Annotated in this window: 40 protein-coding genes (1 of these 40 only partly in view); 15 read left to right on the forward strand and 25 right to left on the reverse strand. The window is 70.4% G+C overall.

What is annotated here, in order from left to right; all coding sequences use genetic code 11:
* On the reverse strand, positions 1-1,533 hold the 5' portion of the coding sequence (locus QLQ12_RS39130) for an excinuclease ABC subunit UvrA (protein ID WP_282766021.1). The gene continues 1,029 nt to the left of window position 1, outside the view; the window shows 1,533 of its 2,562 coding nt (coding positions 1-1,533); it begins with the start codon at positions 1,531-1,533; its stop codon lies off the left edge, out of view.
* Positions 1,534-1,809: 276 nt separating this feature from the next.
* Here QLQ12_RS39130 and QLQ12_RS39135 point away from each other — a divergent pair, with 276 nt between their 5' ends.
* Entirely contained in the window at positions 1,810-2,178 is a 369-nt protein-coding gene (locus tag QLQ12_RS39135) for a winged helix-turn-helix transcriptional regulator (protein WP_282766022.1), read from the forward strand.
* 48 nt (positions 2,179-2,226) lie between these two features.
* Here QLQ12_RS39135 and QLQ12_RS39140 read toward each other — a convergent pair whose 3' ends face one another.
* The 4 genes from QLQ12_RS39140 to QLQ12_RS39155 all read right to left on the reverse strand — a co-directional run bounded on the left by QLQ12_RS39140 (position 2,227) and on the right by QLQ12_RS39155 (position 5,833).
* Positions 2,227-2,997: a class I SAM-dependent methyltransferase gene (locus QLQ12_RS39140; protein WP_282766023.1), complete on the reverse strand. Its 771-nt coding sequence runs from the start codon at positions 2,995-2,997 to the stop codon at positions 2,227-2,229.
* 59 nt (positions 2,998-3,056) lie between these two features.
* Positions 3,057-4,016: a hypothetical protein gene (locus QLQ12_RS39145; protein ID WP_282766024.1), complete on the reverse strand. Its 960-nt coding sequence runs from the start codon at positions 4,014-4,016 to the stop codon at positions 3,057-3,059.
* Between the two features lie 76 nt (positions 4,017-4,092).
* Positions 4,093-5,091 carry an RNA polymerase subunit sigma-70 gene (locus QLQ12_RS39150; protein ID WP_282766025.1) on the reverse strand — a complete coding sequence of 333 codons (999 nt, stop codon included), beginning with the start codon at positions 5,089-5,091 and terminating at the stop codon, positions 4,093-4,095.
* 103 nt (positions 5,092-5,194) lie between these two features.
* Complete coding sequence (locus tag QLQ12_RS39155) at positions 5,195-5,833, reverse strand: hypothetical protein (protein ID WP_282766027.1); 639 nt, start codon at positions 5,831-5,833, stop codon at positions 5,195-5,197.
* Between the two features lie 411 nt (positions 5,834-6,244).
* Between QLQ12_RS39155 and QLQ12_RS39160 the strand changes: the two genes are divergently transcribed.
* From QLQ12_RS39160 to QLQ12_RS39185, 6 genes are read left to right on the forward strand one after another with little or no spacing between them, the layout of a single operon-like run.
* Positions 6,245-6,865: a toll/interleukin-1 receptor domain-containing protein gene (locus QLQ12_RS39160; RefSeq protein ID WP_282766028.1), complete on the forward strand. Its 621-nt coding sequence runs from the start codon at positions 6,245-6,247 to the stop codon at positions 6,863-6,865.
* On the forward strand, positions 6,862-9,033 hold the full coding sequence (locus QLQ12_RS39165) for a hypothetical protein (protein ID WP_282766030.1): 2,172 nt from the start codon (positions 6,862-6,864) through the stop codon (positions 9,031-9,033). The genes QLQ12_RS39160 and QLQ12_RS39165 overlap by 4 nt, the downstream gene beginning before the upstream one ends.
* On the forward strand, positions 9,030-10,172 hold the full coding sequence (locus QLQ12_RS39170; RefSeq protein ID WP_282766031.1) for a hypothetical protein: 1,143 nt from the start codon (positions 9,030-9,032) through the stop codon (positions 10,170-10,172). Before QLQ12_RS39165 ends, QLQ12_RS39170 begins: the two co-directional genes overlap by 4 nt.
* Entirely contained in the window at positions 10,172-11,515 is a 1,344-nt protein-coding gene (locus QLQ12_RS39175) for a protein phosphatase 2C domain-containing protein (RefSeq protein WP_282766032.1), read from the forward strand. Before QLQ12_RS39170 ends, QLQ12_RS39175 begins: the two co-directional genes overlap by 1 nt.
* A complete protein-coding gene (locus QLQ12_RS39180; protein WP_282766033.1) occupies positions 11,512-12,810 on the forward strand; it encodes a hypothetical protein in 1,299 nt (432 codons plus the stop codon). The genes QLQ12_RS39175 and QLQ12_RS39180 overlap by 4 nt, the downstream gene beginning before the upstream one ends.
* 24 nt (positions 12,811-12,834) lie before the next feature.
* Positions 12,835-13,500 (forward strand): vWA domain-containing protein, encoded by a 666-nt coding sequence (locus QLQ12_RS39185; protein ID WP_282766034.1) that lies wholly within the window; start codon positions 12,835-12,837, stop codon positions 13,498-13,500.
* Here the strand turns inward: QLQ12_RS39185 and QLQ12_RS39190 are convergent.
* The 3 genes from QLQ12_RS39190 to QLQ12_RS39200 form a co-directional block, all read right to left on the reverse strand.
* Positions 13,467-14,729, reverse strand: coding sequence for a helix-turn-helix domain-containing protein (locus QLQ12_RS39190; RefSeq protein WP_282766036.1), 1,263 nt, complete (start codon positions 14,727-14,729; stop codon positions 13,467-13,469). The genes QLQ12_RS39185 and QLQ12_RS39190 overlap by 34 nt on opposite strands.
* Positions 14,730-14,843: 114 nt before the next feature.
* The gene (locus QLQ12_RS39195) at positions 14,844-16,625 is read right to left on the reverse strand and encodes an ABC transporter ATP-binding protein (protein WP_282766037.1); all 1,782 of its coding nucleotides are present in this window, start codon (positions 16,623-16,625) and stop codon (positions 14,844-14,846) included.
* A 55-nt stretch (positions 16,626-16,680) separates the two neighbouring features.
* Positions 16,681-17,916, reverse strand: a complete 1,236-nt coding sequence (locus QLQ12_RS39200; protein WP_282766038.1) for a DUF418 domain-containing protein — start codon at positions 17,914-17,916, stop codon at positions 16,681-16,683.
* A gap of 224 nt (positions 17,917-18,140) precedes the next feature.
* On the opposite strand from QLQ12_RS39200, the gene QLQ12_RS39205 reads away from it, so the two are divergent.
* A complete protein-coding gene (locus tag QLQ12_RS39205; RefSeq protein ID WP_282766040.1) occupies positions 18,141-18,794 on the forward strand; it encodes a response regulator in 654 nt (217 codons plus the stop codon).
* A gap of 11 nt (positions 18,795-18,805) precedes the next feature.
* Positions 18,806-19,894, forward strand: a complete 1,089-nt coding sequence (locus QLQ12_RS39210; protein WP_282766041.1) for a sensor histidine kinase — start codon at positions 18,806-18,808, stop codon at positions 19,892-19,894.
* On the opposite strand, the gene QLQ12_RS39215 is transcribed toward QLQ12_RS39210, so the two are convergent.
* The 5 genes from QLQ12_RS39215 to QLQ12_RS39235 are packed head-to-tail and all read right to left on the reverse strand — an operon-like array spanning position 19,855 to position 25,054.
* Positions 19,855-20,745 carry an RNA polymerase sigma factor gene (locus QLQ12_RS39215; protein WP_282766042.1) on the reverse strand — a complete coding sequence of 297 codons (891 nt, stop codon included), beginning with the start codon at positions 20,743-20,745 and terminating at the stop codon, positions 19,855-19,857. The two genes, QLQ12_RS39210 and QLQ12_RS39215, sit on opposite strands and share 40 nt — an antisense overlap.
* Before the next feature lie 38 nt (positions 20,746-20,783).
* Positions 20,784-21,971 (reverse strand): mandelate racemase/muconate lactonizing enzyme family protein, encoded by a 1,188-nt coding sequence (locus tag QLQ12_RS39220; protein ID WP_282766043.1) that lies wholly within the window; start codon positions 21,969-21,971, stop codon positions 20,784-20,786.
* Between the two features lies 1 nt (position 21,972).
* Positions 21,973-22,800 carry a carbohydrate ABC transporter permease gene (locus QLQ12_RS39225; RefSeq protein WP_282766044.1) on the reverse strand — a complete coding sequence of 276 codons (828 nt, stop codon included), beginning with the start codon at positions 22,798-22,800 and terminating at the stop codon, positions 21,973-21,975.
* On the reverse strand, positions 22,800-23,759 hold the full coding sequence (locus QLQ12_RS39230) for a carbohydrate ABC transporter permease (RefSeq protein WP_282766045.1): 960 nt from the start codon (positions 23,757-23,759) through the stop codon (positions 22,800-22,802). Before QLQ12_RS39230 ends, QLQ12_RS39225 begins: the two co-directional genes overlap by 1 nt.
* A 26-nt stretch (positions 23,760-23,785) precedes the next feature.
* On the reverse strand, positions 23,786-25,054 hold the full coding sequence (locus tag QLQ12_RS39235) for an ABC transporter substrate-binding protein (protein ID WP_282766046.1): 1,269 nt from the start codon (positions 25,052-25,054) through the stop codon (positions 23,786-23,788).
* 138 nt (positions 25,055-25,192) lie between these two features.
* Here QLQ12_RS39235 and QLQ12_RS39240 point away from each other — a divergent pair, with 138 nt between their 5' ends.
* On the forward strand, positions 25,193-25,963 hold the full coding sequence (locus QLQ12_RS39240; RefSeq protein WP_282766048.1) for a FadR/GntR family transcriptional regulator: 771 nt from the start codon (positions 25,193-25,195) through the stop codon (positions 25,961-25,963).
* 98 nt (positions 25,964-26,061) lie between these two features.
* Here the strand turns inward: QLQ12_RS39240 and QLQ12_RS39245 are convergent, their stop codons facing one another.
* The 6 genes from QLQ12_RS39245 to QLQ12_RS39270 all read right to left on the reverse strand — a co-directional run bounded on the left by QLQ12_RS39245 (position 26,062) and on the right by QLQ12_RS39270 (position 34,297).
* Positions 26,062-28,434 carry an RICIN domain-containing protein gene (locus QLQ12_RS39245; protein WP_282766049.1) on the reverse strand — a complete coding sequence of 791 codons (2,373 nt, stop codon included), beginning with the start codon at positions 28,432-28,434 and terminating at the stop codon, positions 26,062-26,064.
* A gap of 247 nt (positions 28,435-28,681) precedes the next feature.
* Positions 28,682-29,533, reverse strand: coding sequence for a sugar phosphate isomerase/epimerase family protein (locus QLQ12_RS39250; RefSeq protein ID WP_282766050.1), 852 nt, complete (start codon positions 29,531-29,533; stop codon positions 28,682-28,684).
* A 4-nt stretch (positions 29,534-29,537) separates the two neighbouring features.
* Positions 29,538-30,722, reverse strand: a complete 1,185-nt coding sequence (locus tag QLQ12_RS39255; RefSeq protein ID WP_282766051.1) for a substrate-binding domain-containing protein — start codon at positions 30,720-30,722, stop codon at positions 29,538-29,540.
* 10 nt (positions 30,723-30,732) lie between these two features.
* Positions 30,733-31,716, reverse strand: a complete 984-nt coding sequence (locus tag QLQ12_RS39260; RefSeq protein ID WP_282766053.1) for an ABC transporter permease — start codon at positions 31,714-31,716, stop codon at positions 30,733-30,735.
* 2 nt (positions 31,717-31,718) lie between these two features.
* Entirely contained in the window at positions 31,719-32,693 is a 975-nt protein-coding gene (locus tag QLQ12_RS39265) for an ABC transporter permease (RefSeq protein ID WP_282766054.1), read from the reverse strand.
* Positions 32,693-34,297 carry a sugar ABC transporter ATP-binding protein gene (locus QLQ12_RS39270; RefSeq protein ID WP_282766055.1) on the reverse strand — a complete coding sequence of 535 codons (1,605 nt, stop codon included), beginning with the start codon at positions 34,295-34,297 and terminating at the stop codon, positions 32,693-32,695. The genes QLQ12_RS39265 and QLQ12_RS39270 overlap by 1 nt, the downstream gene beginning before the upstream one ends.
* Positions 34,298-34,664: 367 nt before the next feature.
* Here QLQ12_RS39270 and QLQ12_RS39275 point away from each other — a divergent pair, with 367 nt between their 5' ends.
* Positions 34,665-38,219: a ThuA domain-containing protein gene (locus QLQ12_RS39275; RefSeq protein ID WP_282766056.1), complete on the forward strand. Its 3,555-nt coding sequence runs from the start codon at positions 34,665-34,667 to the stop codon at positions 38,217-38,219.
* A gap of 109 nt (positions 38,220-38,328) precedes the next feature.
* A complete protein-coding gene (locus QLQ12_RS39280; protein ID WP_282766057.1) occupies positions 38,329-39,651 on the forward strand; it encodes an RICIN domain-containing protein in 1,323 nt (440 codons plus the stop codon).
* A gap of 57 nt (positions 39,652-39,708) precedes the next feature.
* Here QLQ12_RS39280 and QLQ12_RS39285 read toward each other — a convergent pair whose 3' ends face one another.
* The 5 genes from QLQ12_RS39285 to QLQ12_RS39305 form a co-directional block, all read right to left on the reverse strand.
* Positions 39,709-40,314, reverse strand: coding sequence for a vitamin K epoxide reductase family protein (locus QLQ12_RS39285; RefSeq protein ID WP_407651685.1), 606 nt, complete (start codon positions 40,312-40,314; stop codon positions 39,709-39,711).
* Positions 40,315-40,325: 11 nt separating this feature from the next.
* A complete protein-coding gene (locus QLQ12_RS39290) occupies positions 40,326-40,964 on the reverse strand; it encodes a DsbA family protein (protein ID WP_282766058.1) in 639 nt (212 codons plus the stop codon).
* Between the two features lie 394 nt (positions 40,965-41,358).
* Entirely contained in the window at positions 41,359-41,751 is a 393-nt protein-coding gene (locus QLQ12_RS39295; protein WP_282766059.1) for a hypothetical protein, read from the reverse strand.
* Positions 41,752-41,954: 203 nt separating this feature from the next.
* Positions 41,955-44,810 carry a glycosyl hydrolase family 95 catalytic domain-containing protein gene (locus QLQ12_RS39300; RefSeq protein WP_282766060.1) on the reverse strand — a complete coding sequence of 952 codons (2,856 nt, stop codon included), beginning with the start codon at positions 44,808-44,810 and terminating at the stop codon, positions 41,955-41,957.
* A gap of 56 nt (positions 44,811-44,866) precedes the next feature.
* Positions 44,867-46,567 (reverse strand): ThuA domain-containing protein, encoded by a 1,701-nt coding sequence (locus QLQ12_RS39305; protein ID WP_282766061.1) that lies wholly within the window; start codon positions 46,565-46,567, stop codon positions 44,867-44,869.
* Positions 46,568-46,981: 414 nt separating this feature from the next.
* Between QLQ12_RS39305 and QLQ12_RS39310 the strand changes: the two genes are divergently transcribed.
* On the forward strand, positions 46,982-48,544 hold the full coding sequence (locus QLQ12_RS39310) for a methyl-accepting chemotaxis protein (RefSeq protein ID WP_282766062.1): 1,563 nt from the start codon (positions 46,982-46,984) through the stop codon (positions 48,542-48,544).
* 13 nt (positions 48,545-48,557) lie between these two features.
* Here the strand turns inward: QLQ12_RS39310 and QLQ12_RS39315 are convergent, their stop codons facing one another.
* Positions 48,558-49,571 carry a LacI family DNA-binding transcriptional regulator gene (locus QLQ12_RS39315; protein WP_282766063.1) on the reverse strand — a complete coding sequence of 338 codons (1,014 nt, stop codon included), beginning with the start codon at positions 49,569-49,571 and terminating at the stop codon, positions 48,558-48,560.
* A 418-nt stretch (positions 49,572-49,989) separates the two neighbouring features.
* Between QLQ12_RS39315 and QLQ12_RS39320 the strand changes: the two genes are divergently transcribed.
* Both QLQ12_RS39320 and QLQ12_RS39325 read left to right on the forward strand, forming a co-directional pair.
* The gene (locus QLQ12_RS39320; RefSeq protein ID WP_282766064.1) at positions 49,990-50,955 is read left to right on the forward strand and encodes a glycoside hydrolase family 6 protein; all 966 of its coding nucleotides are present in this window, start codon (positions 49,990-49,992) and stop codon (positions 50,953-50,955) included.
* A gap of 384 nt (positions 50,956-51,339) precedes the next feature.
* Entirely contained in the window at positions 51,340-52,353 is a 1,014-nt protein-coding gene (locus QLQ12_RS39325; protein ID WP_282766065.1) for a glycoside hydrolase family 11 protein, read from the forward strand.
* The last annotated feature ends 61 nt before the right edge of the window (positions 52,354-52,414 follow it).

Genomic DNA, 52,414 nt, shown 5'->3' on the forward strand with positions numbered 1-52,414 from the left:
CGTGGCCAGGTGGATGCCGCCGAGGCCGAAGACCTTCGCCGGGTCCGTCCGGTCACGCACGACGACCTGTTCCCGCCCGGCCAGGAATCCTCCCACGAGCGAGACGGGGTTCGCGCCCAGATCGGCGACCGTGCCGGTGGCGAGCACGGTGCCGCCTTCGCTGCCGGAGCCGGGGCCGATCTCGATGAGCCAGTCCGCTTCGCGGAGCACCTGGACGTCATGGTCGACCACGACGACGGAGTTGCCCTCGCGCATCAGATCGCGTATCAGGCCGATCAGCCCGGCGACGTTGGACGGGTGCAGGCCGATGGACGGCTCGTCGAGAACGTAGAGGACGCCGGTGGTCTGGTTGCGCACCGCACGAGCGAGCTGGACCCGCTGCCGCTCGCCGGTGGACAGGGTGGAGCCGGCCCGGTCGAGACTCAGATATCCCAGGCCCAGCTCGACCAGCCGTTGCGCCATCTCCGTCAGCTGGGCGGCGATCGTGTGGGCCATCGGGCGCATCTCGGCCGGCAGCGTCTGTTCGACCGTCCCCGCCCACATCACGACCTCATCGAGAGTCTTCGCGGTCACCTCGGCGAGGCCGATCCCCGCCACGTGGGTGGCGCGGGCCTGCTCGCTGAGCCGGGTCCCGTGGCAGGACGGGCACGTCTGGGCGCTGATGAACCTGTTCACCCGGTTCAGGCCGCGTTCACTCGTGGCGTTGTTCAGCGCTTCCCGTACGGCCAGGCGGGCATTGCGGTAGGTGAAGTTCAGCTCGAAGAGCTTTCCGTTCTTCGAGGGCACCGCGATGTGCCGCTTCTCCTCCGGGCCGTGCATCACCACCTCCTGCTCCGCACCGGTGAGTTCGGCGTACGGGACGTCGATGCGTACGCCCATCTCGGCGACGACCTGCGGCATGACGGTCAACCCGAACATCGACCACGGCGCCACCGCTCCGTCCTCGATGGTCCGGGACGGGTCGGGAACCAGCGCGGCGTCGTCGACTTCCCGGACGACACCGGTCCCCGTGCATGCCGGGCACGCGCCGTCGGAGTTGAACGCCAGCGACTCCGCGCCCGGCGGCGAGAACACCGCCGCGCACACTGGGCAGGTCAGGTCCCGGTTGGCGGCGACGTCGATCGTCGGCGCCAGCCGGTGCCCGTTCGGGCACACATGCGCTCCGAGCCTGGAGAACATCACACGCAGGACGTTGAGCAATTCGGTGGAGGTGCCGAACGTGCTCCGCACCCCCGGCACTGCCGGTCGCTGCCGCAGGGCCAACGCCGCCGGGATGTGCCGAACACTGTCCACCGCGGCGCGCGTGGCATGCGACATGCGACGGCGCGTGTAGGTCGACAACGCCTCGATGTACCGGCGCGACCCCTCCGCGTACAGCACGCCCATCGCCAGCGACGACTTCCCCGACCCGGACACGCCCGCCACCGCCACGAGCCGCCGCAGCGGCACGTCCACGTCGATGCCGGCCAGGTTGTGCACCCTCGCACCGCGCACCCGGATCGCCGACGGCGACTCCCCCGTGAGGTCGGTCATCCTCAACTCCCTCGACTGCGATCCCGACGGCATCATCGCGAGCGACCGCCGTGGCGCCGGCTCAGCGTCAGCGACATCGTTCGTCGTCCGTGCTGCTCAGCGCCTATGGTTTCGATGGGAGACCATTTACCTCAACGTAACCAATGCCAGGTGTGACCTGGATCCCATCAGCGAAATCCATCGGCTGTCCCTCCCTCGGCACCGCCGTGCCGCCGGGACGCCTACCGTTACGATCAGAGACCGCCGGTTTCGGTGGAACTAGCAGGGGTGCGCCTGATGTCACAGCAGCCGGACTGGAACGTCCTGATGAGAACGTGTCCGTCGCGCCTGTCGCTCACCCACATCGCCAACAAGTGGACCGCGTTGATCGTGATCGTGCTCGGCGACGGCAAGCACCGTTTCGGTGACCTCCGGGCGGCAGTCGACGGGATCAGCGGCAAGGTCCTCACCGAGACGCTGCGGGTGCTGGAACGCGACGGCCTGGTGAAACGGCACGCGTACGCGGAGATACCGCCCCGGGTCGAGTACGAGCTGACGCCGCTGGGTCAGACGCTGCACGGGCCGTTGCGCGCGCTGGGGACGTGGGCGGAGAACCACATCGAGGAAGTCCTCGTCGCCCGCGACGAGTTCGACACCCGCCGCTGACCGCCGGCGCGGCGGGCCGGTGTCGTCCGGGCTCTCCGGCACCGCGGGTCAGGCCCGGCGGGCGCAGCCGAGGTAGGTCACCAGCGGGCGGGTGCCCGGTTTCTCCAGCACGAAGTTCACCATCGGGGCCACGTCGTCGTCGCAGATCCGTCCGCTACGGCGGGCGAACACCGCCTTCACCAGATCGACCGGGTTGCCAGGCTTGAAGCCCCGGACGTCCTCGCTGGTCAGGCCGTGCCTGTGCAGGGCGTCGATCACCTCTTCGGGTGGGCGCAGGCGTGGTGCCGCGTACCGTCCGGGCGGCATGATCCGGGTGGCCGGCAGGCCTTGGAAGAGGCCGAGGTACACGATTCTGCTCAGCGGGGTGCGGGCGACGGTGTCGTAGAAGAGGACGCCGCCGGGGGCCACGACGGCGGAGGCCGCGCTGATCACTCGGTCGAGGTCGTCGCTGATCTCCAGGGTGTCGGCACAGTAGACCAGGTCGAACGGGCCGCCCAGACGTCCCAGATCGTCCACGTCAGAGGTCTCGTAGCGCACGCCCCCGCCGATGTCGCGGTCGCGAGCGCGGCCGGTGGCGACCGGGGACGGGTCCGCCGCGGTCACCCGCGGGCCCAGCGTGGCCAATCCGCGAGCCAGGTCGCCGCGGACGCTGCCGATCACCAGGGCCTGCTTGCCGGCCGGCGCGACGCCGAGACGGGCGAGGAGTTCCTGGACGTACCGCATCCGGACGCTGGTGAAAGCGACCGCGCGAAGGTGCCGGCCGTCGATCGCCTCGTCGGTGCGGGCGTTCAACTCGATGTGCGGAGCCGGGCGAGCCATGGTGTCCTCCTCGAACCTGTGGTGATCAGCGGGCCGTCGCTCTTCGTCCTCCGGACCGGTCAGCGGGCCGTCTCCGAAGCCCGCGCTGTGGTCGTCAGCACCACGAGCAGGATCGCCAGCCCGGCAAGCGCGCCGAAGTGGTTGACGGCCGCCAGTGACCAGAGCGGCTCCGGAGGCGGGAACTCGGGGACGACGGCGAAGGCGAAGATCGCCTTCCACGTGCCCCACGCGAACAGGAAGCCGGACGCCACCCAGCTCAGTACCAGCGGGATCCGCTGACCCGCCGTGGCGCTCCGGTGCGTCACCGCCCACACTCCCCAGGCGGCGATCAGGGCCCACAGGCCACTGTTGCCGGTGAGCAGGTGCCACTGTCCGTCACGGTTGCCGAGGGTTGCCTGGTTGAGGCCGGCAGTGCCGCCAAGCGCCCAGTACACCTGCGGCAGCCCGATGCCAGCGGTGACGGTGACGGCGAACGTCGCCACGGTCCGCTGCACAGCGCGGGTCGCACCGGCGGCCGGTACAAGGCCGGTGAAGGCGTCCGGCCAGCGGTGGCGCACGTAGAGCGGGAAGGCGATCGCCACGCCCAGGCCGAACCCGGCGAACGACAGGGACAGCAGCGCCGGTTCCCAGGCCGGCAGCACGGGTGTCACCGGCGTGGCCTCCACCGCGGGTGTGACCGCCAGCAGCGCGGGCAGGACCGGGACCATCGGCACCAGGAAACCGGCTCCGATCCAGGCCGGTCCCAGCAGCGCCCAGCCGGGGATCCGCATCCCCCACTCCTGACAGAGGGCCAGGCCCAGCAGGATGGCGGCTCCCGCCATGCCGACGGTCAAACCGTTGATCAGCGACCAGTCGAGCCTGCTCCAGGCGCCGTCGCGCAGGCCGCCGCCGCGCAGGCCGTCGATCGTCCAGACGATCTTGACGACAAGGTACGGCACCATGGCGACCGCGGCACCGTACCCGGCGATGCGCCGGGCCCCCGCCCACCGCGGTTCCGTGAGTCCGATAGTGACTGTCATGTCGATCCTCCCGTGTCGCCAAGGCATCGAAACACGCGATGTCTGTGCGCACGCTGAGGAGCGGGGGCCACCGGGACTATTCCGCGCCGTCGGCCGGCAGGCGCTCCGGCAGCCCGAGCCGCGGGAACCGGTCGTTGTGGAAGGTGATGATCTCGGCGATCTTTCCGCCGGTGACGCGCAGGACGTCGATCGTCAGCGGCAGGTAGGCGCCGTCCTCCTCCCGCCAGTGGTAGAAGGCGATGGCAGGCTGGCGGTTCACCGAGGTGGGGACGCCGCGCAGGCCCGTCATGCCTTCGAAGCCGCTCTCGGCCCAGTACTTCACGACCGTGTCGTGGCCGACGTACAGGCCCGGCGTAGGCGGCATCGAGGACCGGACATCGTCGCGCACCATCGAGGCGAGCGCCGGGATGTCCGTGGCCACGACGGCCTCGGTGTAGCGGCGTACCAGCTCGCGCGTCCCGGCGTCCTCCTCGCCGCCGGTCCAGTCCTGCCGCTCGGCGGGCAGGTGCTCCCGCATGCCGGCGCGGGCCCTCTGCAGCGCACTGTTCACCGAGTTGACGGAGTCACCGAGGAGCTCCGCGACGTCCTTAGCCGGCCAGCCGAGCACGTCGCGCAGGATCAGCACGGCCCGCGGGCGCGGCGCGAGGTGCTGGACCGCGACCAGGTACGCCAGCTCGATCGTCTCCCGCGCGACGGCGACGGCCTCCGGCTCGTCCGCGTCGCCCGCGGGCAGCTCGTCGAGCAGCCGGTCCGGGTACGGCTGCAGCCACAGCACCTCGCCACCGGTCGCCGGCTCCGGGCGGCACTTGGCGAGCAGGTCCAGGCAGGCGTTGGTGGCGATCCGGTACAGCCAGGCCCGGAACGTCGACCGCCCCTCGAAGGTCTCCCGCCGCCGCCAGGCCCGCAGGAACGTCTCCTGCACGGTGTCCTCGGCGTCCTCGAACGACCCGAGCATCCGGTAGCAGTGCACGTGCAGCTCCCGCCGGTGCCGCTGTGCCAGCCCGGAGAACGCCGGCTCGTCCACCTCGCCCAGACCGTTCACGCCCATCTCCCCCAGCCGCGTATCCGCACTCATCACGTCATCCTTCCGTCTCGTCGTGTCCCGTCGTAGGTATGACGGGTGCGGGCGCGACAACTCATCACTCGGGTCGGATGATGGGCGCGGATGCGCGCGGCGGTCAGTCGCCGGCCGGTGTTTCCCGGCCTTCACCGGAATCGCCGGCCTCGAACTGCCAATACGATATTTCATAGGTTTTCAGCGTCGCCCACTGTCCCAGCGTCCGGCTGTGAACCGCTGCGCCGACCGCGGCGAGCAGAAGCAGAACGGACAGCGAGGCGGCGAACACGCGGTCTTCGCCGGATACCGCGACCGCCGCCGCGCAAGTCGCTCCTGCCACCAGGGGAATGGTGCAGTTTCGCAGCATCAAACCGATCGCCCGCATGCGACTGATCTCCGAGGCGACCTCACGGTTGGCCAGTTCGGCCCGAGCCTGCAACAGGAAGCGGCTGTGATGGAGGTATCCCGTCTTCTCGGTGTCGGGATCCCGGGCCAGAAAGATCTCCTTGGGATCCTGCCAAGGGCGCAGCCGGTAGGACAGCCTGTCGACGAATCGGCCGAGAGGCCAGGTCACATGCCCGACGAGGTAGGCGCCGATCGCGACGGCGACGAAGATCAGGAGCGACGGAACATCCTTGAGGTCTTTCAGATCTATGGCGACCCAGCCGGCCCGGTCCGCCGCGAATCCCAGAACGGAGACGTAGAGAAAGCCGGGAATGGCGTAGGCGAACAGATCGTAGATGCCAAGCACGAAGGTCATTGTCTTCCTCCTGTGGATCTTCGGCGCTCGCCTTCCGACATCATTGTCACGGCCGCGCGCAACCGGTTCCCCGATCCGCGAATCGGTTGAGGGAAAGATCTGAAACAGTCTCGGTAAATGATCGAGCGGGCACGCCGGGTCGCTTCGGCGGCGGTGTGCCGTACGGCTGCCGGGCTCTTTCGTGGTCGCCGTTTCGGCTGTGCCGGGGTGGCCGACCGGATCTTCGAAGCTGTTGACCAGACGAGGTGCCCGTCGTCATCAGTGTCGGATGTGGGCGGTGTCCTGTCGCCTCGGCAACTGGCACCAGGAAACGGATTGCCGCTAGCCAAAGGGGGTGTAACCGTTGCGCCAGCCCCTCGGTGACCACCATCCGGTGTGGAGCCGCAGTCGGGGTAACGGAGGTGTACGACCTTGTCCGGGATCTTCGTCAACTACCGAACCGGCGACGACGACTTCGCCGCCGCACTCGTCGACGATCATCTGCGTGGCGTCTTCGGCGAGGAGAACGTCTTCCGCGACAGCCGGTCGCTGACGGCCGGCACCGACTTTCCGCCCGAGCTGTGGCGGCGGCTCATGGGCAGCAAGGTCCTGCTCGTCCTGATCGGGCCGCGCTGGCTGACGCTGACTCACACCTCCGGCGGGCGGCGGGTCGACCGGCCGGACGACTTCGTGCGGCGCGAGATCGAGGCGGCGTTCGCCGCGCGGATCCGGGTCATCCCGGTGCTGCTCAACGGAGCGCCGCTGCCTGCCGCCGAGGATCTGCCGGCCTCGCTGCGCGGCCTCACCACGCGGCAGGCCGTCTCGTTGCGGCAGCGGGAGTCGGGCAAGGACCTCGGTCACCTCGTCGAGGTCCTGTCGGCGCTGGTGAAGCCACGCGAGAAGCCCGCGGAGAAGGCATCCGGGGAGCCGGCCGGCGACGACCGGCACTCGGTGTCGTTCCAGCAGGGTGGTGTCTACCTCGGTCCCCACGCCACGGTCCACGGCGGCAACTTCGCGGGGCGGGACCAGATCGTACGGGGGGATTCCTCTTGACTCCCGATCCGGCGGACCCGAAGACCGTCCCACCACCGCAGCCGGCGGACACGACCAGCGCCACCCCGCGCCGGGTCAAGGAGGCCGGCGATGAGATGGCGGCGAACGCCACGCAACCCCGCAAGGCCGCGGACACCAACAACCTGCGCCGTGAGGCCGAAGCGGTGTTCGCCTCCGGTGGGGCGTACTTCGGCAGCTCGGCGACCGTCGACAGCGTGGTGGGGCGCGACCAGATCGTCACCAACATCCACGTCGGCGGCACCGGCACGGCCACCCGGACCACGGTGGTCTACCGCCTCGACGCCGAACAGGTCCGGCTGGTCCGCGACGCGTTCGTGCTGGATCAACAGTACGCGGAACTCCTCGGCCGCACCCGGGGCCGCAACGTGATCCTGCTCCAGGCGGCGCGCGGTTCCGGCCGCTGCGCCACCGGCCTGCGCGTGCTGCTCGACCATCATCGGACGGAGGTGTTCGGCCTGCCACCGGACGCCACACCGGCCGGCCTCGGCAGCGCCGTCGAGCAGGACCGCGGCTATCTGATCGACAACCTCGCCGACCACCGGATCCGTGAGCTGACCGCCCTGGCCCTGCACGATCTCGACGCCCGGCTCGGGTCGCTGCGGGCCACCCTGTTCATCACGGTTCCGTCCGGTGTGGCGTTCACCGACCCGGGCGTCCAGCGGTTCGTGGTGACCCTCGGGAAACCGGCCACGCACCGCGCCATCGTGGAGAGTCACCTGCGGCACCGGCTCGGCACGGCCCGCGCCGACCGCCTGCTGCGCGAGCACGACCTGGGCAGCGTCCTCGACGACGTGGTGACCACCGACTCGGCCCGGGAACGGGCCGCCGAGTTCGCTCTGCACGTCGAGGACCTGGTGGTCCGCGGCCGTCTCGACCTGGACCTGCTCCGCGCCCGGATGAAGACGTCGGTCGCCGCCGAGGTGGAGACCTGGTTCGACGGCCTGGCCACGCCCTCGCTGAAGTACCTGGCGATCGCGGCCGCGCTGCTCGACGGGCTGCCCTACCAGACCGTCATCGAACCGGCCGGGTCGCTGGAGCGCCGGCTCTCCCCGGCGCCGTCGTCGGTGGCGCCGGCCGCGGTGCCCGCGGATCCGTTCGCGACCGGCCGGGCCCACCGCGTACGCGAGATCCGTGCCCAGATCGTCCGGGCGACCGTGCCGTCCCGGCTCGGCCCGGTCCCGGCCGAGGTGGTCCGCTACCTCGACCCCGCCTATCCCCGGGCGGTTCTCGATCTGGTCTGGCGCGAGTACGACGCGGTCCGCGGCGAACTGCTGGGCTGGCTCGGCGATCTGGCGAACCATCCGGTGGACGCGGTGCGGGTGCGTGCCGCCGCGGCCATCGGGCTGATCTCGACGACCGCGTTCGACTACATCAGCAAGACGGTGCTGCGGCCGTGGGCCGGAGACGACAAGGAGAACAAGCGGGAGATGGCCGCGTTCGCGCTGCGCGCCGCCGGCCGCTCACCACAGCTACGGCAGCAGGCGCTCGCGCTGGTCGACGAATGGGTCACCGGGCGGTCCTGGCAGCGGCACGCGACCGCGGCCCGGGTCTACGGTTCGGCGCTCGGCGCGACCCTGCCGAAGCGCGCGTTCCATGAGCTGGACCGGCTCTCGGTCACCGAGGACGCCGACGTGGCCTTCGCCATCGGGTACAGCCTGGCCGAGCTGATCGACGCCGACCACCGCCATGCCCTGCCGGCGACCTCGATGGCGGTCCGCTGGATGGGCAGCGGCCACCAGGGGCAGAGCGCCACCGGGCAGATCGCCTTCCTCACGCTCGCGGCCGACCTGGTCGGGATCTCCGACGGCGGCCAGGGAGCGTGGCCACTGCTGTTACGGCTGGCGTCGCGCGACTTCGCCCTCAAGCACAGCCTCTCCGAGGCGTGGCACGTCACCCTCAACGGCGCCATGTTCCACCAGTACGCGCAGAGCATCGCCGGGGCCTGGGCGGAACTCGTCGAACCCGGCGACGAGGCCCGGCAGGCCTGGGCACTGGTGCTCGCCACGGCCGCGGCCGGGCACGAGCGCACCTACAAGATCGTTCGCTGGATGGCCGGCAACTGGATGACCGGCACGGGTCCGGTACGCGCGCCGCGTACCGGGCAGGCCGTTCTGGCGGCTCTGGGACCAACTCGGGAGTTCCGATGAATCTGATCGTCAGTGAGCAGCCGGTCGGCCGGGTGCAGTTCGCCAAGCCGGCGCTGGGGCCCGGCTTCGCGGTCGTCTACGCCAAGTCGGACGGGACCGTGGTGAACCTCGGCCGCCGGCTGGACTTCGGCGAGGCCCTCAGCGGCATGTTCCGGACCGCGTTCGAGGTCGACGTGCGGCGGCAGAAGACCGACCTGACCACCCGTGACAGCGATCTGCCGACCCGTGACGACCGGTTCTCGTTCGTCGCCACGGTGACCGTCGGCTGGCAGGTCACCGCCCCGGAGACCGTGGTGCGGGAGAACGTCCGCGACGGTGGAGCGGCGATCGGGCGCCGGGTGCTGAGCCTGATGCGCGGGATCAGCCGGCGGTACGAGATCACCGAATGCGAGCAGGTGGAACGAGAGATCAACGATCTGCACCGGTCCGGGCCCATCGCGGTCCCGGAACTCGGGCTGTCGATCGACCACGTCTCGGCGTTCGTGACCCTCGACGACGCGGCCCGTGACTACCTCCAGCGGCAGGTGGGCATCGAGAGGCGCAAGGATCTGGACGGCCGTGAGCAGGATCTGGAGAACCAGCGCCTGAACGGGGTGATGGCCGCGGTCCAGGGTGAGATGGGCCTGATCGCCCTGCACCTGCGGCACCACCCCCAGGACGGGCTTCAGGTGCTCCAGCTGATGCACGCCCGTCAGCAGGAGCTGGCGCAGCGGCAGCAGGAGCGGTTCGCCAGCTCCGAGGCGATCTTCACGAAGATGCTGGACGAGGGCCTGGTGCAGGCGGCCGACGTCGAGGAGATCCGCAAACAGGTGCTGGCGAACACGCTCAGCGTGATCAGTGGCACCACGGGCACGCAGCCGCCGATGCTGACCGCCCAGGCCACGGTGCAGACCGCCGCGCCCGCCTCGTTGCCGCCCCCGGGCCCGGCGGCACAGGGTTCGGCGGCACAGGGCCCGGCGGGTCCGGCGGCTCCGGTGAGCCCCGCGGCGCCCGCGACCCGGCCCGCACCCCGCCGGCGGCCTCCCGGCAACACTCAGACGGCCGATCCAGGCCAGACCGCGACGCCGCCGGTGGATCCGAACGGGGTCGGTGGCTGGCGACCACGCCGGTCACCGCAGAGCGGGACGAGCACCAGCTGATGTCGAGTCTCATCCGGCTGGCGCTGGGGCTGACCATGGTGGTCGCCGCGCTGCTCCTGCTCGGCCTCGTCATCTACGTCGCGGCCCGCAGGAGCGGAGCGGCCGAGGGCCGAGGGCAGCGGTTCGTGCCCCTGTTCAAGCAGCGCAAACCCCGTCACCTGGGGAAGTCGAGGGTGCCGGCTCCGGTTCCCGGCCCCACCCGCGGGGTGTACGGCTCCCAGTCACGCGGTTCCGCGGACTACCGACGTTCGGAGGCGCCGCCCATGCAGCCCGGCTACTCACCGCCGCACACTCGTCTCCTGGACGACCCGCCACCCGGCCCGGAGGGCCCACCCCCCGGGCACCAGCGCCGAACGTCCCCGCCTGCGCCCGTCCCTCCGGAAGCGGCGCCGTCGTCCCCGGCGCCGGCGACCACGGCGCCGCCGGCCGCGGTGTCCCCGGTGGAGTTCGCCGCCGACGCCCATGAGGTCCGGGCGCCCCGGTTCGTCGCCGGTTCGAAGGCGTCGAGGATGCCCTGGCTGCTGCCGACGGAGAGCGCCTCGCCGCCCGGTGTCGCGGCCGACCAGGGGGTCCTGGGCGATCTGGAGGTCCGGGCCGCGTCGGTGGTGGGGTCCGGGCACCGTTGTGGGGATCCGGTCAAACCACGGCAGGACGCATATCGGGTGGCCCGCGATCGCGCCGGCGACCACCTGGTGCTGGCGGTGGCCGACGGGATGTCCGACAGTCTGCGCTCCGAACTCGGCGCGTCGGTCGCGGTGGGCACCGCGGTGGCGCTGCTGCGCAGGTACCTCGACGACAACCGGCCGCTGTCCGGGCTGCGGGCCGACGACCTGTTCCGGGACGTGGCGGGCGCCCTGGTGCAGGCGGCCAAGGACCGGGGGCTCGATCCGCACGACGTCCGTACGACATTGGCCGTCGCCGTGCTGCCCACCCGGTGCCGCCCGGACCGCCCGGTGGAGGGATGGGTCGCGCAGATCGCGGACACCCATCTGTGGCGGCGCGAACCCGGGAGCTGGAAGTGCCTCACCGGTGCGGAGAAGGACTCGTTCGACGGCAGTGTCCTGAACTCGTTCCTGCCGCACGTGCCGCAGGCGGCGCGAGGCACGCTGTTCACCCTCGCCTGGGGCGACACGGTCGCGGTTCTCTCCGACGGGGTCTCCGACGCGTTCTCCTACGTGCCCGGCGCCACGTCGTGGTTCGCCGACCGCTGGCGCGACCCGCCACCGCTCGCGTCGTTCCTGCTCGACGTCGACTACGAGGCCAAGCAGATGCACGACGACCGGACCGCCGTCGTGGTGTGGGCCGGGGGCTCCGAGACGTCCCGGGGAGCACCGCGGCGATGACTGCGCAATCCATCGCGCCGGTGCTGGAGGTGGCCCGGCTGGGCGTCCTTCCCGTGACGCCCGACTTTCCGGCCGGCGGCGAGAGCGACGGCGTCTGGCGGGTGCCGGCGTTTCCCGGCCAGCTCTTCAAGAAGTTGAACATGGAGGCGGCCCGCAAACTCGACACCGGCACGCTGGACCGGCTGATCAAGCAGCCCACGACGCTCACCGGACCGGGCGACGCGCAGCTGATCGCCGAGTCGACGGCCTGGCCGGCCAGCCGGATCGTCGACGGCGGACGCACGGTCGGAGTGCTGATGCCGGAGGCGCCGCCCGACTTCAAGGTGAGCTGGCGGGCGAAGTGGGGTTCGAACCCCGACAAGTACGGCCCGCTGCCGGTGGACTACCTGGCCAAGCCCAACGACTGGCTGGCCAGCCGCCGCATCGCGAGCCAGTCACCGGCGGACCGGTCGGCCGTCTGCCTGAACCTGGTACGGGTGGCGCACCTCTTCGAACGTTGCGGCATCGTGTACGCCGACTGGTCGTACGCGAACGCCTTCTGGCATCCCGACCGCAAGACCGTGTTCGTCTTCGACATCGACGGCTGCACCTACGGGTCCCGGCCGCACGTCTTCACGCCCCAGTTCGAGGATCCGCTCACCCCCGACGGGCATCCGGTCGACAGGTTCACCGACCGGTACCGCCTGCCGCTGCTCGTCGCGCGCATGCTCACCGGGCTGCGCGAGGAGAAGGACGTGTTCGCGCAGCTCCGGACGATGCCCGGCGCGGTGCCGGGCATCCTGCTGGCGATGGTGACGGCCACCGAACGGACCGCGCGGCCCGGCATGGCCGAGCTGCTGAGCGGTTTCGGTGTCCCAGTCGCCGACGAGACCGGCGTGCTCGGCTGGCGGGCACCACGGAAGGGGAACCGGAACGCGCCGCCCAGCACGGTCGGCGGGACGCGCCCCCGACCCACGTCCACCCGGCCGGCGACTCGTGCCGCGAGCACGCGACCGGGCACCACACCGGGCGCCAAGCCGGCCACCAGACCGGTCTCCTGGCCGGGGTCCCCTCCGGGCGTACGGCCGGGCGCCACGACGGGCCGGGCGTCCGTGCCGCCCGCGGCGGCCAAGCCGGTGGCCCGCCCGGCCACGGCGCCGGTCAACCTCCCGCCGCCGGCGAATCCGGTGCGTCCCTCCCCACCGGCCGCTCCGGTGCACCGGGGCGGGGGTGACGGCGACTGGATCGCCGGCGCCGTCGGCGTCACCGTCGCGATCGTGGTCCTGCTCTTCCTCCTCAACCTGATCTTCGGCTGAACCGTTTCCGGAAAGGACACGCCCGTGACCGAGCCCGTGGTGAAATCGAGATGCCTGCCCGCCTACATGGTGATCGACACCTCGTACTCGATGAAGTCGCAGGAGCAACTGCTCAACGACACCGTCGACCACGTCTTCGAGCAACTCAGCAGCAGGCCCATGGTCTCCGAGTTCGCACACATATCGATCATCACGTTCAACAGCGACGCGCACGTCGTGCTGGAGATGACCGACATCGATCAGGTGCAGCACCTGCCGACGATCAGCTGTCAGGGCGGCACCAGTTACGGCAAGGCGTTCCAGCTGGTCCGGCAGCGGATCGACGTCGACGTCACCCAGTTGCACGCGGCCGGGCGAGCGGTGCTGCGCCCGGCGGTCTTCATCCTCACCGACGGCGCTCCGACGGACAGCAACTGGGCCGCCGACTTCGCCACGCTCACCGATCAAGGCTTCCGGCGACGGCCACACATCATCGCGTACGGGTTCGGCGCCGCGAATCCCGCGGTGCTGGGCAAGATCGCCACCAAGGCGGCCTTCGTCGCCAAGGACACCGAGAACGAGAAGGAGGCGATCGTCAGCATGCTGACCAGCCTGCTGAACACGCTGGTGACCTCGGCCAGCGCGCAGGAGTTCCGGATCCCCGAGCAGGCCGACGGCTACGAGCGGGTGCCGATCGAGTTCGTCGACTGAGCCTGCCGCAGCAGCGGCGAGAGCCGGGACAGGATCCGTTCCACGTCGGGCCGGGTCCGCCACCGTCCGAGCCGGCGGTACACGTCGCGCAGGTCGCGCCGGATCGTGGCGGAGTCGATCAGCGCGGCCAGTTCGACGATGTCGTCGAGGACCTCGCAGGCCTCGTCGACGGCGCCGGACGCGGCGAGGGCCAGCGCCAGGCGGGCCCCGCACCGGGCTCGGGCACGGCCCGCCCACTCGGGGATCCGGGCCAGCTCAGCGCCGAGGACTTCGGCGGCCTCGTCATGACGGCCCAGGTCGTGCAGGCACCATCCCTCCACGAAGGCGAGCGGATCGCGGAGGTTGGTGGTGCCGAGCACCGGCTCGGCCGAGTCCTCGGTGACGGCCGCCGCCGTCAGTTCGGCGGCGGCCCTCAGGAGCCGCCGGTACTCCTTTTCGTGTCCGGCGGCGGCGTGGCCCTGGGCCTCCCGCTGCGTCGCCATGGCCTGTACCAGAGGCCGCGCCGACTGTTCGCGCGCCTGCCGGGACAGGTCGATCGTGGCCAGGAAGTCGCCCCGGTAGAGCGCCAGTTCGGCCCGGCGCACCAGCGCGTACGCGGCGAGTTCCGGGTCGCCGGCCTCGGCGCTGAGGCGGACCGCCTCGGTGGTCCACCACACGGCGGCCGCCTCGTCGCCGGCCTCCTGCGCCATCCAGCCGGTGTACTCGGCGTACCGGGCGGCCAGCCGCAGAGCGGGCTCGCGGGCCTCGTCGCTCACGTTCTGAAGGGTCTTGCACACCGTGATCAGGATCGGGACCACGGTGTGCGGCGGATTCACCTGTCCGAGGGTGCGTATGTCGTCGAACCACCGCCGATAGACGGCGAGCGAGTGCGCCGTGGCGCGCGGCGCCGTCGTCCATCGCATCAGGGTGTGCTGGACCCGTTCGGCGTCGCCGGAGGTGATGGCGAACTCGCCGCTGCCGTCGCCGGTCAGCCGCATCGTCCACAGGTCGCCGTTCTGCCCGACGGCCGGTTCCGCGGTGGCCGTCCGCGGTGGCACCAGACCGGTCAGATGGCCGTCGGCCTCCAGCGCGGCGTCGCAGGCCCGAGCCAGTTCCGGTGTCGGCGCCTTCGTGCCGGTCTCGATCTTGGACAGATAGCCGGCGCTGAACTGCACCCGTCCCGACAGGTTCCGTAGCGACAGCCCGGCCGCCACCCGCCTCAGCCGGAGCTCGTTACCGAAGTCCCCCACCTGGTCGAGAGTGGCCGCTCGGTGGCCGCGCGGCAACACGAGAGCCGGCGAACCCTCCCGTCCGGCGCCCGTCTCTCCACTTCCGGCCGGATGCGATCCCACAGACCCGGGTCGTCACGCCGAGGTCAGAAGCTGGGTCGCCGCCAGCTGCGCGTACAGCCGGTCCTGTGCCACCAGTTCCGCGTGGGTTCCCACCGCGCGCACCCGTCCCGCGTCCATGACGATGATGCGGTCGGCGCTGATCACCGTGGACAGGCGGTGGGCCACCACCATCACGGTGGTCCGGGTGGCAGTCTCGGTGATGACGTCACGGAGCGCCAGCTCGTTGACGGCGTCGAGTTGTGAGGTGGCCTCGTCCAACAGCAGCAGGCGGGGCCCGCGCAGCAGGGCGCGGGCGATCGCGATGCGTTGCCGTTCGCCGCCCGACAGCATGGAGCCGCGATGCCCGACCGGCGTGTCCAGGCCGTGGGGCAGACGGTCCACGAGGGCCGCGAGTTTCGTCCGGCTCAGGACGTCGCGGATGTCGTCGTCGGTCGCCTCGGGCGCTGCGAAGATCAGATTCTCCCGCAGGGTGCCGGCCAGGACCGGGGCGTCCTGCTCCACATAGCCGATCAGTGATCGCAGGTGGGGCAGCGACCAGTCTCGGACGTCCTTTCCGTCGAACAGGACCCGGCCGCCGGTCACCTCGTAGAACCGCTCGATGAGCGCGAAGACGGTCGACTTGCCGGCGCCCGAGGGGCCGACGATGGCGGTCATCCCGGCAGCCGGCGCCTCGAAACTCACCTGATGGTGGATGTCGGGCAGCCCGGTCCGGTAGCGGAAGGACACGTCGGCGAAACGGACCGACGCCGGCGCCGCTGCCGAGTGCCGGGGCGGCGCGGGCCGGTGCTCCGGCAACGGCTCTGTCGACAGGCGTTGCACCCGCGTGATCCGGGAGATGGCGGCGGCGCCCTCCTGGTACTGCGACACGGCGTCGATCAGCTTGGACACCGGTTCGATCAGGTAGAACAGGTAGAGCAGGAAGGCGATGAGCGTGGAGACGGGAATCGCCCCGGACGACACCCGGGCCCCGCCGACGGCGAGCACCGCGAGGAACGCCAGTTGCACGGCGAGTCCGTCGGCCGATCCGGCCAGGGCCTCCCATTTCGCGCTCCGCACACCGTGCCGCCAGGCCTGCCGCGCCGCCACCTCCACCCGGGCGGCCTCTCGCTGCTCGGCGCCGGACGCCTTCACCGTACGAAACGCGCCGAAGACCCGCTCCAGCGCGGTAGAGATCTCCCCGACCGCCTCCTGTGACCGCTCGGTGGCCCGCGCGATCCTGGGCATCACCAGGGCCACGAGCCCGCCGATCAGCACGATCACCCCGAGGGTCACCCCCAGGAGCACGACGTCCAGGATCGCCATCACCGCGATCGCCGCCACGAAGGCCACGACGCCCGTCGCCGCGCCGACGACGGCCTGGGTGCTGACCGCCCGCAGCAGCGTCGTGTCCGACGTGACCCGGGACATCAGGTCACCCGGCAAGACCAGCTCCGCCTCGGCGAGCCGGAGTCGCAACAGCCGTCCGACGAGGGTGCGCCGTGCGGCCAGCACGACCGACTCCGCCGTCCGTTCGAGCACGTAGGCGCCGAGCCCGTCGACGATCGCGCTCAGCACCACCAGCGCGGTGAGCGCCAGCAGAATGCCGGTGATGGCGTCGCTGGAGGCGAGCCGGTCCACCAGGACCTTGGTGGCCAGCGGCTGCAGCAGCCCTCCGGCGGCGCCGGCCAGCGCACACAGCAGACCGAGCGCGACGACCCACCGGTGCGGCCGGACATGCTCGTACAACGCCGTGAAGGTCTCCCGCGCGGAGGCGGGGGCGGCATCCGTCGTCGATGGCCGGGATGCGGTGTTCAAGAGACTCCTCTGTTCGACAGGTGCGAGGTTGTTCAGCGGGGTTCGGGGTGGCGGCTCACCGGGCGAGCCCGGCGAGCCTGGTGGCGCTGGTGAGCAGGTGCTCCAGCGGCCCGCGGCGGAAGAACCGCGACCAGACCGCCGCGAACACGACGGCGACGGCGACGAACGCGGCCAGCAGCACGGTCGAGTTGGCGTCCGGCGGAGTGGCGTTGTCGCCAGGCAGCGCGAGGATGGCCAGGATGTGGCCCACGTAGACCGTCAGGGACATGGTGCCCACGGCGATGACCGGGCCGGCGAGCCGGCGTAGCCGCGGCAGCCTGTCCATCGCCACGATCGCGCATAGCAGCACGGTGATCGCCATCCCCAGGCTGCCGATGATGTCGAAGGTCGAACCGCTGTGCGGCTCGGCTGCCAGCAGCGACCAGGGGTCGGGCGCGAAGCCCTCCTTGGGGGGCGGCGGCCCGGAGCCGGCCATGGCGTCGCCCGGCGGCATGTCGTCCGGCATGTGGTCCGGGATGCGGCCGCCGAACAACGGCAGCGCCAGCCGGGGCGTGCCGTAGCCGAGCACGATCAGCGCGGGACCGAGCACCGCCAGGCGCCGACGCACCGCGCCGGCGGCCAGATCCAGCCGGCCCAGCGCCATGCCCGCGATCACGAACGACATCCAGGTGATCGCCGGGTAGAAGCCGGTGAGCACCAGATCCAGCACTCCGACGCCGCACAGCCGCTCGAGCGGGTCGTACGCGTTGACGCTGTTCAGGGTCGGCTCGCTCAGCAGCGCCCGCAGGCCGAACGCGACCTGCGGCGCGACCAGCGCGAGGACGGCCGCGATGATCGCGAGCATCCGGGCACGCAGCCGGAGCAGCGGCAGGGCGAGCAGGAAGTACACGGCGTACGAGTTGAGGATCACCGCGTCCCCGAAACTGGTCATCGCCAGCGCGGTGCCCACCGCCAGCAGAATCACCGCCCGGATCACGATCCGGGCTTTGGCCCGCCGGCCGGCGAGGCCGGTCCGCGGTTCGAGACGACCGGCGATCAACATCAGCGAGAACCCCGCGAGCACGGCGAACAACGCCGACGCCCGGCCCTCGGCCAGGCTCCGGAACCAGCCGCCGACGTCACCCGGCGCCGCCTCGAACGGGCCGACATGCACGGCGAACATGCCGAACACGGCCAGCGCGCGGGCCAGGTCCACGCCGACCAGCCGGCCGATGGGCGGACCGGGCTCGGCGACCGCCGCGGGCTCGGGCTTCGGCAGTGACGTGTGTGCGAGGGGGTCGAGCGATGTCATGCCGACAAACGTCGTCGAACCGCGCCGGCCGGGCCATCCGCCAGGCTTCGGCGCCGGCCCGCCCTCTCACTGGAATGACCCCCCACCCGGCGGGGCGGGCACGCCGGGTGGGGGGATCTCGCCCGCCCGGTGGCTGCGGCTGCCGATTCGGCGGGGACGGGCCGTGTACCAGCGGTTATGGTCAAGCGTCGGTGACGACCGTCCGGAGACCGAGCGGAGCGAATGTGGTACGGGTTGTGGTGGTGGACGACGACGCCCTCGTCCGCTCCGGCTTACAGCTCATCCTGCGCGTGGCCGCCGACATCGAGGTCGTGGCCACCGCCAGTGGCGGCGAGGCGATCGACGCGATCACCCGGCACCGGCCCGACGTCGTTCTGCTCGACATCCGCATGCCCGACGTCGACGGCCTCACCATCCTGCGCCAGGTGCGCGCCATGCCGCACCCGCCCACGGTGGCGATGCTAACCACCTTCGACGCCGACGAGTACATCACGACCGCGCTGCGCGCCGGAGCCGCCGGGTTCATCCTCAAGGACACCCACCCCGAGCAACTGGCCCAGCTGGTACGCACCCTCGCCGCCGGCGCCGTGGTCCTGTCCCCCAAAGTGTCACGCTCGGTCGTCGACTGGCGTCTGGAGAACGGCGAGGACGCCGCCGGCGCGATCGCCCGGCTGACCGGCCGCGAACGCGACATCCTCGTTCACATCGCCGGCGGCCTGAGCAACACCGAGATCGGCACGCGGATGTACCTGAGCGCCGGCACCGTCAAGGACCACGTCAGCGCCATTCTCACCAAGCTACGGGTGAGCAGCCGGGTGCAGGCCGCACTCATCGCCCAGCGCGCGGGCTTGCTGACCCACCCGGACGGCATGTCTTGAGGCCGGGCCGGGTGCCCGCCGCGGTCGTCGACGCGGCCCTGATCGTCGCCGCCGTGCTCGACGCCATGCTGATGGCCGAGGCCGATCGCCCGTACGCCGTCGTCTCCACCACCGTGGCCGCCCTCGCCCTCGCCGTCCGCCGCCGCCTGCCCTATCTGGTCTTCGCGCTCACCCTGCCGGCGACCGCGGTCTCCTCCGCGGTGGTGGCCGGCGCGGTCGCCCTCTACACGGTCGCCGCGAACACCCGCAACCGGCGGACACTCGCCGTCTGCGCCGTCATCTACAGCGTCAGCTGCGCCGCCACGGTCGGGAACCATGACCTCCCCGCGCCCACCCGCGTCGACCTGCTGGTCTCGGTCGGCTACAACATCGCGACGGCCGCCGCCGCGATGTTCCTGGGCCAGCTCGTGCAGGCCCGGCGCGATCTGCAACAACGCCTGGCCGAGATCCACCAGGTCCGGGAACACGAACAGCAACTCGTCGCACAGACGGTGCTCGCCCAGGAACGCGCCCAACTCGCCCGGGAGATGCACGACGTCGTCTCCCACCAGGTCAGCCTCATCACGATCCAGGCCGGCGCCCTCCAGGTCAACACGAACGACCCGGACGCCAGGACGACGGCACAGACCATCCGTGATCTCAGCGTCCGCACCCTGGACGAGCTGCGGCACATGGTCACCGTCCTGCGCGCCTCCGGCACCGCGCCCACCGAGCTCACCCCTCAGCCGACCCTCGCCGGACTGAGCCAGATGATCGCGAACAGCGGCATCGAGACCCGGCTCGACGGCGACCTGCCGACCGACGTCAGCGCCGCCGCCCAGCGGGCCATCTACCGCACCGTGCAGGAAGCCCTGACCAACATCCGCAAACACGCCCCCGGCGCCACGGCGACCATCCGGGTCCGGCACGACGGCGACACCATCGAGGTCGTCATCACCAACACTCCGGCGACGCGTCCCACCGTCCCGCTTCCCGGCGCCCAGCACGGCCTCATCGGGTTACGTGAACGCGCCGAACTCCTCGGTGGCACCCTCACGGCCGGTCCCACCAGCGGCGACGGCTACCGGGTCCAGCTCCGTTTCCCCGCCACGACCCAGTAGGGACGCCGGTCCGCGCCCACGCCGGGATGCCGAGGCTCCGCCACGCCCGGTGACCGGCGTGGTGACGGCGGCGGAAGCCGGCACGCCACCGGGACGGAGAACAGCGCGAGGACCAGGATCAGCCGCTCCAACGGAACGAGTTCGCCGGCGGCGCCGGCGCAGACGGGACAGGACCGGGTGTGCCGTGTGATCCGCTTGCGCCACAGCGGGCTCGGTACGCCGTCCCACTGTTCCCGGGCGGCGGTCAGCCGCGCGCACCGCGGACGGGCCTCCAGCGCGGCGACGAGTGCCCGGCTCAACTCCAGTTGGTGGCGCATCCGCTGGACGCGGACACCGGCATGGGCCACGCTCGTTCCCAGCGCGGCCGCGAGCTCGGTCCTGGTCAGCTGGCCGGCCGTCTCCCGCCACCACAACGACAGCAGCGCCCGGTCGCCGGGGTCGAGCCATCGACTGGCGCGTACCGCCTGCCGGCGGTGGCCGGACAGTTGCACATTGGTCAAGGCCAGGTCCTCCGCCTCGACGTCCGGCAGACCGGTCGCCTCGTCGAGCGGCGCCGTCCGCTGGAGGTCAGCCTGCCGCCGGTGGAGGTTGGTGCTGATCTGGCGGGTCACGATCGTCGCGAGCCAGGGCCGGAAGCTCTCCGGGACGCGCAGCGTGCGGATCTCCCGCAGGACACGAAGCATCGCCTCCTGCACGACGTCATCGACGTCCGGGAGCCCGCCCAGTGCCCGGCGCACGATGGTGTACACCGCCGGCAGGCAGGCCGTGACGAGTTCGTCGAGCGCCCGCCGGTCCCCCGCCTGCGCGGAGACGACGAGGCTCGTCTCGCTGACCTCGCTGGCTGGCGTCACGATCTCTGCACCGCCGGCACCGTCTCGGCCGAGCCGGTCTAGCGGACGTCCACCGGGTGCGCCCGATGGGTGGCGCCACGGTTGGTGACGGCGAGCAGCCGCCGGCCGGCCCGCTCGGGCCGCACGTGAGGTCCGTCGGGTGCGGGAGGCGCCGTCCGCTGGTACGCCGAGGTGATCGCGTCCTCGTCGACCCGGACGCCGAGGCCCGGCGAGTCGCCGAGGACGAAGGCGCCGTCCTCGACGTGCAGGTCGACGGTCACGCCGGCCGGTGGCCGCAGGTCCTGAAGTTCGCTCGCGATGTGGTTGGGCACCGACGTCGCGGCGTGCAGCAGGGCGACCGGCGTGTTGCCGATCGGGCTGACCGGCAGGTCGTGGGCGTGCGCCAGCGCGGACACACGCAGGAAGTGGGTGACGCCCCAGACCGCGGCCGTCTGGACGACGTCGAGGCCGCCCGCGGCGATCAGCGGGCGGAACTGCTCCAGCCCGGTGAGGTTCTCGCCGCTGGCGACCGAGGTGTGCACGCCGCGGCTGACGGCGGCCAGGCCGTCGGCGTCCCAGCGCCGCACCGGCTCCTCGATCCAGGTCAGGTCCAGGGTGCGTTCGAGTTCGCTGACATGGCGGACCGCCTGCTTGCGCGTCCAGGACTCGTTCGCGTCCAGCATCAGTCCCGGCCGTGTTCCGCGTGCGGCCCGCGTCAGCACCTCCCGCACGAGCGTCAGGCGCTGCCGGTCGCGCTCGACGTCGAGGCCGCCCTTGAGCTTCGCCGCGGTGAGTCCCCATTGCGCGTACACCTCGTAGGTGGCGACGAGTTCGTCGTCGCTCAGCCCGATGTCGAGGCCGGAGGCGTAGGCGTGGACCCGGCGGTCCCGGCCGCCGAGCAGCCGCCACAGCGGCTCGCCGGCGGCCTGCGCCTTGATGTCCCACAACGCCGTGTCGAACGCGCCGACGGTGCCGAAGACCACGCCGGCGTGGCCGGCTTTGAAGGTCTGCCGCAGCATCCGGTCGTACAGTGCCGTCACGCCGCGGGGATCCTGCCCGTCGATGGCGGCGAAGATGGCCTCGGCTTCCACATGCGGGCCCAGGCCGACTCCGGTGATCCCCTCGTCGGTGTCGACCATGATGATCGGCACGGGCATGACGCCGTCGGCGTAGACGCCGTTGGCGTCGCCGACGGGCCGGCCCCACTCGTGTGCCGTCGTCAGGGTCCGGTATCCGGTGATCCGCATGTCAGCCCTTCGTCGCACCGGCGGTCACACCGTCGGCAATCTGGCGCTGCAGGAACAGGTAGGTCACCAACACCGGCACCGCGGCGATCAGGACGCCGGCCGCGAAGGTGGGGATGTCGTCGGAGTACTGGCCACGCAGTGAGGTGACGCCCACCATGAGCGTGCGATGGTCGGCCGACGGCATCATCAGCAGCGAGATGAGCACGTCGTTCCAGCAGAACAGCGCGTTGAGGATGCCGACCGACAGCAGGGCGGGCGCGCCCATCGGCAGCATGATCCGCCGGTAGACGCCGTACACGGTGTTCCCGTCGATCCGGGCCGCGTCCACGATCTCGGCCGGCACCGCCCGGTAGTAGCTCGTCATCAGGAAGACGGTGAACGGCAGGTACTGTGCGACGTAGGCGAGGATCAGTCCCGGATAGGTGTCGATGAGACCGGTGTCGGCCATGGTCCTGGCCAGCGGCACCATGATCACCTGGAACGGGATGAAGAGCGCCGCCAGACAGATCATGAACAGCGCCGAGGAGCCCCGGAACCGCAGCCGGCTGAGCGCGAACCCGGCCATGGATCCGAAGAGCAGCAGCAGCGTCACGGCGCCGGTCACGACGATGAGCGAGTTGAGGAAGTACCGCGCCATGCCGACGCTGTTCCAGGCCGTGCCGATGTTCTCCCAGTGCATCGTGGGGGCCAGGGAGAACCGGTCGAGGATGTACTCGCGCCGGGTCTTCATCGCGACGTTGGCGGTGAACAGCAACGGATAGATCGTCGCGAGGGCGAGGACCGCCATCGGCGCCGCGATCAGCCATCTGCCCAGTCGAGTGCGCGACATCAGTCGTCCCGTCCCACGCGGCGCAACACGCTGATCTGCAGCAGACCGACGACCAGCATGATCACGAACAGCGCCGTGGACGCGGCCGAGGCGAGCGCGGGCCGGTTCATCTGTCCCTGCTGGACCCAGATGTAGTACTCGGGCAGGTAGGTCGATCCCTCCGGACCGCCGCCGGTCATCACGTAGAGCAGCCCGAACATCGAGGTCAGCATCCCGATCATGGTGGTGATGAAGACGAACTGGATGGTGCGCGTCAGACCGGGGACGACGACGTGCCGGATGGTCTGCGGCAGCGAGGCGCCGTCGACCCGGGCGGCGTCCAGCAGGGCGGCGTCCAAGGTCGCGAATCCCGCCAGGAAGACCACGAGAGCCATCCCGAACGTCGCCCAGACGTGTACGCCGACGACCGCGAAGACGGCGACGTGCGGATCGCCGAGCCAGTCGACCGGGCCGATTCCGGCGTGGGCGAGGACGGCGTTCAGCGGGCCGTCGTACGCCATCAGCAGGTTGAAGATGGCGCCGACGATCACCGGGGAGAGCACGGCGGGGAAGAAGTAGACGCTGCGGAACAGCCGGTGCCCGGGCACGCGCAGGTAGATGAAGGTGGCGAGCAGTCCCGGGATGGCGACCGCGATCGGAAGCATCAGGACCAGCAGGCCCACGTTGCGCAGCGCGGTGCGGAACAGCGGGTCGTCGAGCAGGGCCGTGTAGTTGTCGAGTCCCACCGGTGCGCCGTTGCGTTCGCCGTCCCCGGTGAAGGAGAAATTGACGCCCAGCACCAGCGGCCACAGCCGCAGCACGACGATGATCAGAACAGCCGGGGCGACGAGGACGTAGGGGGCGAGGCGTTCGGAGCGCCGGCCGTCCCGGTCGCGCCGCGAGCCTCCCACCGGCGCCGGGCCCGCGAGCGGCGTGCCGGCCCCCGCGCCGCCGGCACGCCCCGGTGCGGCGGGGCGCACCGGCGACGGGCTACCCCGTGGCACGGTCAGCCGGCCTGGTCGGACGCGGCCAACTGCTTCATCGCCTCGTCGACGGTGACCGATCCGCTGAGCAACTGCTGGGACAGCCGCCCCATCAGCTCCACGGTCTTGGACGACAGGGCGACGTGCAGGGCCGGCTTGCCGCCGTCGATCCCGGACACGATGGTGGCGACGGCCGGGCCCGCGCCGGTCACGTCGATGGTGCTGTCGGCGGCGATCGCCCCCGCGTCGGCGTAGAACGACTTCAGCGCGTCGGTGGAGGTCAGCGACCGCACCAGGTCGGCGGCAGCCTTCGGGTCCTTGGTCCACTTCGCGACCGCGTAGCCGATGCCGCCGTCGTACGGGAGGCTCGGCGTGGCGCCCGCTGTCACGACCGGTGACCTCATGACGCCGACGTTGGCGGCGTCCAGGAACTCGGCGAAGTCCTTCCAGTGCCCGACGTCCGACATCAACCCGATGACGTGCGAGGCCTTGCCGGACTGGAACACCGCGAACGCGTCGTTGAACATCGCCGTGGAGTTGGCCCCGTCGTTGTTCAGCCCCTGGTCGTTGACCTCTTTCCAGAGCGAGAAGACCCGCTTGACGCCGGGCGAGGTCCAGTCGCGTTTGCCGGCGATCCAGTCGTCGTACTCCTGCGCCGAGAGGATGCCCGAGCCGAGAGCGGACAGGAAGAACTGGATGCCGATGCCTTCCTTGTTGCCCTGTGCGAAGCACTTGGCCCCGGTCGCCTTGGTGATGGCCGCGCAGTGGGCGACGAACTCGTCCCATCGGGTGGCCGGCCGCTCCGGGTCGAGCCCCGCCTTCTGATAGAGCGACTTGTTGTAGTAGATCGGGTGGCCCTGCAGGGTCACCGGGGCGGCGTAGATCTTGCCGTCCTTGGTGAAGGCCTCCCATCCGGCCAGGCGCCGTTTGTCCTCGCCGACGTACTCGTCCAGCGGCAGGAGCGCGTCCACCCGGTCGCGCATCTGTCCGCCGCCGTTGAAGAGCATGACGTCGGGCCCCTTGCCGGCCTGGATGGCCGCGCCGAGGAGGGTGTAGTACTGCTCGAACGGCTGCGCGACGAACTCGACCGTCACGCCGCGGTGCTTCCCGGCGAAGTCCGCCTTCGCCTTCTCGATGTACGAGGCCGCGGACGCCTCTCCCGACTTCCAGTCCCAGACGACGAGCTTGCCGCCCGCACCGCCCGACTCCGAGTCGGGTGCCGAGGCGCTTCCGCAACCGGCCACGGCCAGCGCGGCGATGAGGATCACCGACCATAGTGCTCGCTGCTTCATTGCCGCTCACTCTCCAGCTGGCCGGCGGACCGGGCATCGACGGCGGACTATCGGAACGTAACTCGTATGACGTATGACGTCAACACAATGCCTTATAGTGATGGGTGCCCGCAGTCGCCGCGGGCTACGGAGGGTGATATGACGGCAGCAGCGGAATCGACCGCCGGCGTCGCCGGGCCTCCCGCCTGGACCCGGCGACCGGCCAATCTCGCCACGGCGGTCACGGCGGAGCTGGTCGAGCGGATCATCCGGGGCGTCCACCCGTCCGGCTCGCCGCTGCCGCCCGAGCCGGTGCTGTGCGCGACCTTCTCGGTCAGCCGCACCGTGGTGCGCGAGGCGGTGAAGATCCTTCAGGAGAAGGGGCTGGTGCAGGTCCGCCAGGGCACCGGCACCATGGTCACCCCGCCGGCGATGTGGAACATGCTCGACGAGCTGGTCCTCGGCGCCACCATCGCCGAGGACGACAGCCTGGCCATCCTCGACGACCTCGTCGTCACCCGCCGCGTGCTGGAGTCCGACATGGCCAACGTCGCCGCCCGGCTGGCGGACGACGCGGCCATCGAGCGGCTACGCACGCTGGTCGATCAGATGGACGAGGTCGTCGACGACCACGTCACCTATCACGACCATGACCGCGCCTTCCACGACACGATCATGCAGGCATCCGGGAACCGCATCGCCCGCGCCGTCATCCGCGCCCTGGAGAGCCAGGTCAGCAACACCGCCCGCTACATGGGGCGCACCGAGCGCGCCCTGTGCGTGGCCTCCAACCGCGGTCACCGGCGCATCTACGAGCGGATCGCGGCCCGTGACCCCGAAGGAGCGGCCGAGGCGATGTTCACCCACATCACCGAAGCCTGGGTGGTGCGCCGCAGCGGCCCGGACGAGCCGACCCGGCTGCACCGCTGACCCCTCGGCCGGTGCGGCCCCGGGCGGCGGCGCCCGGTTCGCACCGGTCCAGGCGCCGTCGGCGAGCCCTGGGGACGAGGCCGACCGGGGGACTCCGGTCATCGGAGGTTCCATTGCTGGTTGGCGCCGCCGTGGCAGGACCAGAGTGCGATCCTGGTCCCGTTGGCGGTGGCCGCACCGGTGGCGTCCAGGCACAGCCCGGACTGGGCGCTCGTGACGGTTCCGCTCGCGTTGACGTTCCACTGCTGATTGGCCTGGCCGTTGCAGTCCCAGATGATGACCGCGGTGCCGTTGCCGGCGCCCTGCCCGCTGGCGTCCAGGCACTTGGCGCCGCCGTAGACGGTCAGTTGCCTGCCGGCGGTGTAGGTCCACGTCTGTCCGGAGGCGCCGGTACAGTCGCCCAACTGCGTCTGGGTGCCGTTGCCGGTGGAGCCGCCCGGCACCTCGATGCACCGGCCGGACTGCACCCCGACGATCCGCGTGGCCTGCGGGTTGCTGTCCCCCGTCGGCCCGGCGGACGCGATCACGGCTTGAGCGCCCGCCGGCCAGTTACCGTTGGTGACGGTGACGTTGTTGTTCACCACGTTGCCGCGGTCGCCGTTGGTCACGTTGGTGGCGCTGTTGCTCGTCCAATTGTTGGTGACGGTGAAATTGCCCATGTTCTCGCCGCCCCAATAGTTGGCGGTGGCCCAGGTGCCGATATTGGAGAAGACGTTGCCGGTGGCGGTGAAATACTTGGACCCCTCGTCGAAATAGAGGCCGAACCAGCCGTTGGTACGCAGGCAGTGGTTACCGTTTATCTGAGCGCCCGGGTTCCACGACAATGTGTAGATGCATCCGCCGTCGGTCATCTGCTGCATCACGTCGTGGATGTGGTTGCCGATGAGCCGGTTGTTGGCGGCAGTGGTGGGCGTGGTGTACCGCGGCTGATAGTTGTACAGGCCACGGTTGGCGTACTGGTTGCTGCCGCCGGGCTCGTTGGCGCCCCAGCCGTACCCGATCGACATGCCGGAGTACGGCATGTTGTAGACCTCGTTGTGCGACATCGTGGCGTTGGTGACGTAGGTCGTCAGCACCGACACGTTGCCCCGGTACTCCACACCGAGGTCGTGGATGCGGTTGTTGCTGATCGTGATGTCCCGGTTGACCATCCGCCGGTCACCGGGGTGGTGCGCGTCGGCGCGCACACCGCCCACCACGATGCCGCCGGCCGAGCTCCGGGCGATCTCCGATCCCGTGACGGTGATGCCGCCGGCGCCGAGGCCGACACCGCTGGCATGCGCGTTCGCGTCGTTGCCGATCCCGATGGCCGTCTGACCGAGGTTGACGAACCGCGAGCCGCGGAAGGCGATGGTGTTGGCGGCCGAGACCTGAACCGCCGCGGGCATCTGATTCCAGTGCGGCCGGGCGGCCTCGAACTGGGTGCAGCCCTGCTGGCAGGCGGTCAGCGCCGGCCAGTTCCAGTTGCCGGTGAGGTAGGCGCCGGTCTGCTGGTCGGCGAAGCCCTGATTGCTGCTGGGCCCCAGCCAGCTCGTGCCGGTGAAGGTGATCCCGCTGAAGGTGATGTGGTGTGCGGGCGCGTCGTAGGTGCCGCCCACGTTCACCAGGGACTGCAGCGTCGGCAGCTCCACGCTGACGTTGCTCATGGTCTGACCGGCCGGCGGGGCGTAGTACAGCACGCCGGTCCCCGAGTTCAGGTACCACTCCCCCGGCGAATCCAGGAACTCGTACGCGTTGGTCAGGTACAAGGGTCCGGCCCGGTGCGGGCTGGAGAAGGTGTCGTACCCGAACGTGTTGTTGTTCCAGCCCGGCTGCTGCATCGTGATGAAGTTCCCGCTGATGCTCTGCACCGACACGTACCGGTCGGTGAACGAGTTGACGCTCTCCATCTGGATCCGGCTCTGGTCGGCCAGGTTGTTGAGGTAGCTCAGGGCACCGTTGCCGAACCTCAGGCCGGCACTGGTGGCGGTGAAGTCCGAACGGTTCACCTGTGTGCGCGCCCGGGTGGCGATGGCGCCGTTGACGTACAACTGCCGGGTGTCGACGCCGGCTCCGACGTCGGCCCGCCAGATGTTGCGGCCGGAGTCGGCCAGAGTCCATCCGGTGACGGCGCGCGCGCCGCTGATCGCGGGGCGGGCCGACGGCGCCGCCTGCCACACCACGGTGTGCCCGTTGGTGCCGGAGTCCTCGCCGGTCAGCCGGAACGGCGCCGGCAGGCGGTACACCCCGTCGGCCAACTGCACCACGATGTCGCCGGACATGGCGTCGTTCAACGATCGCACCGCGGCCTGCGCGCCCGCCAGCGAGCACGGCTGGGCGCTGGAGCAGGCGCCGCCAGCGCCGGAGGGGGAAGCGTAGAGGGTCGTCGGCGCCGCCTGGGCGGGGGTCGCCGACGCGACGATCCCCACCGCGGCCGCCAGCCCCGCTGCGGCGATTCCAGCCGGCACCTGCCGTCGCAGCGCGTACCACACGGGCGTCTCCTCAACGTGGGGGTGGAGGTCGCGGATGAATGTCGATCTCGCCGCCGGCCGACCGTGACGTCGGCGTCGTCCACTGTCGGCTCTCGCGGCGCGATCTCTCGGGCGGCCCATCAACCCGAACCGTCCATATGACGTATGACGTCATACACGGACGACGTTAAATGCGTGTTGCGGCCATGTCAAGCGACGGTGGTCGATGCGTCCGGGGTCTGGAGGCCGCCGTGGCGCCCGGCCCGGCTCACCGGAGAACCGCCCGCAGGTACCGCAGGCCCTCCAGCGCCAGCAGGTCCTGCGACGGGGCGAGAGGGCGCCAGATCGAGGCGGCGGTGGCGATCGTCCGGTTCAGCGCGGTGAACGACTCGATGCAGACGGCGCCGTCGTAACCGGTCGCGCGCAAGACGCCGAAGAAGCGGGGCCAGTCGAAGTGATCTCCGCCGGGAGCTCCCCGGTTCGTGCCGCTGACCTGGACATGCTTGATACGCGGACCGGCGAGGTAGACGGCCGCGTAGGGGTCGGACTCCTCGATGTTCATGTGATAGGTGTCGATCATGAGGCCGACGTTCGCGGGCATGCCGTCGATCAGGTCGAGCGCCTGCGCCACGGTGTTGACGACGCTGGTCTCGTAACGGTTGAGCGCCTCCACGCCGATGCTCACGCCACGCTCACCGGCGTAGTCGGCCACCGGCGACAGGGCCTCGCGGAACTCCTGGTAGCAGGCCGTGCGGGCGGCCGGTGACATGTGCCAGGCCCGGCCCACCGAGGCGTACACGGGACCGCCGACGCACGGCGCTCCGAGGACGGCCGCGCTGTCCACACAGGCCCTCAGATAGGCCGCGGTCGACGCGACCACGGTCGGCGGGGCGGCTACGAGCTCGCGCCCGGGCGGGGTCACCGCACAGACGCCGGCGGCCGCCAGGTGATGCGACGCCAGCAGGTCCCGGGTGCGGACCGGGTCCCAGTGGCCGGGTTGCTCCAGCGGTAGCTCGACCGCGTCGAAGCCGAACGCGGCGATCCGCGGGATCAGCTCGGCCAGGGCCTCGTCGTCGACCGGCGAGGCCCACACCCACGGGCTGACACCGATGGCGTGCACGGCGCTACTTCCAGCGCTGCGGGTAGCCGGGCAGGTCCGCGCAGCCACACATGGCGTAGTGCAGCGGAGGCATGTCCGGATCGACGTACCCCTCCAGATTCTCCTGGGTGATGGTCGGCTGGGGCAGCTTCCACGGGCTGGACACCGGCTCGCCGTCGAGGATGCGCAGCGCGGCGATGATCGGCGTACGCCACTGATAGGTGGGATAGGTGGGCGCGATCGCGGTGAGCTTGTTGTCCCGCCACAGCCTCAGGAAGTCGAGCTGGTCCTCGCCGTTGATCGGCGGCACCGGCCGGCCCGCGTCGAGGAACGCCTCGGCCGCCGCGACCGCGACGGCCCCCGCGTCCATCCAGACGCCGTCGATCGTGCCGTACCGCTGGATGTAGTCGTTGACGATCTTCTTGGTCTTCGCCGGGTCCCCGTCGGTGAACTCGACGCCCACCACGTCGACGCCGGCCTTGTCGAAGGCGACCTTCGCCGCGGACCAGCGCGTCTCCAGGACGTCGACGCCGGGCAGGATGCGCAGGGCGAGCACCTTGCCACCCGTCTTCACCTTCTGGCTGATGAACTCGGCCGCGACGTGGCCGAACCCGTAGCCGCCGATCGGGTTGATGAACGTCACCGGGCAGGCCGAGTCGACGCCGCGGTCGAAGACGATGACCGGGAGGCCCTTCTGGCAGGCGGCCTCGACGGCCGGGGTGAGCGTGGCGGTGGTGTTCGGCGACACGATGAGCGCGTCACACCCCTTGCCGAGCAGGTCGTTGATGTCGGCGATCTGCTTCTGGTCCTTGCCCTCGGCGTCGACGTGGACGAACTCCCGGATCCGGCTCTGCTGCGTGTCGACCTCGGCCTGCATGGCCTTGAAGCCGACCTGCCGCCACGGGTTGTTCAGTCCCGCGTTGGAGAAGCAGACCTTGTGCGGCCCCGGCTTCTTGAACTTCGCGGTCTCCACCATCGCCGGGTTGAGCACCTGCTCCCACGGCTTGCCGGCCGGCCCGGTCGCCGTGGCGTCCAGCAGCGCGAGTTCCTTGTCGTACTCGGCCCGCACGAAGAACTTCGACTGCTCACCCGTGCCGGATCCCGGGGTTCCGGACGCGGAGCCCGACGCGGCGGTGGTCGGTTCGTCGGTGGCGCAACCGGCGAGCGCCAGCAGCGCGCCGATCGCGGCGACGGCTATGGAAGATCTCACGGAAATCCCCTTACCTGGACGAGGAGCGCACGGACGGCACCGCCACGGCGAGCAGGATGATCGCGCCCTGGGCGGTGGATTTGAGGGCGCCGGAGACGCCGTAGAAGTTCATGAGCGCGAAGAGCGTCTCGAGGGTGAGCGCGCCGAGCATCGCGCCGGCCACCGAGCCCCGGCCACCGCCCAGAGCGACGCCGCCGAGGACGACCGCGGTGATCGCGCCGAACTCCAGTCCGGCGCCGGCCTGGAAGGAGACGCCGCTGTACCCGCCGATGAGGATCGCCGCGACCGCCGCCGCCAGTCCGCTCACGACGAACGCCATGGTCTTGGCCCGCCAGACCCGTACGCCGCTCAGCTCGGCGGTCCGCGGGTTGCCGCCGACGGCGAGGAGATTGCGGCCGAAGTCCGAGCGGGTCAGCAGCACGGCGAGTCCCGCGACGGCCAGCAGGACGAGCAGCGCGTACGGCACGCGGCCCACCAGGGGCACGTCCTCGAACGCCCGCCGGCCGAACCGGCGGAACTCCTCGGTGAGGCCACCCTTCGGGGCGCCGTCGGACCACAGGTACACCGCGCCGACCAGGATCAGGAACATGCCGAGCGTGGTGATGAAGGAGGGCACTCCCAGCCGCGTGGTGACCAGGCCGTTGACCAGGCCGACGGCGGCGCCGAACGCGAGCAGGAGCCCGATGACCGGCCAGGTGCGCGACGGCTCGCTGTCGATGAGCCGGGCGGCGACGACCACCTGCGCGGTGACCAGGGATCCGACCGACAGGTCGAACTCGCCGGAGACGATCACGAAGTACTGGCCGGCGGCGAGCAGGATGATCGGCGCGGAGCGGCCGAGGAACGACATCAGCGACGGCGGCGCGAGGAAGTCGGGCTGGCGGATGGTGAGCAGGACCAGCAGCGCCGCGAGGATCACGAGGATCGGTACGACGCCGCCGGGGCGGGACCGGAGGATGCGCGCCGGGGGCCGGCGACCTTCGGCGATCCGCATGGCTAAAACGCCGCCTTTCGCAGAGTCCGGCGGGCGTAGACGGCGACCGCCGCGACGATGATCACGCCGCGGATCACCTGCTTGAAGAAGGCGTCGACATCGAGCTGGTTGAAGATGGCGTCGATGCTGGCCAGCAGCAGCACGCCACCGATGGTGCCGGCGACGCCACCGCGCCCGCCGGCCAGGGCGGTGCCGCCGAGGACCACCGCGGCGACCGACTCCAGGTCGTACAACCCCTCGGTGCCCACCCGCGGCGCGCCCGAGCCGAGCCGGCTGGCGAGATAGATCCCGGCTAGGCCGGCGCAGAGCGCGCACAGCACATGGGCGGTGACCAGCACCCGGTCGTTGCGCACGCCGGAGAGCCGGGCGACCTCCGGGTCGCCGCCGACGGCGATCAGATGGTGGCCGAACCGGGTGCGGGCGAGGACGAACCAGGCCGCGCCGGCGACGGCGAGCAGCAGCAGGAACGACACGGGCACCGGGCCGACACGCTGGTACCCGAGGCTCCGGACGAGGGCGGGCGCGGTCTCACCGGCCGGGCCGTCGTAGCCGCTGTCGAGAAAGCCCTTCAGCAGCAGGCCGACGCCCACGGTCGCGATGAACGCGTTGACCCGCGCCTTGGTGACCAGCAGGCCGTTGAGGAATCCGATCGCGGCGCTGACCGCGAGCGTCAGGCTGACGGCCGGCAGCAGCGCTCCGTCACTGCCGGCCATGGTCTGCGCCGTGACCAGCGTGCTGAGGCTGATCACGTACGCCACGGACAGATCGAGCGAGCCACCGATGATCACCAGGGTCTGACCGACGGCGACCAGTCCGAGACCGGCGGCGACATGCAGCAGGCTCACGATCGTCGGCTGGCTGAACAGCCGGCCGCCGTCGATCGTGACGATCAGCCAGCCGGCCGCCAGGGTGAGGGCAAGGGCGACGAACACGCCCGGCGCGGTCCGCCCGGCCGGCAGGGGCAACGCGGTGCTCATCAGGCCGCCGCCGGCACGGCGCCCAGGGCGAGGGTGAGGACGTCCTCCTCGGTCGCGCCCGCGGGCAGCTCGCCGGCGATCCGCCCGTCGCGCATGACGATGATCCGGTCGCTCATGCCGAGCAGTTCGGGCAGCTCGGACGAGATCATCAGAACCGCCGCGCCGTCGCGGGCGAGACGGCGGACGAGGTCGTGAATCGCCGACTTGGCGCCCACGTCGATGCCCCGGGTCGGCTCGTCGAACAGCAGCACACCGGGCCCGAGAGCGAGCCATCTGGCCAGCACCACCTTCTGCTGGTTGCCGCCGGAGAGGAAGCGGATCTCCTGGTCCTCCCCAGCGGCGCGCACGTCGACGGCGGCGAGCAGCTCGCGGACCCGGGCCGTGCGGGCGCCGCGGCCGAACCAGGCCGGGCGGATGGCCCGGCCGGCCAGGAGCGCGTTGTCGAGCACCGACCGGCCGCCGACGATGCCCTCGCCCTTGCGGTCCTCGGTGACGTAGGCGATGCCCGCGCGCATCGCGGCGCGCGGCGAGCGCAGCCGGACCGGGGCGCCGTCGACGGTGACCTGGCCCGTGGTGAAGGGCGCGGCGCCGAACAGCGCGCGCGCCAGCGCCGACCGCCCGGAACCCCGCAGGCCGCCGACGCCGAGCACCTCGCCGGCGCGCAGCCGCAGGTCGACGCCGCGCAGCTTCCGGTTGCCCCCGCCACGGACCACGAGCCTGACCGGGCCGGGATCGTCCCGCTCGGCCCGGCCGGGGTAGTAGCCGGACAGCTCGCGGCCGACCATGTGCCGTACCAGTTGCCCGGCGCTGGTGTCCGCGGCGTCCACGGTGACCACACGGCGGCCGTCCTTGAGCACGGTGATCCGCCCGGCCAGGTCGAAGACCTCCCTGAGCCGGTGCGAGACGTACAGCACGCCGATGCCTTGTCGCTGCAGCCGCCGGACGAGCGCGTAGAGCTGCTCGACCTCGTGGTCGGCGAGGGCGGCGGTGGGCTCGTCCATGATGAGCAGTCGCGCGTCGAGCGCGAGCGCCTTGACGATCTCGACGACCTGCTGCCGGGCCACCCCCAGCCGCCCCACGCAAGCCCCGGGCGGGAGCGAGCTCTCCCCGATCGAGGCCAGCAGCGCCGCGGTGCGGACGAGCATCGCCTTGCGGTCGACGAGCCCGCGACGCACGGGTTCGTGACCCAGGTACACGTTCTCCGCGACGCTGCGCTCGGGCAGCAGGTTGAACTCCTGATGCACGATGCCGATGCCGGCCCGCTGGGCGTCGCGCGGGCCGGAGAACGTCCGCGGCACGCCGGCGAGCTCGACGGCGCCCTCGTCGGGCCGGTACACACCGGACACGACCTTCATCAGCGTGGACTTGCCAGCGCCGTTCTCCCCGACGATGGCGTGCACCTCACCCGGCAGGACATCGAGATCCACCCCTTCGAGGACGCGTACGCCGAGGAACGACTTGCCGATGCCCCGGAGCGCGAGCAGCGGGTCGGACATCATGAGCTCCTGCCACACGTAGTCAGCAACGATCGAGCCGCCGAATGCCGAATCGTGTGCGCACGACGTGAAACGGCGGGTCTTCCGCTCGCGGATTTCGCTACCCATGACGAAAACGTCACCCGAAGCGATCTCAGGCGAGCGTAAATGCTCCGGACGGCGCCCGGCAATCCCGCGAATCAACGCGGATCACGGATATTTGCTCCCCGGAAATGTGTAATCGAATCGGCCCCATCCCGGTCGTATTGACTTCCGGCGATGGACGGTCGCATGCTGGCCCGGCAGACCACGGGACAGAACGGCACTTGATGTGACTCTGTGTCACGTCCCGGAGGGACCTGACTGCCCGTCACGGCGGACGGCATGACGATCTGACCGGCACACGCACGCCTTCGGCACGCCTGGCGCGTCCGAGGCGCGGCGCCGCGTGCCCGTGGTCTCAGCCTCGTTCATCCCCGCCGACATAGGAGACGGCATGCGTCGCAGCACATTGATCATCGGAGCGATCGCGGGTCTGCTGCTGTCGTTCGCGATCGCCGTTCCCGCGGCGTCAGCGGCCCCAGCGTTCCGCGCCCTGCTGTTCACCAAGACCGCCGGCTACCGCCACGACTCGATCCCGGCCGGCGTCGCCATGTTCGCCGAGCAGGCCGCCGCCAACAACTTCGAGGTGGTGCACAGCGAGGACTCGAACGTCTTCACACCCGCCAACCTGGCCACCTTCGACGTGCTCATCATGTTCCAGACCTCGGGCATGGTGTGGACCACGGCGGCCCAGCGCCAGGCCGTGGAGGGATTCCTGGCCAGCGGCAAGGGCATCGTCGCCGTCCACAACGCGACCGACATGGGCATCGAGGCCGAGTACCCGTGGTGGGATCAGACCATCAACGCCGGCGCGCACATGCCGGAACACTCCCCCGGCGTGCTGGCGGGCACCGCCGTCGTCGCCGACAAGAAGCATCCGTCGACGGCCGGGCTGCCGGACCGCTGGAGCCGGAGTGAGGAGTGGTACAACTTCGACCGGAACCCCCGCGGCGACGTCCACGTCCTGGTCACCGCCGACGAGCGCACCTACAACCCCGGCCCCCGCGCGATGGGCGCCGATCACCCGATCTCCTGGTGCCGCAACACCGGCGGTGGCCGGGTGTGGGCCACCGGTATGGGCCACGCGATCGCCTCCTACAGCGAGACCGGCTTCCGCAACCACGTCCTGGGCGGCGTCAAGTGGGCGGCCGGCAACGAGCCGGGTGACTGCGGCGGCACCGTGTGGAGCAACTTCGAGAAGCGCACCCTCGACGACAACACCGCCGACCCGATGGCCCTCGCGGTCGCCCCGGACGGGCGGGTGCTCTACGTCCAGCGGGCCGGCCAGGTGAAGATCTTCAAACCGGCCACGAACAGCACCGTCACCGCCGGCACGCTGAGCGTCTACACCGGAGGCGAGGACGGCCTCACCGGGCTGGCGCTCGACCCGAATTTCGCCGCCAACGGCTACGTGTATCTGTACCACTCGCCGTCCGGCAGCTCGACCGACATCAACCGCGTCTCCCGGTTCACCCTCACCGGTGACACGTTGAACATGTCCAGCCAGGTCACCGTCATCGACATCCCGGGGTACCGGGACCGCACCGCCCCGGAGCCGGGGCACACCGGGGGGTACATCGAGTTCGGGCCCGACGGGAACCTCTACATCGGCACCGGCGACGACACCGCGCCCAATCTCGACCCCAACTGGCAGGGCTACGCCCCGCTGGACTGGCGGCCGGGCAAGGCCCACCTGGACGCCGCCCGCACCGCGGGCAACACCAACGACCTGCGTGGCAAGCTGCTGCGGATCCGGCCCTCAGCCGGCGGCGGGTACACCATCCCGACCGGAAACCTCTATCCGCAGGGGACGGCGCAGACCCGGCCCGAGGTCTACGCGATGGGCTTCCGCAACCCGTTCCGATTCTCGATCGATCCGGCCAACGGCTGGGTCTACCTGGCCGACTACGGACCCGACCGGGGTGGCGCCACGACCAACCGCGGCCCCGAGGGACTCGTCGAGCTCAACGTCATCAAGACGCCGGGCAACTACGGGTGGCCGTTCTGTCACGGCAACAACCAGCCCTACGCGCCGTTCAATCCGGACACCGGCGTCGTCGGCGCGAAGTTCAACTGCACCGCACCGGTCAACAACTCGCCCAACAACACCGGCCTGACCAGCCTCAAGCCGGTCGTCGCCCCGAACATCTGGTACGGCTACGGCACCTCGCCGACGTTCCCGGAACTCGGCGCCAACGGGGCGGGCCCGATGGGCGGACCGGTCTACCGCTACAACGCCGCGAACCCGTCCGCGACGAAGTTCCCGCCGTATTACGACGGCGTCCACTTCTTCTACGAGTGGACCCGCAACTACATCAAGGAGGTGCACCTCGACTCGGCATCGGCGGTCACCCGTACCAACCCGTTCCTGCCCGGAGCGAGGTTCGTCAAGCCGATGGACCTGGAGTTCGGGCCCGACGGATCGCTGTACCTGCTCGAATGGGGCTCGAACTTCGGCGGCGGCAACAACGACTCGGGCCTCTATCGCATCGACTACATCCACGGCGGCAGGTCTCCGGTAGCCAAGGCCACCGGCACACCCACCAGCGGCAACGCGCCGCTGACCGTCCAGTTCAGCAGCGCCGGCACGACCGACCCCGACCCCGGCGACACCCTGCGCTACCAGTGGACCTTCGGGGACGGCGCCACGTCCACGGCGGCCAGCCCGTCACACGTCTACACCGCCAACGGCAACTACACGGCCCAGCTGAAGGTCACCGACAACACCGACAAGACGGCCTTCGCCAACGTGCAGATCACCGTCGGGAACATCGCACCGGTGGTCACCGTCACCGTCCCGCCCAACGGCGGCATGCTCGACTTCGGCGACCGCGTCTCATACACGGTCTCCGTCTCCGACCCGGGCGGGGCGCCCGTCGACTGCGCCAAGGTCTTCGTCAACCCCGCCCTCGGCCATGACGACCACCAGCACGAGACCACCGACTATCCGGGCTGCTCGGGCACCATCGCCACGGATCTGCTCGGCGGGCACCCGGACGGCGCCAACCTGTACTACGTCCTCAAAGCCCGCTACACCGACGACGGCGGCGCCGGCGGCGCGGCTCCGCTCACCGGGTACTCCCAGGCGGTCCTGCAGCCGAAACACAAACAGGCCGAGTACTTCACCAGCCAATCCGGGGTACGGGTCGTCGACCAGGCCGCCGCGGAGAGCGGCAAACGGATCGGCGACATCTCCCACAACGACTGGATCGCCTTCAGCCCGATGAGCCTGTCCGGCATCACCAGCGTCAGTTACCGCCTGTCGTCGCCGAACAGCGGCGGATCGATCGAGCTGCGCGCCGGCTCGCCGACCGGCACGCTCCTGGCGACCACACCGGTGCCCAACACCGGTGGCTGGGACAACTACCGGTCCACGCCGCCGGTCAACACCGCGGCCCTCGCCGGAAGCCACACGCTGTACATGGTCTTCAAGGGCTCCTCCGCCAGCCTGTTCGACGTCGACTCGTTCGTCTTCGGCGGGGCCGGCGTGGGTGCCGGCGGACCCGATCCGGGCGGCGTCGCCGGCCGCACCTGGACCGTCGCGGCACAGCACAGCGGCAAGCTGATGGACGTCAGCGGCGCGTCCACCGCCGACGGGGCCCAGGTCGTCCAGTGGGCCGCCACCGGCGGGAACAACCAGAAATGGCAGGCCGTCGACGCCGGCAACGGCGCGGTGTATCTGAAGGCCCTGCACAGCGGCAAGTGCCTCGACCTGATCAACGGCTCCACCGCCCAGGGTGCGTTCCTGCAGCAGCTCACGTGCGACAACAGCAACCGGCAGAAGTTCCTCGTCACACCGACCACCACCGCCGGTGTCCACACGGTCAAGAGTGTCGTCAGCGGGCTGTGCGTCGACGTCAACGGCGCCGCGACAACCGACGGCGCACGCCTCCTGCAATGGGGCTGCCACAGCGGGACCAACCAGCAGTGGCGCTTCACCCAGGCATAGCCCCGCGGCACATCCCCCACCACCGTCCAGAAGTCCGGGGCCGGCCCGGGAGTCCCGAGCCGGCCCCCTACCCCACCGCCAACGCCACAGCACGAGAAATGGAGCATCCATGAGACCAGGCACCCATCGACGCCGGTGGCGGACACTGATCACGGTCGCCGCGACACTCGTCCTCGCCGGCGCCGGTGTCACCGGCATCCCGGCGGCCCCCGCGAGCGCGAACGCCGCCGCCCTCGCCCCGACGGCCGGGTGCGGCAGGGCCCCGGCGCTGAACAGTGGCACCCACACGATCCAGAGCAACGGCAGGAGTCGCAGCTTCATCCTGCGGGTGCCCGCCAACTACAACAACAGCAACCCGTACCGGTTGATCTTCGGATTCCACTGGCGGGGTGGCACCATGAACGACGTCGCCTCCGGCGGCACCAGCGGAAGCTCCTGGGCCTACTACGGCATGCAGGAGCAGTCGAACAACAGCGCGATCCTCGTCGCTCCGCAAGGCTTCGGCAACGGCTGGGCCAACTCCGGCGGCGAGGACGTCACGTTCGTCGACGACATGATCCGGGCGATCGACAACGCCCTCTGCGTCGACACGACACAGCGCTTCGCCCTCGGATTCAGTTACGGCGGCGGCATGAGCTATGCGCTCGCCTGCTCCCGGGCCAACGTCTTCCGGGCGGTCGCCGTCTACTCCGGCGCGCAACTGAGCGGGTGCAGCGGCGGCACCCAGCCGATCGCGTACTTCGGCCTCCACGGCATCTCCGACAACGTCCTCAACATCTCCATGGGACGTTCGCTGCGTGACACGTTCGTACGCAACAACGGCTGTGCCGCCCAGAACCCGCGCGAACCGTCGCGGGGCAGCGGAGCACACGTCACCACCCTCTACTCCTGCCGGGCGGGATATCCGGTGCAGTGGGCCGCATACGACAGCGGCCACGGGCCGGGCCCGGTGGACGGATGCTCCGGCTGTGAGGACGGCGCCCGGACCTGGACCAAGACCGAGGTCTGGCGGTTCTTCGCACAGTTCCAAAGCACTACTCCGACGCCGGATCCGACCGGCAAGCGGCTGCGGGGCGAGGCCTCCGGCCGGTGCCTGGACGTCGGTGGCGGCGGCTCGGCCAACGGGACGCAGCTGCAGATCTGGGACTGCCACAGCAATGCCAACCAGCAGTTCACCCAGAACGGCGCGACCCTCCAGGTGATGGGCAAGTGCCTGGACGTGCCGGCCGGCGCGGCCGCCGGCACCCGGGTGCAGATCTGGGACTGCCACGGCGGCGCCAACCAGCAGTGGAACCTCAACAGCAACGGCACGATCAGCAACGCCCAGAGCGGGTTGTGCCTGGACGTCTCCGGTGCCGGCACCGCCAACGGCACCGCCGTGGCCGTCTGGAACTGCCACAGCGGCGCCAACCAGCGGTGGGCGCGAGCATAGCGAGTGGACGAGGAAGGCGGCCCCGGCATCGCCGGGGCCGCCGCCGCGCACGGCGAGTCAGAGCAGCGTGCGCCAGTAGTCAGCGAACCTGACCCCGATCAGCGCGGTGAGGATCAACAGCCAGAGCAGCGGCACGGTGCTGTGCACCATCAGCAACACGTCGGTGATCCGGCGGGGCGCCGGCAGGCGCCCCCGTTCGGCGTTGTGCAGCGTCAGATACGAAAAGACCAGGATCATCACCACCCACACCACCATGCAGTACGGGCACAGCGCCCCGATCCGGTAGAGGCTCTGCACGAACAGCCAGTGCACGAAGACGACCCCGAACAGCGTCCCGGCCTGTAACGACAACCACCACCAGCGCGGCAGCCGAGCCCCGGCCAGCACCGCCACGCCGGTGGCCGCGACCACCGGGAACGCGGCCACACCGATCAACGGGTTCGGAAAGCCGAACACCTCCGCCTGCGCTGTCGTCATCACCGAACCGCAGGACAGGATCGGGTTGATCGAGCAGCTCGGTGTGTAGGCCGGGTCCTTGAGCAGCGCCACCTTCTCGACCATCAGCACGAACGCGGCAAGCGTGCCGACCAGCCCGCCGACGGCGAGGATCCAGCCGATCAGCCGGTCGGTGAGCACCGGCTGATCAGCCCTGGCCTCGTCCACCTCCAGGACGGTCACCGGCTGAGCTCCTTGTCGATCGTGGCCTTGAGCGCCTCGTAGGAGGGTCGCTCGGTGAACCGTTCGCCGTTGATGAAGAATGTCGGCGTGCCCTGAACCCCGAGGGCCACGCCGTCAGCGGCGTCGGACTTCACCCGCTCGGCAACCTCCGCGCCGGTCACGTCCGCGGTGTACTTGGCCATGTCGAGGCCGAGGTCGCCGGCGTACTCCGCGAAGACCGGCGCTCGCGACTCCTGGCTGTGACCCCACGCCGACTGGTTGTCGAACAGCTTGACGTACATCTGCTCGAATCTGCCCTGCCGTGCGGCGGCCTCCGCCGCATGCGCGGCGTTGAAGGCGTTGGGGTGACTCGCGATCGGGAAGTACCGCACCACGTAGGTGATCCGGTCGCCGTACTCGGCCCGCAGCTTCTCCACGCCCGGATAGGCCGCACCGCAGGCCTCGCACTCGAAGTCGAGGAACTCGACCACGGTGACCTTGCCGTCGGCGGCCGTGGACAGCCGATGGCTGTCGGCACGGACCATCTCGGCGCCCGCGGGCGGCTTCGGCTCGGTCAGATTCACCGTCACGATCAGCAGCAACACGGCCAGCGCGGCGCCGAGCACCCCCAGGGTCACCTTCAGGTTGGTGCTCATGCCCGGCGTCCTGGTCAGCTGTCGGGTGGCCTTGCCCGCTTTCGCCCGTGTCCTGCCGCCGCCCGGTTGGTGCGGTTTCCGCGGCGGGTGTGTCCTGGAGGTGCTCGCCGGCATGGTGAGAGTCCTTTCTCAGCGATAAACGGTGAATTGACTGATGGCCGCGCGTGGGATCACCGCGGCGGTACCGGGATCGGTGGAGGGTCCGAGGGTCTCGGGACCGTCTCGTGGTGCCGTTAACCGGCCCACCCGGGCGACGAGACGCCGGCTGCCCCGGCGCTGCCGGATCGCGGCTCATCCGGCCGGGGCGTCACCGCTGGGATGAGCGACCCGGCGCTCAGCGGCACGGATCAGGCATGCGGGCCGGCGTGGTGCCGGGCACGCGGGCTGCGGACTGCTATATGCGCAGCACACCCATGCGGGCCGGGTCCGCATCGGACAGTGCGATGGCATCGTCGGCCGGCGCCGCCGCGACCGCGAGGACGGCAACGGTCCGCAGGTCGGGCAGCAGAATGCCGGTCGTGTCGGCGGGCGGGCGCAGCAGCGGCGCCGCGGTCGGCGTCGAGACGTCGCCGTGCTGTTGCTGGTACGGCGACGTCTGATCACCGGTGTGCTGGTGCCCGCACGCCGCCTGCACGAGGGCCACGACCGGACTGTCGACGGCGGGCCCGAAGGTGCGTTCCACATTGCCCGGTGAGGAGAGCTGACTCATCGCGAGCAGCAGCAGCGCCATGACCGACGCCACGATCGCGAACGGCCGGAGGCCGAGGCGACGTGGGTACACGGACATGCCTCCCGTCGACCAGCCGGTATCTGCCGCATCACAGTACAGCAGCCGCCGCCGTCGAAAGGGTCGTCCTGGTGGCTCCGTCCGCAGGTTCGAGGACCATTCGCCGGAGGACGCCCTGGCCGGCGCGCGGCGTGTGACACAGTCGGAATCGTGCGACGTCTGACAGCGACGGTCACCGCTGTGGCCGGCGCGGCCGCGCCGCCCTAGACCCGTTGGAGCTGGAATCGCTGGTTGGCGCCGGTGGAGGGTGTCCACTGCGAGATACGCGCGCCGTCGGCTGTCGACGCCTGCCACACGTCCATGGCCAGGCCGCTCTGCCGGTTGACGATCCTGACCACCCCACCGCCCTGGTCCTCCACCCGCCACTGCTGGCCGGCGGCGCCGACGTCGGGCTGCTGGGTGATGTCGGCGCCGGCGCTGGGACCGGCGGCCTGCAGGACCAGACCGCTGTGCCGCGCCCGGATCCGGTGGTAGCCGCCGTCCGCGGGCAGGAACTCGAACTGCTGGTTGAGCACGCCGGCGCCCTGCCACTGGATGAGCTGCGCACCGGCGGCGGTGGACGCGCCGTTGATGTCGGCGGCCTTGCCGCTGTGCTGGGCCAGCAGCCGGTACGGCACACCGGCCTCCACCGGCCCGGACCGCATCGCGGACGCTCGGTAGGTGTGGCCGGCCCGGCCGGCGAACTCGACGAGATCGGCCTCCTGCCGCGTCGGCTGGACCTGGACGCCACCGGTCTCGTCGCGCACCTCGAAGGCGCCGGCGAAGACCCGGCCCCGGACCCGGACGACGCCGTCGCGGTCAGGGGTGATCGCGACTTCGGTCCGGCTGCTGTTCCAGGTGGCGCCGACGGTGTATCCGCCGCGGCCGCGCAGGCCGGTGACGCTGCCGGTGGGCCAGGCCGGCGGCAGCGAGGGCAGCACGTGCAACTCACCGTTGTGGCTGTGCAGCAGCATCTCGGCGATGCCCGAGGTGGCGCCGAAGTTCCCGTCGATCTGGAAGGGCGGGTGCAGATCGAACATGTTCGGTGCGAGCCGGTCCGTGCGTACCAGATCACGGAGGAGTTTGTGCGCGCGTGCGCCGTCCTCCAGGCGGGCCCAGAAGTTGATTTTCCAGGCCAGCGACCAGCCGGTCCCGTCGTCACCGCGCAGTTCCAGCGTCTGTCGCGCGGCTTGATGCAGCTGCGGCGTGCCCCGCTTGGTGATCTGGTTGCTGGGGTGAAGACCGTACAGGTGGGAGACGTGCCGGTGGTTGCGTTCGGTCTCCACCCAGTCGGCCAGCCACTCCTGCACGTTGCCGCGTGAGCCGATCCGCGTCGGCGCCAACCGGTCCCGAGCCGCCAGCACCTGGGTACGGAAACCCGCGTCCACACCGAGGATCTCGGCGGCTCGTGCGCAGCCGTTGAACAGGTCCCGCAGGATCTGGTTGTCCATGGTTGGGCCGGCGCACACGCTGGCGTTGGTGTGATGCGGCAGCTCCGGCGAGTTCGACGGGTTGGTGACCAGGTACCCCAACGCCGGATGCGGGACCAGCGTGTCGAGGAAGAACTGGGCGGCGCCCTTCATCGCCGGGTAGTTGGCGCGCAGGAAGTCGCCGTCCCCGCTGAACAGGTAGTGATCCCAGATCATCGTGGCCAGCCAGGCGCCGCCGGTCTGCCACATGCCCCACACGGCACCGTCCACGACGGACGCGCCCCGCCACGCGTCGGTGTTGTGGTGCGTGACCCAGCCGCCCGCGCCGTACTGCGCCCGCGCCGTGCGGGCCCCGGTCACGGTCAGGTCCTTGATCATGTCGAAGACCGGCAGGAAGCACTCGGCGAGGTTCGTCGTGTCGGCCGGCCAGTAGTTCATCGGCAGGTTCGCGTTGATGGTGTATTTGGAATCCCACGACGGCGCCATCTGCTCGTTCCAGATGCCCTGCAGATTCGCCGGCTGGGTGCCCGGCCGGGAGGAGGAGATCAGCAGGTACCGGCCGTACTGGAACAGCAGGGCGGAGAACTGGGGGTCGTTCACGCTCGCGTGCTGCGCGATCCGCACGTCGGTCGTCTGGTCGGCTGCCGCGGTGCGGCCCAGGTCGATCGTCACCCGGTGGAAGAGCGCCTGGTAGTCGGCCACGTGCCGGGCGCGCAGCTGGTCGAAGCCGACGTTACGGGCGGCGTTGAGGTGGCGCCGCGCGATGCCCTGGTAGTCGCCGTTGACGGTGCGGAAGTCGACGTAGCTGGAGCCGATCGACACCAGCACGGTGACGCTCGTGGCGCCGGCCACCCGGAGCGTGCCGCCGGAGCTGCTGACCGTGCCCCCGGTGACGCCGATGTTGGCCAGGGCGAGGAACCGCACCGAGCCGGCGATGCCCTCCATGGCGCCGGAGACGCCGTCGAGGGCGATCGTCGCCGAGTCAGGGCTGAACGCCGTGGTCCGCTGAGGGCTGTCGAACGTGGCGCTGAAGCCGATCGAGCCGGCGCGGTCGGCGGTCAGCCGGGCGACGACGACCTGATCGGGCGCGCTCGCGAACACTTCCCGCTGATAGCGCACCCCGTTCAGCACGAACGTCGTGGTGACGACGGCGGTGGTGAGATCGAGCGTCCGGCTGTACTGCGAGGCCCCGGTGGCGCTGCCGAAGGCGAGCCGCAGGTTGCCGACCGGCTGGTACGCCAGCTGTCCGGCCGGGTTGCCGAGCATCGCCTGGTCGATCAGCTCCTGCGCCTGCGTCCACTGGTCGGCGAAGACGCGCCGCCGGATCTCCGGCAGGGCCGCCGCGCCGCGGGTGTTGGCGGAGTCGTACGGTCCGCCGGCCCACACGGTGTCCTCATTGAGCTGCAGCCGCTCCGTGCCGATGTCGCCGAACACCATGGCGCCGAGGCGCCCGTTGCCGATCGGCAGGGCGCGCAGCCAGTCCGCGCCCGCGGGTTCGTCGTACCAGAGTGCCAGGTCACCGGCGGCCGACACTCGCGGCGGCACCGCCGGAGCGGCCAGGGCCTCCGCGGTCCACCCCGCCGGCAGCAGCGCGGATCCGGCCCCGGCCGCCCCGGCGGCGAGAAGCTTCCTTCGGGTCACCTCTGTCATCGTGTTTCTCCAAGCGGCGGGGGGACGCACCCCGGTGGGGTGTGCGGGCGATGTCGTCAGGGAAGAGTCCAGCGCTGATTGGCGCCGCCGTGGCAGGTCCAGATGATCAGTGGGGTGCCGTCGGCGGAGCCGCCGCCGTTGGCGTCCAGGCATTTACCTGACCGAGGGTTGACCAGGGAGCCGTTCGCTGCGGGGGCCCAGGTCTGCGCGCCGGCGCCGGTGCAGGCCGACAGCTGCACCGGGCTGCCGTTCGCGGTGCCCCCTCCGGCGACGGTCATGCACTTGCCGAGCGCGCGCACCGTGTTCGCGCTGACCGTCCATTGCTGGTTGGCGCTGCCGCGGCAGGTCCACAGCTGGATCTTCGTGCCGTCGGCGGAGCCGGCCCCGCTCACGTCGGCGCACTTGCCGGCGACTCCGGTGATCGGGCCGACCCGGGGCCCCGTGCCACCGAGCTCCTTGATCCGCACATTGCGGAACGACACGTCGTCGCCCGCTCCGTGGTTCTGGATGCCGATGTGGCCGGAGCTCAACGACCGTACCGGATCCGGGTTGGTGAAGTCGTTGATCTTGACCCCGTTCAGGAGCACCTGCAGCCGCTCGCCCTCCACCAGCAACTCGTAGGTGTTCCACTCGCCGGGCGGGTTGAGCGCGGCTTCGCGGGCGGCGATGTCGGCCGGCTTGAACCCGTACACCGCTCCGGTGGTCTTGTCCGGGGTGTCGGAGGCGTCGATCTGCACCTCGTATCCGGTGTTCATGGCCGCGTTCGGATCGCTGCCCGCCGGGAAGCCGAGGAGCACACCGGAGTTGTCGTCGCCCGGCATCATCCAGTCCAGCTTCAGCGAGTAGGAGCGGAACTCCCTGGTGCTGTACCACAGCATGCCCAGACCACCGGACGACGTCAGCGTGCCGTCGCTGTTGCTGAAACCGCCGGGACCGGCCTGGGACCAGCCGGTGGTGGCGCCGTCGTAGAGGGTGGTGTAGCCGGTTTCCGGCCGGCAGTCCGCCCTGGTCCGGCCGGCCGCGTACCGGATGCCACCCAGCAGCAGCGAGCGGAAGCCCGCCTCGGCGTAGGCGGCCTGGGTGTGGCCGTTTCCGGTGTAGAACGAGCGCCCGCCCTGGAGGGTCTTGCACCAGGTGTGCGGGTGATCGGAGCCCATCGTGCCACCGGAGTAGCTCGACTCGTCCAGAGTGGACAGGATGCGGGCCGACGACCGGGGGTTGGCGCGGAAGTCGTACCACTCGTCGGTGCGCACCAGGGTCGGGCTCAGTCCGGCCGTGGCCGCGTGCGCCCGGTTCTCCACCCGCAGGGTCGCCTGCTGGATCGCCGGGTGGGAGGCGAAGTACGCGCCGACCAGCTCGCCGTAGAAGGGCCAGTCGTATTCGGTGTCCGCCGCCGCATGCACGCCCACGTACCCGCCGCCGGCCCGGATGTAGTTCTCGAAGGCGGTCTGCTGGCTCGCGTTCAGCACGTCGCCGGTGGTGTTGAGGAAGACCACCGCCTCGAACCGGGCCAGTTCGGTGGCGTTGAAGCGGGCGGAGTCCTCGGTCGCGGTCACCGTGAAACTGTGGGCCGCGCCCAGCTCCCGGATCGCCTGGGTGCCGGCCGGGATCGCGTCGTGCCGGAAGCCGGCCGTCTTGGAGAACACCAGGACGTCGTACGGCGCGTCGGCCGCGCTAGCCGGCGTACTGCCGCCGCTCGCGAGGATCACCAACGCCGTCGCCACGACGCCGAGAAGGTTGCGGATGAGTTGGCGCATGGCCGAGTTTCCTCTCGGGGCAGGATCCAGCGCCGGCCGGCGCCGCTGCGGCGGGACCACGGCTGGATCGACGGCGCCGAGACTGAACGCGTCCCCGTCGAAGGGGGTTCATCGCAACCGCGCCATCAGACGTCACACGTTATACGAATAAATAGGCGATGGTCAATGCGATGCCGGACCGCCCGTGCGGACTGACCGGTCCGCGCCGGCCCCAAGCCACGATCGCCCGAGGAGTACGCCGGGCGGCCTGACTCGCACCGGCGGAGTTCTCAGTTCTGGCCCGCGAGTGCCGATCGGGGCTTCGGCAGAAATTTCACACTCCTCGGGTTGACGGGAGTCATCGTGGCATCGGCGTCTGATAGCGGACCGATAGGCGGAGCCTCCGGGCCGCTCGCGTTCATCAAGGATCGTTCGGTGATCACCAAGATCCTGACCGCGGTGTTGCTGGTCGCGGTCATCGGCTCGGGTGTCGCGGTGTTCTCGCTGGTCAAGATGTCAGCGGTCAACGACAGCACGCACGTCGTGTATGACGGCGGTCTGCAGTTGCGGACGATCGCCGAGATGCGCAACGCGTTCAACCGGGCCCGGACCGACTCCCTGGAGCACTTCCTGGCCACCGACAGCGCCGCCATGGACGCCGCCGAGAAGGCCCTCGCACAGGACGTGCGGGCTCTCGCCGACGCGGAGGCCGCCTACAAGCGGTTCCCTCTCGGCCCGATCCGCCTCGATGCGCTGGCCGCGTTCGACAAGGCCTGGCAGCAGTACCAGACGATCGTCGACGAACGGCTGCTGCCGTTGAGCCGGGCCGACAACCGGGCCGAGATCGGCAGGGTCCGTAAGGCCGAGACCGCGCCGCTGGTGGCGCAGATGCGTGAGGCGATGGACACTCTCGCTGAGCAGACCGTGGTCAAGGCGGACGAGGAGAAGACCACCGCGCAGGACAACTACACGACCGCTCGGACCCTGGTCATCGCTCTGATCGTCGTGGGGATCGCGCTCGGCGTGGCCACGGCGATCGGGATCGCCCGGCTGATCACCGGGCCGCTGGCGCGCTGCGTGCAGGTCCTGGACCGGGTACGCGACGGCGACCTGACCGAACGCACCGGCCTGACCGGCCAGGACGAGGTCGCCCGGCTGGCCCAGGCGCTGGACGCGTCCACCGCGTCGATCGCCGGGATGGTCCGCCAGGTCGGTGACAGCGCGCAGCACGTCGCGTCGGCCTCCGAGGAGTTGTCCAGCGTCGCGGTCGAGATGTCGTCGGCCGCTGAACAGACCTCCGCCCAGGCCGGCAACGTGGCCGCCGCGGCGGGCGAGGTCTCCGTCAATGTCCAGACCGTCGCGGCGGGGGCGGAACAGATGGGCGCCTCGATCCGGGAGATCGCCAGCAGCGCCAGCGAGGCGGCCAGTGTCTCCGCACAGGCGACCCAGACCGCGACCCGGACCAACGAGATCGTCGCGAAGCTCGGCCAGTCGTCCACCGAGATCAGCAGCGTGGTGCAGCTGATCACCACGATCGCGGAACAGACCAATCTGCTCGCGCTCAACGCCACCATCGAGGCGGCCCGCGCCGGGGAGCTGGGCAAGGGGTTCGCCGTGGTCGCCTCCGAGGTCAAGGACCTGGCTCAGGAAACGGCGAAGGCCACTGATGACATCTCCCGCCGGATCGCGACGATCCAGGACGAGACCGAGCAGGCCGTCACCGCGATCGCGGAGATCACCGGAGTCACCTCGCGGATCAACGACTACACGTCCACCATCGCCGCGGCGGTGGAGGAGCAGACCGCCACCACCACCGAGATGGCCCGGAGCGTCAACGACGCCGCCACCGGCGCCAGCGGCATCGCCGAGACCATCGGCGGCGTCGCGACCGCCGCCAACTCCACCGCCACCGGCGCCACGCAGACCCAGGCCACCGCACAGGAGCTGGCCCGGATGGCCGCCGAACTCCAGTCCACCATCGCCGTCTACCGGGTCTGACCGCACCGCCGCATCAGGCGGAGTCGCGCCGCACCAGCCTGGTGGGCAGGACGATCGACGTGGGCTCCTGTCCCCCGATCAGCCCGATGAGCATCCGGGCCATCTCCTTTCCCAGGGCCTGGATCGATTGGTGGACCGTGGTCAGTGGCGGGTCGGTTCGCTCGGCGATGTCCAGATCGTCGAAGCCCACCACCGCCACGTCGGCCGGCACGGACCGCCCGGCATCACTGAGCACGCGCAGGGCGCCGGCCGCCATCTTGTCGCTGGCGGCGAACACGGCGTCGAGGTCGGGATGGAGATCGAGCAGGGTCTTCATCGCCGCGGCGCCGCCGGCCTCGGTGAAGTCTCCCTCCGCCGTTCCGTGCGGGACGAGGCCGGCCATGATCATCGCTTCGCGGTAACCGCGGTAACGGGCTTCGCCGACCTGGGTGAACATCTGGCCGGTGATGGTGACGACACGGGTGCGGCCCAGAGCGATGAGATGCTCGGTCGCGAGCCGCGCCCCGCCGAGATTGTCGGAGTCCACAAACCACTGCGGCTCCCCATGCAACGGCCGGCCGCCGTGGACCGCGGGGAGGCCGGCCTGGGCCACGATGCTGGTCAGCGGATCATCGCCGTGCAACGCCATGAGCATGATGCCGTCCACACCGCGCGCGTGCAGGAGGTTCATCAGCCGGGATCGGCCCCGGCCGGAACTGGCCAGGCACAGCAGCAGGTGCAGATCGGTGTCCTCGATCGCCGCGGACACCCCGACGATGACCTGCGCGAAGAACGGGTCGGCGAACAGCTCGGGATCGTCGTGGGAGACCGCGAGGGCGATGATTCCCGTCTGCCGGGTGGCCAGGGCCCGGGCCGTACGGTTCGGCCGGTAGCCCATCTCCTTGATCGCTCTCTCGACGGCCTCGCGTGTGGCGCGACTGACGTGCGGCGCCTTGTTGATGACCCGCGACGCCGCGGAGCGTGACACACCGGCACGCTCGGCCACCTCGTCGAGAGTGGGTTGCCGCCGAGGTGTCGCTGCCACCATCTCGATGCCGCGTCCTTCCTATCCGTCGTGACCGGTGCGGCTGACGGCGACCCGCCGAGCGCAGGCGCCGCTGACCGATGGTATCGACCGACGGCGATAGCGTCGATGCGCTTCAACCCATGATCGGGGCGCCGGTGGCCTGAGGGCGGCCGGCACCCCGGGGCAACCCTGCTCGCCCACGCCTGGAAGCGGTCCCAGAAACACTCCCCTCAGGACCGGCACGCCCACTCGCGTCGGCAACGCTACGCCGTCGGCCCTCTTGACATCCACTGTGGCTTTGCCGAGCATGAAATCGATGTTAATAAATTCTCACATCTGGAAGCGCTTCCAGTTTTGGGGCATCGCACCGGGTTAGCCGCGACTCCGAACAGCTCAGCACACCGCTGAACCCCCCCCCAGACGCTCAGGAGACCTGCTGATGAAACGACCTGCCCTTTTCCGGACGCTCGCCGCGCTGGCGTTCACGGTCCCCGCGGTCCTGGTCGGCGCGCCCGCCGCCCACGCCGATCCGGTCAGCCAGACCAGCGGCTTCTATGTCAATCCCCAGTCCAGCCCCGCGTCGTGGGCCGCCGCCAACCCCGGCGACGGACGCGCCGCCGCGATCCGAACCGCGATCGCACAGAAGCCGATGGCCAGCTGGTTCGGCAACTGGAGCGGCGACATCTACGGTGCGGTCAGCAGATACGTCGGAGCCGCTGACGCGGTCGACAAGCTTCCGCTCCTGGTCGCCTACAACATCCCCGGCCGGGACGCCTGTGGTGGCCACTCCGGCGGAGGCGCCGGCAGCGTCGCCGCGTACGACGCGTGGATCGCCTCCTTCGCCGCCGCGATCGGCAACCGGCCGGCCGTGGTGATCCTCGAACCGGACTCATTGGGCGACTTCAACTGCATGAACCAGACGAAGATCAACGAACGGGTGGGCATGCTCTCGCGCGCCGCGAACCAGTTCCGGACCAAAGCGCCCCACACCTGGGCCTATCTGGACGCGGGCAATCCCGGCTGGATCGATCCCGCGACGATGGCCCAGCGTCTCAACATGGCGGGCGTGGCGAACGCACACGGCTTCTCACTGAACGTTTCGAATTACTTCACCACCGGCGAGAACAGCAATCACGGCAACAGAATCGCCTCCGAGCTGCGGCGCTTCGGGCACAACAAGCCTTTCGTGATCGACACCAGCCGCAACGGCAACGGCTCCAACGGTCAATGGTGCAACCCGGCCGGCCGCAGGCTCGGCACACCGACCCAGATGGGCGGCGGCGCGGAGATGGTGCTGTGGCTCAAGACACCGGGTGAGTCCGACGGCAACTGCGGGGTCGGAGCCGGATCCACCGCCGGGCAGTTCCTGCCGGAGGTCGCCTACAAGATGATCTACGGATACTGAGCCGGCCGGTGTGCCCGCGGACCGCGGGCACACCGTCTCCGTAAGTTTCGGAAACAATCAAGCCGCAATTTTCTCCGCCCTAGCGGGAGATAGCCCGACCGCCCCACCGTCGCAGCTCGGTTCCCGCGCTGACCTGGCATTTTTACTCTCCGTGACGATCCCGCATCGAGCTCGGTATTTCCGTCATGTGTCCGGAAGTTGTTGACAACCGGCGGCGAGCAGGCCACGATCTCGCAATGACGGACTTCAATTCCGTCATCCGCCACGAGGAACGACACCGATTCACGGTGACGCTCGTCTTCGTCACCGGCATCTCCCCCGATGTGGTCGTCGTCCCCGTGGGGCTGTTCCCCCGCAGCCCTTTCCTGAGGAGGAAGCACCGACATGACCCCAGACCTCGCCCGCCCGAAGCGCTCCGGACGTGGCCGCATCCGCCTGCTCGTCGGCGCCGCCTGCGCCGTAGCGATGGCGATCTCCGGAGTGACGGTGGCCGGCGTCGCCCACGCCGAGGCCGACCGCACTCTCACCTCGAACCTCACCGGCACGCACAACGGCTACTACTTCTCGTTCTGGAAAGACAGCGGCAACGCGAGCATGACGCTGCGCGCCGACGGCCGGTACACCAGTTCGTGGGACCGCAGCACCAACAACTGGGTCGGCGGCAAGGGCTGGGCCACCGGCACCCGCCGGACGGTCACCTACTCGGGCAGCTACAACCCGGGCAACAACAACACCTACCTCGCCCTGTACGGATGGACGCGTAACCCGCTCATCGAGTACTACGTCGTCGAGAACTTCGGCAGCTACAACCCGAGCAGCGGCGCCCAGCGGCTGGGCACGGTCACCACCGACGGCGGCACGTACGACATCCTGCGCAGCCAGCGGGTCAACCAGCCGTCGATCGACGGCATCCGGACGTTCTACCAATACTGGAGCGTGCGCCAGCAGAAGCGCAGCTCCGGCACCATCACCACGGCCAACCACTTCGACGCCTGGGCCCGTGCCGGCCTGAACCTGGGCACCAACCACAGTTACCAGGTCATGGCGACCGAGGGTTACCAGAGCAGCGGCAGCTCCGACATCACGGTCCGGGAGGGTGGCGGCCCCACCAACCCGACCACCCCGCCGAACAACAGCAACTGCAACGCCACGCTCTCGGCCGGCCAGCAGTACGGTGACCGGTTCAATCTGAACGTCGCGGTCACCGGCACCAGCAACTGGACGGTCACGCTCAACCTCAACGGCGGCCAGAGCCTGCAGAACAGCTGGAACGCCGCGGTCAACGGCACGACCGGCGCCGTCACCGCCCGGCCGAACGGTAACGGCAACAACTTCGGCGTCACCATCATGGCCAACGGCAACTGGACCTGGCCGACGATCACCTGCCGAGCGGGCTGACCCGGCCGGCCGGCGGCAACACCGCACCGGTGGCGCGGCGGCTCGACCGCCGCGCCACCGG

The organism is Actinoplanes sandaracinus, from assembly GCF_030009775.1.
GTDB lineage: Bacteria > Actinomycetota > Actinomycetes > Mycobacteriales > Micromonosporaceae > Actinoplanes > Actinoplanes sandaracinus.

Coding starts and splice junctions, on each gene's coding strand:
- QLQ12_RS39135 (WP_282766022.1), top strand. CDS start 1,810: ATGTCACAGCAGCCGGACTGGAACGTCCTGATGAGAACGTGTCCGTCG.
- QLQ12_RS39140 (WP_282766023.1), bottom strand. CDS start 2,997: ATGGCTCGCCCGGCTCCGCACATCGAGTTGAACGCCCGCACCGACGAG.
- QLQ12_RS39145 (WP_282766024.1), bottom strand. CDS start 4,016: ATGACAGTCACTATCGGACTCACGGAACCGCGGTGGGCGGGGGCCCGG.
- QLQ12_RS39150 (WP_282766025.1), bottom strand. CDS start 5,091: ATGAGTGCGGATACGCGGCTGGGGGAGATGGGCGTGAACGGTCTGGGC.
- QLQ12_RS39155 (WP_282766027.1), bottom strand. CDS start 5,833: ATGACCTTCGTGCTTGGCATCTACGATCTGTTCGCCTACGCCATTCCC.
- QLQ12_RS39170 (WP_282766031.1), top strand. CDS start 9,030: ATGAATCTGATCGTCAGTGAGCAGCCGGTCGGCCGGGTGCAGTTCGCC.
- QLQ12_RS39175 (WP_282766032.1), top strand. CDS start 10,172: ATGTCGAGTCTCATCCGGCTGGCGCTGGGGCTGACCATGGTGGTCGCC.
- QLQ12_RS39180 (WP_282766033.1), top strand. CDS start 11,512: ATGACTGCGCAATCCATCGCGCCGGTGCTGGAGGTGGCCCGGCTGGGC.
- QLQ12_RS39200 (WP_282766038.1), bottom strand. CDS start 17,916: ATGACATCGCTCGACCCCCTCGCACACACGTCACTGCCGAAGCCCGAG.
- QLQ12_RS39220 (WP_282766043.1), bottom strand. CDS start 21,971: ATGCGGATCACCGGATACCGGACCCTGACGACGGCACACGAGTGGGGC.
- QLQ12_RS39225 (WP_282766044.1), bottom strand. CDS start 22,800: ATGTCGCGCACTCGACTGGGCAGATGGCTGATCGCGGCGCCGATGGCG.
- QLQ12_RS39235 (WP_282766046.1), bottom strand. CDS start 25,054: ATGAAGCAGCGAGCACTATGGTCGGTGATCCTCATCGCCGCGCTGGCC.
- QLQ12_RS39240 (WP_282766048.1), top strand. CDS start 25,193: ATGACGGCAGCAGCGGAATCGACCGCCGGCGTCGCCGGGCCTCCCGCC.
- QLQ12_RS39260 (WP_282766053.1), bottom strand. CDS start 31,716: ATGCGGATCGCCGAAGGTCGCCGGCCCCCGGCGCGCATCCTCCGGTCC.
- QLQ12_RS39265 (WP_282766054.1), bottom strand. CDS start 32,693: ATGAGCACCGCGTTGCCCCTGCCGGCCGGGCGGACCGCGCCGGGCGTG.
- QLQ12_RS39270 (WP_282766055.1), bottom strand. CDS start 34,297: ATGGGTAGCGAAATCCGCGAGCGGAAGACCCGCCGTTTCACGTCGTGC.
- QLQ12_RS39275 (WP_282766056.1), top strand. CDS start 34,665: ATGCGTCGCAGCACATTGATCATCGGAGCGATCGCGGGTCTGCTGCTG.
- QLQ12_RS39280 (WP_282766057.1), top strand. CDS start 38,329: ATGAGACCAGGCACCCATCGACGCCGGTGGCGGACACTGATCACGGTC.
- QLQ12_RS39290 (WP_282766058.1), bottom strand. CDS start 40,964: ATGAGCACCAACCTGAAGGTGACCCTGGGGGTGCTCGGCGCCGCGCTG.
- QLQ12_RS39295 (WP_282766059.1), bottom strand. CDS start 41,751: ATGTCCGTGTACCCACGTCGCCTCGGCCTCCGGCCGTTCGCGATCGTG.
- QLQ12_RS39300 (WP_282766060.1), bottom strand. CDS start 44,810: ATGACAGAGGTGACCCGAAGGAAGCTTCTCGCCGCCGGGGCGGCCGGG.
- QLQ12_RS39305 (WP_282766061.1), bottom strand. CDS start 46,567: ATGCGCCAACTCATCCGCAACCTTCTCGGCGTCGTGGCGACGGCGTTG.
- QLQ12_RS39315 (WP_282766063.1), bottom strand. CDS start 49,571: ATGGTGGCAGCGACACCTCGGCGGCAACCCACTCTCGACGAGGTGGCC.
- QLQ12_RS39320 (WP_282766064.1), top strand. CDS start 49,990: ATGAAACGACCTGCCCTTTTCCGGACGCTCGCCGCGCTGGCGTTCACG.
- QLQ12_RS39325 (WP_282766065.1), top strand. CDS start 51,340: ATGACCCCAGACCTCGCCCGCCCGAAGCGCTCCGGACGTGGCCGCATC.